The organism is Xanthomonas sp. LMC-A-07 (genome assembly GCF_030208825.1).
In the GTDB taxonomy this organism is placed as follows: Bacteria; Pseudomonadota; Gammaproteobacteria; order Xanthomonadales; family Xanthomonadaceae; genus Xanthomonas; species Xanthomonas campestris.
This window is the reverse complement of the sequence record NZ_JARVTF010000008.1, coordinates 403,701-460,015: the sequence shown is the minus strand read 5'-3', so window position 1 is coordinate 460,015 and position 56,315 is coordinate 403,701. Positions and strand designations below refer to the sequence as shown.

The following is a 56,315-nucleotide window of genomic DNA, read 5'->3' as shown; positions in this document are numbered from 1 at the left end:
AATGACACTGCAGCGAACACCCGCGCGGGCGTGCCATCTGCAGCAACTGCATCGCCCCTGGCCCACCGCCTGGGTCGCCTTGCGGTATGCGCACTGCACGCCGAGCTGGCCTGCGCGCCCAAGCCGGGTCTGGTCACGCCGTTCGATGCAGGCAGTCATACCGATATGGATGCGTCCACCTTCCTGCGCAGCCTGTTTGCGTTGCGCGGCTATTTTGTCGCCATCGCGCAGGCCGGAATTGCGCAGGCGCCATTCGAGCACCTGCGCCAGCTCGGCATCGCTGCCGAGGCCGCGATGGCGCGTGCCACCGGCGGCATCAACACCCACCGTGGCGCCATCTTCAGCCTCGGCCTGCTCACTGCACAGGCAGCGCGCCTGCGTGCGGTGCATGGGCGCCAGCCCAGCGGCGAGCATGTGTGTTGCGCGGTGCAGGCGTGGAGCGCCGCGCTGCAGGCTGCACCGCTGGATTCCCAAAGTCACGGCCAACGCATGCGTGCGCAGTACCGCGTGGCCGGCGTGCGCGAGCAGGCCGCAGCCGGTTACCCGCTGCTACGCAATGTGGCATTGCCGGCGCTGCGCGCTGCGATGGCTAGTGGCGCATCGCGTGAGGCGGCCTTGGCGCAGACGTTGATGCAGCTCATCGCCGAGGCGGACGATCTCAATCTGCTGCATCGTGGCGGCCAGGCCGGCTTGGCACATGCGCAACAGCAGGCGCGCGCGTTCCTGGCGGCCGGCGGCATTGCACAGGCGGGCTGGCGTGCGCAGCTGGCGCACATCGGTGATGGATTCGTCGCGCGCCGGCTGAGCCCAGGCGGCAGCGCCGACCTGCTGGCCTGTGCGTGGTTTCTGCATGCGCAGGAGGCGCTGTAAGCATGCGCACCGCACTGCTGGCAGCACAGCTTTCAAGCGTGCCGGCTGCATGCGCGGCAGGTCTGCAGGGCAAACAGCACCGCCTGCGCGGCAATGGCCAGCGCGTACGCCGCCACGACGGCGCGCGCGGCACCCAACAGCCGCGCGCATCGCGAGTCCGCGCATGAGCCTCGCCATCCTGTGCCCGGGGCAGGGCGGCCAACACGCCGGCATGTTCGCGCGCATCGCGCAGCTGCCTGCGGCGTCCGACGTGATCGCCACCGCTGCCAACGTGCTTGGCGCCAATCCCATCGCACTCGCTGCCGATCCACATCGCTTCGACAACGCCATCGCGCAACCGCTGGTCTGCGCCGGCACGTTGGCGCACTGGCAGGCGTTGCGTACGCAGTTGCCCACGCCAACGCTGGTGCTCGGCTACAGCGTGGGCGAGCTTGCTGCGCACGCTGTAGCCGGCAGCATCGATATCCCCACCTGCCTGCACCTCGCGGCCACCCGCGCACGGGTGATGGATGCCGCCAGCCCGGCAGACGCCGGCCTGATGGCCGTGGTCGGCCTGTCGATCACCGCCTTGGACGCGCTCTGCCAGAGCCATGGCGCGGCCGTGGCAATCATCAACGGCGACGACCATGCCGTACTCGGCGGGCCGCGCAGTGCGCTGGCCGCACTGAGCAACGACGCCGCCGCGCGCGGGGCCCGCGTCTCCCACTTGCCGGTCAGCGTGCCCGCGCATACGCACTGGCTGCAGCCGGCCGCCGATGCCTTCGCCGCGGTGCTGCACGACAGCGCCGTGCGTGCGCCAATGCAACGCGTGCTCGCCGGCATCGATGCGCGTGCCGTCACCACGCCACAGGCGGTGGTGAGCAGCCTGTCTGCGCAGATCGCGCGCACCGTGCGCTGGCATGACGTGCTGGTGCAGGCCGCCGAACGTGGCGCGCGGGTGTTTCTCGAACTTGGCCCGGGCAGCGCGCTGGCACGCATGGCGCGTGAGCTTCTGCCCGCGTGCGAAGCGCGCTCGGTGGAAGATTTCCACAGCCTGGACGGTGCCGCCGAGTGGGTGAGCGCCGCCTGCGAGCGTGTGGCGTGAGGTGCGGTTGACCGTGGTGCACAGGTAGTAACCCTGGGGTGGCGGGCGGCCATCCGTGCTGTACGCGTATCAGGTGTCTGGGAGGGCGCATGACCCCGCAAATTGCAACGATTCTTGGCTTGGTGATCATGTTCATCGTGGCCACCGCATTGCCCATCAACATGGGTGCGGTGGCGTTCGCGCTGGCCTTCATCATCGGTGGCGTGTGGGTGGGGCTGGACGGCAAGGAGGTCCTGGCCGGCTTCCCGGGCGATCTGTTCCTCACCCTGGTCGGCATCACCTATCTGTTCGCCATCGCGCAGAAGAACGGCACCATCGATCTGCTGGTGCACTGGGCAGTCCGCGCAGTGCGGGGGCGCATCGTGGCCATTCCGTGGGTGATGTTCCTCATCACCGGCCTGCTCACCGCGTTTGGTGCGTTGGGGCCGGCGGCGGTGGCCATCATCGGCCCGGTGGCACTGCGCTTTGCCAAGCAGTACCGCATCAATCCCTTGATGATGGGCTTGCTGGTGATCCACGGCGCGCAGGGCGGCGGGTTTTCGCCCATCAGCGTGTATGGCGGCATCACCAACAAGGTGGTGGAAAAGGCCGGGCTCGATGTCACCGAGATGGCCGTATTCCTCACCAGCCTGGGCTTCAACCTGATGATGGCGATCATCTGCTTCTGCGCCTTTGGTGGTCTGCAGTTGATGCGCCGCAACGAGCTGTCGCTGGCCGATGCGCAGTACGTGCCGGTAGCCGACGACCAGGCCTCCAAGCGGCCGTTCGCCATCGAAGGCCACGGTGCGTTGGTGGCGGCCGGCGGCGGCACCTTGTCGACCAACCCGCTTGCGCTGGAAGCGGTGGCCATCACCCGCGACCGCGTGATCACCCTGGTCGGCTTGCTCGGGCTGGGCGTGGCTGCGCTGGTCTACAACCTCAACGTCGGCCTGGTGTCGATCACAGTTGCGGTGGCACTGGCGCTGATTTCGCCCAGCGCGCAGAAAGGCGCGGTAGATGGCATCAGCTGGTCCACGGTGTTGTTGATCAGCGGCGTGGTGACCTATGTGGCAGTGCTGGAAAAGGCCGGCGCGGTGGACTACATCGGCACCGGCGTCTCGCACATCGGCATGCCACTGCTGGGCGCGTTGCTGGTCTGCTACGTGGGCGGCATCGTGTCGGCGTTTGCCTCGTCGGCGGCGGTGCTCGGTGCCACCATTCCGCTGGCGGTACCGTTCCTGATGCAAGGGCATCTGGGCGCGGCCGGGGTGATCTGCGCATTGGCGGTGTCGTCCACCATCGTCGATGTCAGCCCGTTTTCCACCAACGGCGCGCTGGTGGTGGCCTCGGCCGCCAAGGAAGAGCGCGACGCGCTGTTCCGCCGTTTCCTGGTCTATAGCGGCCTGGTGGTGGTGCTCGGCCCGCTGGTGGCGTGGCTGCTGTTCGTGGTGCCGGGTTGGCTGTGAGCCGGCATGCCGCCGGCAGGGCAGGGGGGCGCGCCCGTAGAATGGGCGCCCTCTTCCCTGCCACGACGATGTTCCCGCCATGACCCTCGCCCCCGATTCGCGCACGACCAAGAAGCGCGTACCGCTCTACGAGGAAGTGGCCGAGCGCCTGCGCCAGAAGATCTACGACTACGTGCTGCCACCGGGCGAATGGATCGACGAACCCGCCCTGGCCGAGGAACTGGGCATCAGCCGCACCCCGCTGCGCGAAAGCCTCAAGCTGTTGGCGGCCGAAGGCCTGGTGCAGCTGGACGCCGGCCGTGGCAGCCGGGTCACGCGCTTGTCGCTGGAAGACCTCAATCAGCTATTCCCGGTGATGGCGATGCTGGAGGGCCGCTGCGCCCACGACGCGGTCAAGCGCATCGACGCGGCCGGCGTGCAGCGGCTGGAGGAACTGCATGCGGCGATGGAAGCGGCCTCTGCCGCAGGCGACCTTGCGGAGTATTACCGCAACAATTATCTGATCCACGAAACCGTGCAGCACTACGCGGGCAATCCGTGGTTGATCCGCGTCACCCACGATCTGCACCGCATTCTCAAGATGCACCGCGGCAGGCAATTGCTCACGCCCGGGCGCATGGCGCAGTCGTTGGCCGAGCATCGGGAGTTGATGGAGTGCGTGCGGCGCGGCGATGCGGACGGTGCCGAGCGGACCATGCACACGCATTTGTTGAGTCAGGGACAGGCGTTGGCGGCGTATGTGGCGGCGGGGGGGATGTTGAATGTGCCTGCGCCGTTGCCGCGGTCGGGTGGGGTTTAGGGGGTTTTCGTTCTGCTGTTTTGAGGTGGGGTGAGGGTGCAGCGGCGTGTGCCTGTTTCGCTGTAGCGAATTCTTGGGCGGTATTTCGGGGTGTGCTGAGTGCGGTGCGGTGCAATTGCTAAGTGCGGAGCACGACAACGTGCATAGCACGGCAAAGTGCAGGGCAGGTGCAGGGCAGGGTAGGGCAATTGCAGGGCAGGGCAAGTGCAGGTGCAGGGCAGGGCAAGTGCACGGCACGGCAAGTGCAGAGCTTTCGCGCCTGCGGCGCGAGTTCCTTTTGTCTTGGCAAAAGGAACCAAAACCGCTGTCGCCGACGCAATCCGGTGCGGTGAAGCCGCACCGGTGCCCTGCGCTCCTCGCCACGCGCGGCACGGCGCCCAAACTCGCTACGCTCAGACAAGGGCGCCTCTTCGGCCACGCGTGACTGCGGTGCTCGGCTTGCTTTAAGGCGACTTGGAGGGAGCAGAAGCAAACGGCAGAGCAAGGCCAACGGCAAAGCAAAAGCAGACGGCAGCGCAAAGGCCAACGACAGAGCGAAGGCCAACCGCAGAGCAAAGGCCAACCGCAGAGCAAAGGTCAACGACAGAGCAAAGGTCAACGACAGAGCAAAGGCCAACGCTCAAAATATCTGCAGAGGCAGAGTGGATGTGGGCTAGAGGCGATCCGCACGAACACGGAAACCACTCCCTTCTCCCCTCGGGAGAAGGTGCCCGAAGGGCGGATGAGGGTACGGGCGCTGCACTACGCTTGGCCAACGCTAGCAGCCAGCTCAGTGGCCGTCAGGTGCACGTGGAGAGGTGCGTCGTACGTCTGGCCCCTCTCGGGAAGGTTCCCGAAGTTGATGAGCGCGCCGTGCTGCAATAGGCCCGAGCAATTCGAGTAATCCGCCCAGATGTTCAATCAGTTGCGTATTGGGCGGTTGCGTCAGTACGTTTGGCTCTTCCCCCGAGAAGGCGCCCAAGCAACAGACGAGGCTGCGGCTGCAGTACTAACGCCCAGTCAACGCAAGCGATCCCTCAACCTGTTCAATCAGTGCGTCTTAGGCAGATGCGTCCAGCACGTTTGGCTTTCCCGGAAGAACGTGCCCAAAGGACAGGCCACGCAACAGTTGCCGCGCTAACGCCCAGGCAACGCAAGCAACCCCTCAACCTCTTCAATCAGGTGTGTGTTTGGCAGTTGCATGAAAACGTCCGGGTGGGCGTAACCCCAGGCAACCGCAGCAAATGGCAGGCCGAGGACCTGTGCGGCTTCCCAGTCGGCGACTTGGTCGCCGACGTAGATGGCTTGTGACGCGGTGTGGCCGGTGGCGCGCAGCACGCGGCGCAGGGCGCGGTGTTTGCCGAGTAGGTGGGCGCCGCCTTCAAAGACGGCGAACAGGGCGCTTAGCTCCGCGCCGAGGGCGCGTTGCACGTTTTCCACCGAGTTGGACGACACCAGGGCCAGCCGGGTGCCGCTGGCGTGGAGCGCGCGCAGTGCCGCGTCCACGCCCGGGAACAGTGCGGGCGGTGGTGCGGCGCGCATCAGGCGGATGAAGTCGGCGGCCACCAGCGGCACACGCCAGCTGCGTAGGCCCGAGTGTTTGAGTAATTCGCGGGTGGTCAGCCGGCGTGCGGCATCCACTTCATGCGCTTCGGCGGCGCGGAAGCCGTGACGGGCGGCGAGGGTGCGCTGGGTGCTCAGGAAGAACCCGAACGAATCGGCCAACGTGCCGTCGAAATCGAAAATGATCAGTGCGGGCATTGCGACGCAGGGGTATCGGGCGCCCTAGCGTACGCGCCGGCACACGGTCGCCGCACGCACACACGTCCCCACGTGTGCGCGCAGGCGACGGCGTCAGGCGTTCGCGAAGTGCGACACGATCGGCGCATCGCCGTTAGCGTGTTCTTCGATCACCTTGCGCTGCATGGTGGACAAGTACGCGTCCAGTTCTTCGGTGGAGGCGAACACATCGCTCAACGGCACCGCCTTGACCATGTCGAAGACCTTGCGGATCTGCGGCTGCGGATGCGCCACCAGCACCTTGCCGTGCCGCGTGGCCAGGGCCTTGCGTGCCTTGAAGATGCTGCGGATGCCGGCGCTGGAGATGTACTCCAGGTCGGCCAGGTCCAGCACCAGGGTGGTGATGGGGGTGGCCAGCAGCGGCGACAGCGCTTCGTCCAGGTCGTGGGAGGTGTGGGTGTCCAGGCGCCCGCTGAGGATGACGCGTTGGCGGGTGTCTTGCGGCGGGTCGATCTGAATGGCGAGCGTGGTCATGGCAATGCCTCGGGGACGGGGGCGTACGGCTGTAACAGGGTGATGCGCACCACGTTGTATGCGCCATCGCGGTGGTAGTGGATGTGATCGGCGAACTGATGCACCAGATACAGGCCCAGACCGCCGATGGGGCGGGCCTCCAGGTCGGCCTCCAATTCCGGCGTGCCGGCCTGGCAGGGGTCGAATGCGCTGCCGGGGTCGCGCAATTCCAGCACCAGCGCCTGCGCGTCCAGCTGCAGATACAGCTGCAGCGGCTGCTCGGCGCACTGGCCATGGGTGAGCGCGTTGCAACCGAGCTCCTCCACAATCAGCCGCACCTGGCCGATGCGCTCGGCGTGCAGGCCTTCACGGGCCAGCGAGTCTTCCAGTACGTCGTTGGCGCCGGCCAGCTGCGCCAGCGACGGGGCGATGGCCAGATCGAGCTTCATTTAGGTCCCGGCCTCCCCGGGATCCCCCCGGCCAGCGGTGTCGACCGTGCCAGCATGCTCCTGGCGCAGCCGGATCGCCAGCAGGGTGATGTCATCGTATTGGTCGGCCTGGCCGGTGAAGCGGGCAATGTCCGCGATCAACGCCTTGCATTGCGCCGCCGCGCTGCGCCGCGGGTGCATGGCCGCCAGCAGCCGCGGCAGCCCGTAACTGGCGCCGTGTTCGTCCATCGCCTCGATCACGCCGTCGGTGTAGCCCAGCAAGGTCTGCCCGGCCGTCATACGCCCCTGCAGCACCGGGTAATGGTCCTGCACCTCGATGCCGAGCGGCGCGCCGGTTTCCAATGGCAGCGGCCGCGCCTGGCCGTCCAGGTCGATCAACAGCGGCGGCTCGTGCCCGGCACTGGCCAGCCAATAGTCACCACTCACCACGTTGATCAACCCGCACAGCACGGTGGCGAACATGCAGGTCTCGTTGTTTTCGGCCAGCCGCGTGGAGGCGGCGATCAAGATCCCGTCCGGGCGCGTGTGGCGGCGCGCGGCAATCTCCAGCACGCTCACCGCGCGCGCCATGAACAAGGCCGCCGGCACGCCCTTGTCGGAGACATCGCCCACCACGAACCACAGCAGCCCCGGTTCGGTCTCCACGAAGTGGTAGAAGTCCCCGCCCACCATCTTGGCTGGCTCCAGCCATGCGCAGGTTTCCAGGTGCGAACTGGCACGGTCGAAGGTGCGCCCGGAAGGCAGCATCGCCTGCTGGATTTCGCGCGCAATCTGCAGCTCGCTCTGCATGCGTTCGCGTGCGGCGGTCATCTCGCCAATCTCGGCGATATGGTCGCGGATCGCGCCGCGCGCGCTATCGAACGCACGCGCCATCACGCCCACTTCGTCGTCGCGTTCGATATGCCGCAGCGGGTACTCGAACTCGCCACGACGGAAATGCTCGGCGGTATCGGTCAGTTCCTCGATCGGCCGCGTCAACTTGCGGGTGATGCGCTGCATCAGCCACCACCACACCAACGCACCCACCAAGGCCGCCAGGGCCACCCAGGCCGCCAGCCAGTTCAGGCCGGACAACACATAGCCTTCGGAGGCCGAGAGCACAAACGTCCACCCGCTATGCCCCACCGCTGCGCTATGGGTGAGGAAGCGCTCGCCATCGGGTGCGGTATGCGAAAACGAAATCGGCTGGCCGGCAGCCACCGCCTTGAGCAACGGCGCCAGATCCGGCCGCGAACGGGCTACGTACGAGGCCAGCGTGCGGCGCAGGTTGAGCGCCGGGTCCGGGCTGAACACCAGCATGCCTTCCGGCGACAACAGCATCGGCTGGATGCCGATATCGCGCGGCAACTGGTCGATGATCTCGCGCAGATGCCGCAGCGGCAGATCCACACTCACCATGCCCACTGGCGCGGCATCGGGCGCATCGCCGGGCCGGCGCAACGGCAGGTTGTAGCTGGTGTACAACTCGCCGCCACCGGCGCTGTTGACGGACGGCTCGGACCACCACGCACGCCCCTCACGCTGGGTGCGCAGGTACCACGGCATGCGTCGGTAGTCGTAGCCCAGTTCCTGCGCGGAATGCTCGACCATGCGCGTGCCATCGCGGCGCACGTACCAGACAAATCCGGTGTCGTTGGCCTTCTGCGTGCCGGGCGCAATGATCAGGCGCGCCGCACCGGTATCCGGGTCGCCGCTGAGCGTGGCCAGCAACAACGCCCGCAGATTGAACGGCTGCAGCCCCACCGCACTGCTGCTCGCCGCCAGCGTGCGCCCGCTCACCTGCACCGAATCCAGCATCGCCGCCAGGCTGCGCGCGGTCTGCTCGGTCAGCCCGTCCACCTCGTTGCGTGCGGCATCCACCAGCTCTGCGCGGGCGCCCAGATAAAACAGCGTGCCCAGCACCGCCAGCAACACCACCAGCACGCCGGTGGCCGCCAGCAGCACACGCATGCGCAGGCTGCGCTGCCAGCGCACGCGCGGGGTGATGACCGCAGCCCGCTCAACAAGTGGAATGGGGCCGGTGGTGATGGCATGCGCTCCCTGGCAGATGCCCAGGATCATCGCAGCTTTGCGGCCGCCCACAATGGCCGCACGTCGGGCACATGCTTAGCTGCGGTAAATTGACCTCGCGGGCTCAAGCGGACTAGATTGGCCCCCCTACCGCCATGGAGGCCGGCCTTGCGCCAGATTCTTACCCCGAGCCTGCTGGCCCTTTTGCTTTCGGCCTGTAGCGCCCCGGAGACCAGCATGACCCAGACCCAATCCCCCGCCACCGAGGCCGCCGCAGAAGCTGACGTCGAAGCGGGCGGCCGCGGCCTTGCCAAGTTGAATCCCAACCCGCGCAAGGCCGTCGAAGTCACGCTTACCCTGAAAAATGCCCCAGGCGCCTTTGGCCTTGTCCAGGGTGCGGCGCAGTACGACGTCAGCAACGAAGACGCATGCGGAAAGATCCAGCCGGAAACCGGGACCGCCGGGCGCATCACCAGCCAGGAAGGTTTCGCGCTGAAGAAGGTGTCCGACACCGAATACCGCGGCACGGTGTACCTGGACCTGATGCAGGACGAAGACTATTACGGCCGTGGCGTCTGCCATTGGGAGTTCAGTGGAGCCAGCGTGATGCTCAAGGCGACTGGTGCGGAAGAAGAGACGCGCTTCTTGTCGTTTATCGAAGCCAAGACGGTGACGGCGCAGCAAACGCAAACCAAGTACTACTGGTCCAAGGGGTATCCGCGCTCGGAGTCCAAGGGCTTCCCGGACACCGGCGAACTCAGCCCGGAAAAATTCAAGGCTGATATCCGCAACGAGCTCTTCACCATCACGTTGGCCGCCAAGGAAGTTGCGCCATGAGCATCCCTTCTCCGCAATACGCCGGTCTGTCTGAGGATGTTTACAAGGACCGTGCAGTAGGCCGGCGCGCGCCTGGGCAAGAAGAGATCGTGACGATCGAGGGACAGCGCTACGCCGTGCTCGATCACGTCAACAACAAGTCCAATGGCTATCAGGGCACCATTTATCGCCGCGAGAGCAGCGGTGAGATCGTGGTGGCGCATCGCGGTACCGAAGGCAACGTCAACGACATCCTCACCGACGCAACCATGGTGACGTCGCGGACCAATCCGCAGGCCGCCGATGCGCTGGCACTGACCCAGAATGCGTTGGCCATGGCGAAGGACGTTGGCAATCGAACCGGACACGCACCCGAAGTGACCGTCACCGGCCACTCGCTCGGCGGTGCGCTCGCACAGATCTCCGCGCACCACTACGACCTCAAGGGAGAAACCTTCAATTCGTATGGCGCGGCAAGCCTGAGCTACCGGATTCCGGAAGGCGGCAACAGCGTGGTCAATCACGTCATGGCCTCCGACCCAGTTAGCGCAGCATCGCCACATTTTGGGCAGGTGCGCATTTACGCCAAGCCCGATGAGATCGCTACGTTAGGTGGCGCCGGCTACAGCAACAGCAAAGCCAACTTTCTGGTTCCCGACTATCCACTGGTCGCGGCAGGCGCTTCGCTGGGCGCGCACAAGCTGGGTAACTTCCTTGGCGAGCACTCGGCGCTCACCGATCCCAACGCACGTCCGCTCGCTGAAAAGAACGCGCGGATGATCGACGAATACCGCAATGATGTGGATGGCCTACGCACCGGCACGACCATTCTCACGCGCAGCGCGCGTGGCCTGGGCCAGGACGCCATCGATGCCGTCCGCGGCCCGCTAGCCCCAGGCGAGCCCGCCAAGCGCGATCACAGCAACGACCACACCTCGTTGCGCATCGATCAGCCCGGCCACGCTGGCAACCCGCTGTTTCAGGACGCCCAGCGCGGCGTGCATGCGCAGGACCTGCGTGCCGGCCGTGCGCCCGATCACCAAAGCGCGCAGCTCTCCGGCGTGCTCGCCTCGGAGATGCATGCCGCTGGCGGCCAGCGCATCGATTCGGTGGCGATGAGTCCGGATGCGGCGCGCACGTTCGCGGTGCAGGGCCGTGCCGATGATCCGGCGCAGCTGCGCGTCAGCGTCGACACCATGACCGCGATGAACACCCCGCTGGAGCAGAGCAGCCAGCGTGTGGCAGAGAACTCCGCGCGTCAGGCCGTGGCGCTGGAACAGCAGCAAACGCAGACCCAGCAACAGCAGCAGGGCGCGCGCGCCATGGGCTGAGTGCGCCGCGATTGCATTGGGGTAGCGCGCGCTACCTCGTATCGCGCCACCTCCAGCACTTCGACACAACGCCGGCTTGCCGGCGTTTTCGTTGTCTGTTTGCGTACGGATGCACCGGGTTTGTGCTGCACACGCACAACAGAACCGCCCGCAACCAATGCGCAGGTGCGCCAGTGCGGTGTTTTCTCGCGCTGAGATATTCCGCAATCACAGTTCGCCTATAGCGACCTCGACCGCGCTGGATCGCCATGCTTGAATCGCCAGCGGTTCGTCGTAGCACCTGGCTAGCTGGAATGGCAGCACGTGCGCGCGACGACATGCACATCGGGGGGATCCGGTACAGCGCCACCTGGCGCGTCATCCATCGATCAAGGGAGCGTTTCATGAGGATGTTTTCTACGCGTCACACCCGTCTGCTGCTGATCCTGGTGCTGTGCATCGTCAGCGCCGGTGCGGGCGCGCAAGGGCTGGCCAAGGGCGCCGATGTCAGCTGGATCAATCAGCAGGCCGCCGCCAACCCGCCGCAGGTGTTTCAGGATGCATCGGGCAAGACCACCGACTTCATCAAGCTGTTCAAGGACGTGGGCGGCAACGCCATCCGCCTGCGCGTGTGGGTGAACCCGCAAGGCGGCTGGAACGATGGCCGCGACACCCTCGACAAGGCCAAGCGCGCCGCCGCGCAGGGCATGCGCATCATGATCGACTTCCACTACAGCGACAGTTGGGCCGACCCGGGCAAGCAGACCAAACCGGCCGCCTGGGCTAGTCACTCAGTGGCCCAGCTCAACACCGACGTCTACAACCACACCCAGGGCATCCTCAAATATCTCAAGGACAACGGCATCACCGTCACCTGGGTGCAGGTGGGCAACGAGATCAACAGCGGCATGCTGTGGGACCAGGGCAAGACGCCCAACTTCGCCAACCTCGGGCAGTTCATCAACAGCGGCTACAACGCCACCAAGGCGGTGTATCCCAACGCCAAGGTCATCGTGCATCTGGCCAACGGCTACGACAACGCCAACTTCCGCTGGTTCTTCGACAACCTGCGCTCGGCCGGCGGCAAGTGGGACGTCATCGGCATGTCGCATTACCCGCCGGTCGGCAGCTGGCAGGATTACAACGCCCGCCTGGAGACCAACCTGCGCGACATGATCTCCCGCTACGGCAGCGACGTGATCGTGGCCGAAGTCGGCATGGACTGGCAGCAAGCCGCCACCACCCGCGCCATGCTCGGCAACCTGATCACCCGCAGCAACGCCATCGGCTCACGCATGCTCGGCATCTTCTATTGGGAACCCAACGCCTACCCAGGCTGGCAGGGCTACACGATGGGCGCCGTCGACAACAATGGCCGGCTCACCGAAGCGCTGCAGGCGTTCTGATCGGCCTCGTTTGCTTGCCCATTCGCCGCCCCTCTCCCCTCGGGGCAAGAAGGCACGGCTTGCGCGCCACTGGCGCGCGTGCCTTGGAGCGCCCGCGCCGCAAGCGCGGGCCGGGGCGCGCAGCGGGGGGTTGGGGTGAGGGTACGGGGCGAAGCCCTCGTGTAATTACAACTGCACGAGGCTTCGCCCGTACCCTCATCCGCCCCTGCGGGGCACCTTCTCCCGATGGGAGAAGGGGGGGCATGCGGCGACTCCGCCGCCAGCGGCCCTTATCCTTTGGTCGTACACCAGTAGCGGCCGCATGCGTGGCATCCGCCACCAACGCATTCACCGCACAACACCGTCCCATTCCATACGCACCCGTAGCGAGGAATGGCAACAGGTGCGTGCGGTACACTTGGGGGTTCACGAATTCACGATGTCGACACACCCGCGGGGTGTGTCCCCCCGGGAGCGCTAATGAACTGGTTGAACGAAGTGCTGCACAACGATCCGAACCCGCTCGAGACCCAGGAGTGGCTCGAATCGATCAAGGCCGTCATCGACGTCGAAGGCCCGGAGCGCGCCCATCAGCTGCTGGAAGGCATGGTCGAACAGACCCGCCGCGCCGGCGCTTACCTGCCGTTCTCGCCCACCACCGAGTACGTCAACACCATCTCTCCGGCCAACGAGGCCAAGAACCCCGGCGACTCTGCGCTGGAGTGGAAGATCCGCTCGATCATCCGCTGGAACGCCATGGCCACCGTCGTGCGGGCCAACCGCAAGCCGGGCGACCTGGGCGGCCACATCGCCTCGTTCGCGTCCAGCGCCACGCTCTACGACGTGGGCTTCAACCACTTCTGGCGTGCGCCCAGCGACCAGCACCCGGGCGACCTGCTGTTCATCCAGGGCCACAGCGCCCCGGGCATCTACGCCCGCGCCTTCCTGGAAGGCCGCATCAGCGAAGCCCAGCTGGACAACTTCCGCATGGAAGTGGACGGCCAGGGTATCTCGTCCTACCCGCACCCGTGGCTGATGCCCGAGTTCTGGCAGACCCCCACCGTGTCGATGGGCCTGGGCCCGCTGGCCGCCATCTACCAGGCGCAGTTCATGCGCTACCTGGAAAACCGCGGCCTCATCGAGAAGTCCGACCGCAAGGTGTGGTGCTTCATCGGCGACGGCGAGTCGGATGAGCCCGAAACCCTCGGCGCCATCGCGCTGGCCGGCCGCGAAGGCCTGGACAACCTCATCTTCGTGGTCAACTGCAACCTGCAGCGCCTGGACGGCCCGGTGCGCGGCAACGGCAAGATCATCCAGGAACTGGAAGGCGTGTTCCGTGGCGGCGGCTGGAATGTCATCAAGCTGCTGTGGGGCGGTTACTGGGATGCCCTGCTGGCCAAGGACACCGACGGCGTCCTGCGCAAGCTGATGATGGAAACCGTCGACGGCGAATACCAGAACTGCAAGGCCTTCGGCGGCGCCTACACGCGCGCCAACTTCTTCGGCAAGTACCCGGAGACCGCAGCCATGGTCGCCGGCCTGTCCGACGACGACATCTGGCGCCTCAACCGTGGCGGCCACGACCCGCACAAGGTGTACGCCGCCTACAACCAGGCCGTGAACACCACCGGCATGCCCACCGTGATCCTGGCCAAGACCGTCAAGGGCTACGGCATGGGCTCGGCCGGTGAGGCGCTCAACCCCACCCACCAGACCAAGAAGCTGGACGACGCGGCGGTCAAGCACTTCCGCGACCGCTTCAACATTCCGGTCACCGACGCCCAGCTGGAAGACGGCAAGGTGCCGTTCTACCACCCCGGCGAAGACTCCCCGGAAGTGCAGTACCTCAAGGAACGCCGCAACGTGCTGGGCGGCTTCCTGCCGTCGCGCCGTCCCAAGGCCAGCAAGTCGTTCGTGGCGCCCACGCTCGACAAGTTCGAGCGCCTGCTCAAGGACAGCGGCGAGCGTAGCTATTCCACCACCATGTCGTTTGTGCAGAGCCTCAACATTGCCCTGCGCGACAAGGAACTGGGCCCGCGCATCGTGCCGATCGTGGCCGATGAGGCGCGCACCTTCGGCATGGAAGGCATGTTCCGCCAGATCGGCATCTATGCCCCGTTCGGCCAGAAGTACAAGCCGGTCGATGCCGACCAGCTGATGTACTACCGCGAGGACCAGACCGGCCAGGTGCTGCAGCAGGGCATCAGCGAGCCGGGCGCCATCGCCTCGTGGATGGCCGCCGGCACCAGCTACTCGGTGTCGGATGTGCCGATGCTGCCGTTCTACATCTACTACTCCATGTTCGGCTTCCAGCGCGTGGGCGACATCGCCTGGCAGGCAGCGGACATGCGCACGCGTGGCTTCCTGCTCGGCGGCACCGCCGGCCGCACCACCTTGAACGGTGAAGGCCTGCAGCACGAAGACGGCTTCAGCCAGGTCATCGCCGGCTCCATTCCGAACGTGCGTAGCTATGACCCGACCTTCGGTTTCGAAGTCACCGTCATCATGCAGCACGGCATGAAGGCGATGATGGAAGACCAGATCGACGAGTACTACTACATCACCCTGATGAACGAAAACTACGCACACCCCGGCATGCCGGACGGTGCGCAGGAAGGCATCATCAAGGGCATGTACCTGCTCAAGGACGCCGGCAAGCCCAAGAAGGGCGAGCTGCGCGTGCAGCTGCTGGGCAGCGGCACCATCCTGCGTGAGGCCATTGCCGCAGCCGAGCTGCTGGACAAGGACTTCGGCGTCACCGCCGACATCTGGTCTTGCCCCAGCTTCAACGAACTGCGCCGCGACGGCTTCGACGCCGAACGTTGGAACCGTCTGCACCCGGAAGCCGAACAGCGCAAGCCCTACGTCACCCAGCTGCTGGAAGGCCGCCAGGGCCCGGCCATCGCTGCCACCGACTACGTGCGCCTGTTCGCCGATCAGATCCGCGCCTTCATCCCGATGACCTACAGCGTGCTGGGTACCGATGGCTTCGGCCGTTCGGATACGCGTGCGAACCTGCGGCGGTTCTTCGAGGTGGACCGCTACTACATCGCGCATGCGGCGATTGCCGCGTTGGCGAAGGATGGGAAGATGACGGGCAAGGATGTGGCCCGGGCGATCAAGCAGTACAAGATTGATCCTGAGAAGGCGAATCCGGTTGGGGTTTGAGGCTCTAATCGGATGGCCACAAAGGGCGGCTTATAGCCGCCCTTTTTTTGAAAAAAATTCAGGCATCCTAAGCGCAATAAGCTAGGTAATAGAAATGGCACCTGACGGATCCCAACAAAAAATACGTAATGTAGCCACTTCACTGCAAGATACCTACTTGCCAACTACTCGCTACTACGGGAGCAAGAGGCGGTATGTGGGGTGGTTAAGGGAAAAATTCGATTGTCTGACTTTCTCTTCAGTTCTGGATGCTTTTGGTGGCACCGCAAGTGTGTCGCTTTTGCTTGCTCAGATGGGCAAGAAAGTTACTTACCACGACAGCTTTGCATTCAACTATTTTTCTGCAAACGCCCTCTTAAGCTCGCAAGAATCCAAGCTTTCGCGAAATGATTTTATTTGCATACTAAGCTCTATACGTGAGAAAAGAGGTTTTATTTCGCGAAATTTTTGCGGCCTCTATTATACCGATAAGGAAAATTCTTGGTTGGACGGGGCGCTGAGCGCGATAGCAAAAATTGGGCTGACTGGCATAGAGCTTGACGTTTTTAGATATTGCTTATTTCAGGCGTGCCTGCAGAAGCGTCCTTACAACATGTTCCACCGGGCCAACCTTGCTATGAGGACAAGTACGGATGTGCATCGAAGTTTCGGCAACACGACGACATGGGAGCGCTCCTTTTCAGAGCTGATGATTCGTGCTTACGATGAGCTTTTTCGTGCAAGAGCATGTGCAAAAAGTGCTACTGCCATAATGCCGCCAACGCGAGTTATGGATATAGAGCAGGGCTACGATCTCGTTTATTTAGACCCACCATATCTCAGGAAAAAGTCGCCGGAACGTTATTTAAATAGATATCATTTTCTGGAGGGCTTGGCTAAGTATGATCTTTGGCCGAAGTTAGTTGATAGAAAGAATCCATGCATGTCATTCAAAAAAGGGTATCTTGCTGAAGACTGGGAAGATTCAAAGAAATCCGAGTCCATGATAGAAGATGTTGTGATTAAGCATAGAAGATCCATAGTGGCGCTCTCTTACATGGAGGGGGGGATCCCTTCGATTCGAAATTTAACGCGAATATTCGAGGGCAACTTTAGTAGATTTGAAATTCATAGCACGCCAGCATGCTATGCACTTTCGAAGTCCACCAACACTGAAGTATTAATCGTGGGGAGTCCAGTGTAGTGAATTTATGGAATGGTAAATTTGAAATTAGGGCTCCGGCAATATTTCTTGCAATTTATCTTTTGCTCTCTTTCGGTCTTTTTGCACTTTATTACTTCTCCCTTCTGCCCAGCGACTCTGATCCACTTGTAACAGGCATTATTGCAGGGGCAGGAATCGCAGTATTTCAATTTTTGGCGGACTGGTTGGAGGCAAGTGATACCAGGAAAATAAAGTCTCTTAAAGTAACTAACGTTCTTCTTACGAGGGATGACGAAGCATACTATCGCCATAAAATAGAAAAGTGTGAGACTAATATAGATTTATTGGGTGATACTGCGGAGCGCTTCATGCGTGACTTCGCTGATGCAGCTTCTCCGCGGCCAGAGAAGAAGGTTCTAATTGCTGCACTTCTTCGTGGTGTTAAGGTGCGTTTACTTGTGTCTTCCCCGCGTTTCGACGCTGGAGAGAAACGCAACGTGCTAGATCAAATGAGAAAAATGCAGGCGGATTATCCAGATATATTCCAAGTCAGAAAATATGAAGGTGCCGCCAATCATTCAATTCTACGTATTGATGATTTATGTATCGTAGGGCCTGTCTTTCCAGGTATTCAGAGCAAAAACACGCCAAGTATTGAAATGAAAGTAAGTAGCCGGCTGGTGGCTGTATATCTTTCTTATCTTGAAAGTGAGTGGGCTAAGGCTCTCTCTATATGATTGAGATTAGAGTTCCGAGTCGCATTCATATCTCACTTCTCTCATTGAATGACTCGTTGGCAAGAGTAAATGGTGGTCTTGGTTTTGCTATTTCAGGGTTCGATACAATTGTAAAAGTCATTGAGTCTAAGGGAATGGAACTGCAGGACCTCAGACCTAGCCCTCTGCCCTTGATTGAGATTAAATCAATTGAAGGTGAGTTTAGAGATATAGCTCGGAATCTGGGCCTCAAAGTCAACGCCAAATTAACAATTTGTCAGGAATCACCTCCCGCCCATACCGGATTTGGGTCGGGCACTGCCTTACGCCTCGCTGCTTTAGAAGCGATGCTATTATTAAATAAAATCGAATTTTCTAGTGATGAGCTAGTTGCACTATCCGGGCGCGGAGCTACCTCGGGTGTAGGAGTTACAACATATTTTAAAGGCGGCTACGTCTTCGATTTGGGCAGAAAGTCTGACAATCTAGAATTGTGTTCATCTGATGCTGGCCGATTCATTGGCAAGCCCCCTTTAGTAGCGTGGCAGCAAGATTTTCCAAATTGGCGAATTGGTATATGTCTCCCGTATGCGAAGTCAGTCGCCATCGATGATGAAAAGCTTTTATTCAAGAGAATTTGCCCAATCCCGTTTAACGATTGTGCAGTTGCGTCGTACCATGCATTGTTCGGCGTCCATTCTGCAATTTTAGAAAACGACTTATTGTCGTTCTCTACAGCAATTAATGAGCTGCAAAATACAGTTTGGAAGTCTGCCGAATGGCAGCTTCACGGTGCTCCTATCGCAGAGATAACTGACAAGCTCGTGAGCGCAGGGGCCGAAGCAGTAGGGCTGAGTAGTGTAGGTCCCGGATTGTATTTTCTTTCTAAAGATATGGATTCAACTTTACAGTGCGCTCGAAAAAGTATTGACCCTTCAACGCGACTATTTATCGTCCGTCCGGATAATGTGGGGCGAAGGATTGTACGTGACTGATCTTTGGTTTTTAACAACTAGTGCAATTAAGCTTTCTCACTTTAGGCATCTTGCACGAGAAACTGGTATTTCTATATCCAGTTTTCACGAGCGAACCTTTCTTGCTAGTTATTCTGAGCCGAGGCTATTCGACCGAGATGTGTTATTAAGAAAAAGTTATGAGAGTGCTCTTGCACAATGGAAAAAGGCAGGGCTAGATGAAGACGAGCTCTTCTTTATAGAAGATACTTCGGTAATTATCGGCGCCCTAAGTAAAGACGCGGAGTTCCCTGGGCTTGACGTAAAGTTTTGGATGCGGAAGACGACGTTTTCGGAATTGGATTCATTGTTAAAGAGCGTAGGTAACGATCGTTCCGTCTCCGTCAGATCTGACATCATCCTTCATCTGCCAACAAGCATCCGCATAGCTTACGGCTATAAAAATCCCTATGTGCAATTCACCGGTATATCTCACGGGAGTATAGTAAATGAAGAGCGAGATTTTGATCTAAATCCATTGCGTCCTTGGCAAGATAATAAAACATTTAACAAATGGTTTGTTCCTGAGGGTGAGTTGGAACCGTTAAGTGCCTTATTGCCATTTGTCGCTGACAGAGTGGATTTCAGGAGGCGTGCGTTTGATGAGCTGCTTAAATTTCTAGAAAGATTAGGTTTGCCTGCAAAGAAGAGTTTTCACGAGTTAAGACCCAAACAGCCGGAGATTCCTGGAATACAAAACCGACCTCCATTATTCATAATTGTTGGACTCAGTGGTGCAGGCAAGACAACTTTAGCTGAAGGATTAGTAGCTAGAAGTGGTTATATGCATTTCGAAGCAAGCGATTTTATGAGATGGTCTTATTACGAGAGATTAGGCGGGGCTTCAGGTAAATCTATAGGAGAGTTTGCAAAGCTGGTTATTGAACAGGAGCCTTGGACCGTTCCAGAAAAGGTATTATCATGTTATGAAGCATTTGCAGATATGCCGGCTGTTATAACCGGATTTAGATCGCCCCTTGAGATATCGTATTTCATCGAAAATTATGCAAATAAAGATGCGGTCGAAGTTATATATTTGCACGCATCGCAGCGCGAAAGATATAAAAGGCTCAGGCTTAGGGCGCGTGGAGACTCCCCTTCGTCTTTGAATAAGCTCTCTGAAAAAGATCGGGAGCAGAAGGCTATGGGGTTAGAGGGAATTAAGAAGCTTCCTCATCATTATTTGGTAAATATGGGGGAAAAAGAAAATATGTATGCCAATGTTTTCGACAACTTTAATCTTCGGGGGCTAAGGCGTGTGAGTGCCTCTAGACGGTTTGGCTTTGCGCTACTTCAAGACGCAATTATCATGGCTATGGGAAGGGGGGGCGAACGAGAACGCCTCACTACAACCGAAATTTCTAAGCTTATAAATGCCCATGAGATAAGAGGTCTCGCTACACATAAAGATAACGTAAGTCGATATTTCAATCAAAGGAGAGGGCCTTATTTCGACATGGACGTGAGCGGCGGAAAATACAGGTATTCGTTGTCCCAAACAGGAAGGTCGTATTATGTTGCGCTAATTTCCATGGATGGAAGATTGAATGAGCGATCAGCTCCAAGCAAGAATAACGGGCAGCAACTGGATTTGCCGTTTGATTTATAAAATTGCGGTATTAGATAAAAACGGGGTCAGGTTCACTTATTGAATTACGGGGCTTAAATAACCGGGATAACGGGGTCAGGTTAACTTATCAGTCGATGGCGCTCTGCTTGCGCGGCCGATGAGCGGGCCTGATGCCCGCAAAGCGGCGGGTCTTGGCTTCGACCATTGCGCGGAAGGCGTTGTGGCCCAGGGCTCGCTGCTGCTGTAGATGAAGGCGGATGCTGGCGAGCAGTTCGTCGGAGAGGGCTTCATCGAGCAGATCATGGTAGGCGTTGGATCGCTCGATCGGGTCGCTGCCAAGCGCAAGCCAACAGGGATGTGGTGTCAGTGCGGAGTGCCTGCGCTGGCCTAGGTTGGCTGAGCAACTGGACCAGCGATACGCCGCCGGGTTGTCGGTCAGGCGAGCACGCACCGGATTGAGCTCAATGTAGCGATAGCAGCGAAGGACGTAGTCCGCACTGTCCACAAGGCAGGCTTTGTAGCGCCCTTCCCATAGCGTGCCGGTGCGCCCGTGGCGGCCATTGAATAGCGCGACGTAGTTACGCCCAAACCGTTGCATCAGTTGCCCGATCCGTCCCGCTGCAGGTGGCGCGGCAGTCGGGTGCACATGCAAAAACGGCTTAGGGCGCTTGCTGAAATGATCACGGTGCAGGTGTCGATTTCCCGCTATCAGTTCCCGCGAAGAAGTCGCTCGTAGTCGGCGCGCCTCTTGTATAGGCGCTGGCACTCGTCGCTATCATGGATTTTGTCGCCGACGGCGTCCTTGTATTTATCGCATAGAGCTACAATATGGTTGTTGTCTGGAATGAGTGGGGCGAGAAATATAACTGATGCCCCCAGCGCTATTCCAAGAGCGCCTATCAATAAGCTTGCCCAGACTTTTCTATTTAGTTTTGTGTGCTTTAGCAGTTGATTGACAAAATGATCTGCTGAAAATCCTCCCCACATTGCGGCGACAACTAGACACAAGGTCGCGAGATACTTGTTCCAATCTCCCGTCCGGCCAACCGTTTCAACGTGGTACGCCACTGCTCCGAAGCCAGCAAGGGCTAGTGCGAGTGCAATATTATGGCCGAATTCAAAGGTGTCCTTGATCCAGGCTTTCGTTTCTTCTTTTGAGTTTTCCATGATCATCCTTTTGGGCTGAGCTACTAGGTTCGGCCTAGATGCTGGAAAGTTTAGATACAAATTTAGGCACGTATCACAATTTGGTTGCAGTAACGTGCAGTAACGGCGTCAGGTTCACTTATCAGTCGATGGCGCTCGGCTTGCATGGCCGATGCGCGGACCTGACGCTTGCAAAGCGGCGGGTCTTGGCTTCGACCATCGAACGGAAGGCGTCGTGGCCCAAGCTCGCTGCTACTGCAGATGAAGGCGGAAGCTGGCGTGCAGCTCTTCGGACAGAGTTTCATCGAGCAGAGCGCGATAGGTGTTGGATCGCTCAGTCGCGTCGTTGCCAAGCGCAAGCCAGCAGGGCTGTGGCGTCAGCGCGGAGTGCCCATGCTGACCTAGATTGGACGGGCAGGTGGACCAACAATACGACGCCGGGTGTTCAGGCAGGCTTACTCGTACGCGTTGTTACAAGACCCTCCCTAAGCCATTCTGGGGCCCATGGCCTGATCTTGGGCTTCCACTGGAGACTGCGCAGCAGCTTGCTGGGCCAGGGCTGTACTGGAATGTTCAATCGTGGGAGGTTGCTCGCCTGCAAGTACCGATGCGCGGAATCCAGGAGTCGTTCCTGCGACGAACACGTCGCCGTCGCGTTCAATGACGCGGCTCACTTTTGACATGTCAGTGATCCCAGCTTCGTGTGCACGCTGAGCAGTGAAGGCGACCCGTTCATCGGAGATGTGCTGAGGCAGCTCTTCCCGTAGGCCAGCGAAAAGACGATTTCCAGCATGCCCTGGATCAGTCATTGCCTTGGTCGGAGGGTTCCTATGTTCTTGTGACGAGTCATTCTGCCCAAGTGAGCTACTTGATCGTCCTTCGTGCGCAGGTGCGTTTACCTCAGGCGTGGACGGGGACGTTGGATGTCGAGACTCCAGATCGCGAATGGTGTCGATCAACGCGTTGGGCGTTTCCACAGTGGGTAACCACGTTCCCGCGTCAATATGCTTCCCGGTGACGCGAGAAACCGTTTCGCTAGCCCACGAAGAACAGTTGTTGTTTAATTCCCACGTGACATTCTCTCGAAGCGCCTGGTCGAGGGCTTTGGTTTGAGCCGGTGACAGGTCGTAGTAGCGGTCTGCATCAGAACGCTGTGTTTTTTCCACTCCGGAACGGATATCGGTACCAGCCCCGTCATCCTTCACCATCGGATGATCGTCGGGCCACAATCCATAATACTCTGTGGGCGAATTGCCCCGTTTGACCGTAATCCAGGCATGGCCGTCGGTCAGGCCGCCCTGTCCACCCCTGCTATGTATTCCAAGCACAACGCGCTCACTAGCCGGTTCGGTGCCCATTTGCATCGCTCCTTGACTGAGATTATGGAGTCAACGTTTCTTCAGTGTCTGCGTAGACCAGTACGACCTTTTCGCCCCCGTACGGTACGGTGACCTTCGGTGTCCAGGGCTCAGCGGGTGGCAAGGCAGCCTTCGCCATGGCATCACACTTCTCTTTGATGCCACATCTGCGGATGGCGATACGCAATACGCCGCCCTCATTTACGAAATCAATACCGGGAGAATAAAACAGGCTTTCTGCAGGCATGTGGTACGTGATCTGAAGTGAATCGCCTGATTTTTCGATCTTGACCGGCTGAACATCATTCTTCTTGTAATCAGAGCGCATGTTTCCTCCTGCACAAGCAGCCAAGGTTGAGAGTGCGAGTAGCCCCGTAGCAAACATCAGTCTACTTTTCATATCCACGTTCATGCCCAGCATGGGATCTGACGAGGTACGTTAGCACCTGCTACCTCGGCAAGCTAGAAGTCAGGATATTAAAGCTCGCTCGCAGCCCCGCTTGGGTGTTAACAATAAGCCAGTAGATATGCAATGTCTCCATCGCAGTTTGGGCTCATTACTACGCCACGGCTCGAGCTGCAGCGCTTGACGGTCATCTACTTGTTGGGGGCGCTGTCTTGACGATTAGCCTCAGCCAACAATTGCTCGTAAGACTGCACGCGTATCCGTAGGCGAATGAGGTGCCATGACATCGCAAAGGCAAACAGTAGCGTGAAGGCCAGCACGCCCTGGATTAGGGTGATCTTGCTCAGTACCGTCCAGTCGCCCAAGCGCCAGTCTTTCAGCTGCAAGTAGAGGGCAAGCAGGACAGGCATGAAGCCAAGCTTCTCCATGCCACCGGTGAACAGGCCCAGGCGGTCGTGCATGTTGGTGCGACGATCACGCATGAATGCCTCGCGTCGACGCCGTTGTTCCAGCGGAAACCTGCGAAGCGCCGCGACGATCGATTGATACTGATGGAACTCCCGCTCCATCAGCTCTGCGTGATCCGCATAGGGGCGACGGAACCCCGGCCATTCGCGCTTGACGGTTAGCGCTGCCGAAATCAGGAAGCCTGTCAGCTCAGTCACAAGTCCGAAGACAGCTAAATAGCTGCCAGTTTTGCCGTCCAACAGAGCACCGGACAAGATTCCGACGCCGGCACCGATCAGGCCAATCGTCAAGCTCCAGCGCTCGACTGGGCCGGCGCGGCTCTGCTCGGTCACCTGTGCGTAATGGGCCATTGCTGAAGAGAGCGATGGAAAGCTCGGGTCTGTGAGCTTGATCGCTTCTCCATCGATGTCGGCGCTGTGTTCCGTTGCTACTTCATCCATTGAACTCACCTGGCTTCCCTCGGGGATCGCGCGTCCAACCAACGGCTGTGACCGTCAGTATTCCTCAGCTACCCATGCTGCGCTAGCACGCTACACAAACGCGTCAAACATCCTCCTCAGTTGCTATTGACACGCACACGCCGCACTCGCAATCTAGGCTCAAGGAGCGTCGAAACTCCTCAGAGAGCGGTACCCACCTCCGTCAAACCGGTGGGTTTTTTGTGCCTGCATCCTGCAGGGACGAGCCGACGCAATGCCTGCGTCGGGAGGGCGGCTAATACAACACCCGCAAGGGAAATACGCCCGCCGGCTCTCTGCGGTTTCGAACCTCCCGACATCCCGTCGCCGTTGGCGGCGGTTCTTGGGTTGTTCCAGGAGGGCGTTGCCATGTCTACCGCATCATCCACGCCGGCATCGGTGCCGGGTTATCTGTTGCCGGCCTCCACTCACGGCTTGCTGTGGGATGTGGGCGAGGTGCTGCGCCGGCTGGCTGCACGCGCGGCTGTTGAGCAGGCCAACGACGATCCCGCGCAGCAGTTGCTCAGCCAACCCGGTATGTTGTCGCAGGCCTTGCGCAGCCTGTCCGTACGCATCGACGTGGCGCTGCAGCAGTGCGTTGATGCACCCACCACCAACACTCGCCACCCGGAGGCGCCATGACACGCCGCCGCCGACCCACGGTATCTGCCAGTACACGGCCCACCCGCACGCGTACGCGTCCCACGCCGCCCAAGCGGGTGCAGTGGGTCGTTGTGGAACCCGACCGCACCAAGCTGCCACCGATGCTGCCGCCCGACCCGGAAGCCTCCCCGCAAGGTCCCGGCACGCTACGCGCACCCCGCCGCGCCCGCCGCCCACGCCAATGCACCGTTAGCTACACCCATTACCCCGGCGCCCACGACCATGCCGGCGACCAACACGTGCCCCACGTCCGCCTCAGCGGCCTATGGCTGGAACAACTGGGCTTTGCCATCGGCACCAAGCTACGCATCACCGCCAGCGCGGGGCGGTTGTTGATGGAGGTGTTGCCGCCGGTGGGGGTGCCTGCAAAATGACTTAGGACGCGTCGCTAGCACCGCTGGCCGCATTCAGGTGAATGCCTGTGCGCCGCTGGTCGATCTTGCAACCGCAGACCACGTGAGGCGGATTGCTGCCGCGGCCTGATCCGAGGTTATTGACGTGGTAAATTTCAGCGACACTCTTAGCGCAGGATCAGAGAGATGGCCCTTCACCTTGGGAAATCCCATGGCCGGCAAGTTAACCAAGGACCTAATGCCCTCCCTTGGGCAGCGTTGTTACCAGTTGCGCTGCTGACACTATGCACTTTTCATGCGGGATGTGCCCTCAGCACTCCACGCGATCAGCCAGCCGTAGCGGCTGCAAAGTCCTCCATTGAAACCAGGAGCAAAGACGTGACGGAACGCCTCAAGCAAGATGTGGATCGTTTGATCGCAACTGACTTCCAGGATGTCTCCGCCCTAAGTACTCAGCTTCAAGCTCAATTTGGACCGCGACAATTAGACGGAGAAAGAGAGCTTCGGGTAAGCGCGCAAGGCGTGCTGGCAGGTGAAAAGGTGGAGCGTGTTGAGTTAATTAATGCAACAGATGATCCATCGCGTGGGAAGTTGGTTATCGATTTCTCGCCACCTGGCCCGGATTTTATTGAGTCTCCCTGGGTAGACGCTATTCCTTATCCACCTCGTCCAGATGCGCGAGATTCCAGAGCCTATTGGGAGATGACAGTTAACGGCACCAAGGTCATCTTCGGTCTGACGGAAGACCAGTCGCACCTAAGCTATATCTCCATCAGCAAACTTTGAGATCAAGTTTGATGAATCAAGCAAAGGAAATGCGTGATGGAAAGTAATGAAGAACAAAAATTTCCACAGCCGAAACAGGCAGGTGCGCCATCCAATGGCGCGCTACCGGCTTCTCCGCTGAAGGATCCAGCATTAGCGCCTTTAATTGCCTCTTCGCCTACACTTCAAGCAGGCCTTTCTCAGTTCAAGCGCGATGGCATAGGCGTTGATTGGGGCAGCGCGGGTGGGGGCACTTACCTGGATCCAGGTAAGAAAGTAGTGATTGACCAGAACGCAGCTGGCAAAGGCGAACGGATCGCCAGATCACTATCGCATGAGATTGGACACCATGGGTTCGCTGAGCCTAAAGATTATTCTTACAAGCAAGCTTATGTGAACAACATGCTGCGTGGCGAAGCAGCTGCAACGCTCAGTAACGCACTAGTCCGACGTGAGATTCTGAATCATCAGGGGCCGGATATCGGTATTTCTGGAAGCGGCACGAGGCCACAGCAGTACGAGGCAATTGCAGATCAACAAATGGCAGGTCGCATCACGCGCGATGCTGCATTGAACCAGATTGCCCAGGTCTTCAAGACGGAACAACCTTCGGTTGCTCCAAGTAAGACGTACGAGCAATATTATGGCGATTACTACGACAAACACATCGTCCCCTGGAAGCTCAAACAGGGGCGGCCGGAACCCGGAGCCGTTGGCGACATCACTACTTCTGATGTGAAGCAGGGTGGACTTGGACCTGAATCACATCCGGCATCACCGAAGACCGCGTTGTTGCCGTCACAGCCAGGCCATGCGGACCACGCGCTGTACCAGCAGATCAAAAGCGGCGTGATGCAGCTCGACGCCCAACACGGCAAAGAGTGGGATGGGGCCAGCCAGCGCATGACCTCAAGCTTGCTCGCGTTGGCAAAAGAGGAAGGGCTGTCGCGGGTGGACCATGTTGCACTCAACAACCCCACGCTTCAGCTCTCCGGCGGCGATAAGGTCTTCGTTGTACAAGGCGCGCTCAATGACCCGGCACACCAGCGGGCACATATGCCAACGATAGAAGCCGTGCAGACACCTGAGACCCAGTCGCTCGATCGCCTGCAGGCACTCAACCAGACTCAGGCCCAGGCGCGCGAGCAGCAGCAGGCATTGGAACAGTCGCAGCAAGCCGTCTCACAGGCCGGTCCGTCGATGACGCGCTGATATTTTTCAAAAGAAATAGGCAGAGCCAGTCACCGTACCAAGCCTGGCGTGCTGAACACACCGACGGGGTAGGAAGTGTATGCGGATGATGACCGGGTTTCTTTTAGCCCTACCGTTGCTGCTTGGCACCAGCGCCGCGTCGGCTACTAAGGTGCGCCAGTCTGTTGCGTATCCACAAGCGCTTCAGGGCATATGGGACCTAGGCCCTCACGCTTGCAAGCTGCCCATGAATCCTGACTCCGATACGCCGATACATATCGAGAAGACCTGGTTGCGTGGCCACGAGCACCAGCAGACGCCCATATCGATCAGGCGTATTTCTTCTGATCCACATGCTTGGCTGGTTTCCGCTAAGTCGGATATCGCGCCAGATATCACAACTGATGACCTTTACATTCTGAAAGGCGACTATCTGGTGATCTCTGATGGAAAATCGGTTAGCCAGTATCGTCGCTGTCAGTGAGTTGAATGACAGCACACTCAAGATGACAGACATGAACACGGGTGACGCGATCGCCAACCGATCGCGCAATCTTTGGCCAACTGCAGTAACTAAATGGGATGCAGTGAAGGAACAAACCCAGCAGTAGTGACCAGATGCTTGTGCTTGAAATTCATCCGTCTTGCTCGCCAGTCAGTGCACTCACGCACCTCAGAACCATAGATCACGCACGCAACGCCCATCGGGCGACAGGTCGTCAAAGCTGTCCAGACCATCGAAGTGGTCGATGGCCAAGTGCGCGACGGCGTCTGGATCGGCGAGCCTGATGTTGACTGCCATGCGCCGGCTTCCGTCGGCTTCGAGGCGCAGCCCACGCCAGCAGATCACGCAGGCGCAGGCAGGGCAGAAGTGAATCTCTAGCGTGGGGTCTTGTTTCTCGGCACGGACATAGGTTTGCGTTGGCCCGTGTAGCGTTATGCGCCCGTGTTCAACGTCGTACGCCCAGAGTGCGCCGTAGCGCCGGCACAGCGTGCAGTTGCAAGCCGTGACCGCGCCCGGGTCACCGGAGAGGTGCCAGCCCGCGCTGCCGCAATGGCAGCTACCGCTGAGTGTGTCTGGTGCCACCTCGAATCCCTGTGTCCGTGCGCAATCGCCGCAATCTAGCAGGTTGGAATCCAGACGCGCGGGCCCGTCACATCGCACTTCGTCCGGGTGAATACAGTGGTTTGCGCCGTGAGACCGCTGGGCTATGTCGCCAATACGAGCTCATCCGGCAGGCGCGCCGGCCCGCACCCACTGAATCATCAAGGAGCAGCCATGTCTATTGAAGCGGATCAGACCCATGCAAGTCGTGCGCGTCGCACGCTACTACGCAATGCCCTGCTGACGGGCGCGGCGATGATGGCGCCGGGCACGGCTGCGATCGCGAAAGACGAGCGCCCGGCCAGCGGGGTGCGCGGTGATGTATCCAAAGGCACCGCCCAGTTGACGTTGGGAATGGTGGTGTTCGACGGCTTCCAGCTACTGGATGTCTTCGGTCCGCTGGATATGTTCGGCAATCTTGAGGGCAAGGTCAGGATCGTCATCCTGGGCGAGCGCGCTGGCATGGTCGCCAGCAGCGCCGGTCCTGCGGTTGCCGTTGACCATGCGTTGGACGCGGCGCCGCACATCGACATCCTGATGGTTCCGGGCGGCATGGGCACACGGCGCGAGGTGGGCAACACCGCATTCATCGCCAGCATCACGCGCCTGGCGCGTTCGGCGCCACACGTCGCCAGCATCTGCACCGGGGCGGCGCTTCTGGCGCGCACCGGTCTGCTGGATGGGCGGCGTGCCACGACCAACAAGCGCGCCTTCAACTGGGTAACGACGCAGGGGCCAAAAGTAGAGTGGGTGAAGCAAGCGCGCTGGGTGGAGGACGGTCATGTGTTCACCTCCTCCGGCGTCTCCGCGGGTACGGACATGGCACTCGCCCTGATCGCAAAACTGTTCGGCCCCGATGCCGCCAAGCAGGCCGCCGATATCGCCGAGTACAGCTGGAATGCGGATTCCACCAATGATCCGTTTACTGCCGCGATCGACACTGGGTGAGCAAAGCAGTGTTGCTGGTTCGGTGCCCATCACGCGCCGGCTAGCGTTACCGCGTGCAGCTGCGAGACATCTGTGTCTGCAAGCACTGCAGTTAGGTACCGTCTGGGCGCCTATGGCCGGCGATAGAAGCGCTGCGGTTCTTTGCGCATAGATTTTCGTCCGGCCCTACGCAATGCACAGGCAGTCGTCCGTAAATGAAAGGCGCCATTGACCAACGTCTTTGGCGCAGTTAGCGTCTCACTCAGCCTGGTACAAACGAGTAATCCATCCTTGCGCGCCATCTATGCATCTTTCGCTCCCTTTGCGAGCCACGCCAATAATCCTTAAGAAAAAAAGAGCAAGGAGTCTCCGTGCAAGTAACTAAACTTGGTTGCCTGACACTCGTGTCCCTCGCAGCAACAGCATGTTTCTCAGCTTCCGCTGGCAGTGAAACGAGTGCCATGTCCGGTGGCTCGCTCTGTGACGAGTCTCGTCGCTGGGGACGCATCGGCGCAACGCACGCGCTGCAAGTGGTTCCACAGATCTTCGAAGACGAGAATGGGCGTTTTTATCATTTTGACCTCAAAGGGCGAGGTGGCTTGGACCACCTGGATGCTCGCTGTGGCGTTGGGACCTATGCTGAGTGCGCTTTCACTGCAACGCGTTCAACAGGGGAGCGTTTCCAGTTTTCGGATATTTCGACATTTGGTCTTTGGGAAACCCAGCATGCGTATTACCTGCTCTACCGCGTCGTGACACCGAAGAGCGCGTCTGAAAGACGACAGCGAAGAGTCGTCCAGCTGGGCGATCCGCCGGTGGAAATATGCAATCAAATCGGCGACTATTCGAATCTCACGTAATGGTTTGAGCAGATCTCAATGACTTCTTGCGCATACTGATTTCATAGGTCTATAGGAGGGGCATGCGTCTTTCTTCAGCGAAGACGGAGGGTCTTCAAGGGGGAGGCAAGCGCTGCTTACTTCTGGTAAAAACGCCGATTGCCGCAGCAAGGAGCCGCGCCGGATGCCATTCGTTATTTTCCGTTCCCACGTTTCGATAGCGGCCGCAGTGGTGTTTGCTACCTTTGCAGGATGCGCCGTGACGGTGGCGCCGATCTCGCAGAAGCAGTTCTCCGATCATGTCGCGATGCTGCTGGCAGGCAGGGATTCGGCGGTGGTTGAAGCAGGCAAACTCACCGACTTCCAATGGACGACCCTGTGCTTCGAGCGCGATGACAGTCTGCTGCTGAAGTTCGATCAGGGTGGGAAGAAATCAGTTCTGCAGTTGCCGTACGAAGCGTTCTTCGTGGACGAGGGGCATGTGGAGCATTCTCTTGAGGGCGGCTGTGTCACGCCCTCCGATCACATCTTGATCAAGAAGAAATATCCAGGTGATCACGGGCCGATCGAGTTTCAGAAGGCAGCGCACGGCGCCTGAGTCTGGCTGTATCGACTCACCTAATGCACTATTCCGGCGTTCCAGCGCGGCGAACACGTAGTTCGCCTGCTGCATGATTCAACAGCGTCCGTTCTGCACCGCTGGCAGCGCCGGCCGATGCACTTCGCCACCGACCCGCCTCACCAATCCGTCGGCGCATAGTCCTTCAGGAACTGCCCCCAGACGTGCTCGCCGGTGTTGAAGCCGTGGATGATCGGGTCGACGATGCGGGCGGCGCCGTCCACGATGTCCAGCGGCGGGTGGAAGCGTTCTTGCTGCACCTTAAGCGCGGCGATGTCGGCCGGATCTTCGTCGGTGACCCAGCCGGTGTCGACGCTGTTCATGTGGATGCCTTCGTTTTGATAATCGGCCGCCGAGGTGCGCGTCATCATGTTCAACGCGGCCTTGGCCATGTTGGTATGCGGGTGACGGGTGGTCTTGAAGTTGCGGTAGAACTGGCCTTCCATCGCCGAGACGTTGACGATGTGTTTGTCGCGCTCGGGCGTGCGCAGCATCAGCGGCTTGAGGCGCGCATTGATGATGAAGGGCGCGATGGCGTTGACCAGTTGCGTCTCCAGCAATTCCACCGACGGCACCTCGGCCAGCAGCAGGCGCCAGGAATTGCGGCCGCGCAAGTCGACCTGCTGCAGATCCTGATCGAGACGGCCTTCGGGGAACAGGTGCTTCTGGCCGACCAGCTCGTCGTCCAGCAGCGCGACCTGCGACAGCTCGGCGGCGCGGGTGAGGCCGTCGGCGCCGTCCAGGCCGCGTCCGTGTACGGCCGGCAGCGCGGTGGCCGAGGCGTCGCGCAGCAGTTCGGGCGTGCGCAGGCCTTCGTAATGGCCCACCAGCTTGCGTACCGTCTCGGGCAGGTCATGCAGCGCGGCGGTCTCGCCGGCCATCATGTGCGCGTAGAACTGCGGCGGGCGGCGCACGGTCTGGCAGGCATTGTTGATGATGAAGTCCAACCGCGTGCGCGTGGCCAGCAACTGGCTGCAGAACGCTTCCACGCTGGGCGTGTGGCGCAGATCCAGGCCGAACACCTGCAGGCGGTGGCCCCATTCGGCAAAGTCGGGTTCTTCCGCATAACGCGCGGCCGAGTCGCGCGGGAAGCGCGTGGTGACGATGAGTTCGGCGCCGGCACGCAGCAGCTTCAATCCGGCCTGATACCCGATCTTGACCCGGCCGCCGGTGAGCAGCGCCACGCGCCCGCGCAGGTCGGCGGTTTCGGTGCGCTTGAAGAAGTTCAGCTCCGCACAGGCCGGGCACATCTGGTCGTAGAAGTGATGCAGCTGGGTGAACTTCTGCTTGCACACATAGCAGTGCCGCAGTTCCGGCGATTGCTGTGGCGCCTCGGCAGCGGCAGCACCTTCGCCATTGTGTGCATCGTGCAGGCCGGCGGCGTGCGGCGGGAAATAGTTCGGCGTGCTGAACACCGGTTTGCGTCGCAACGCGCGGATGCCGGTCTGCTCGAGCAAGGCCTCGGCCTTGCGGACCTTTTCCTGATGGCGTTCGCGCTCGCGCTGCTTGAGCAGTTGGCGGCGCGCCTTGGGCTCGGGGTGATAGACCTTGGCCACCACCTGATGCAGCCGCACGCGGTCGGCCTCGGAGAGCGTATCGAGCACGCTGCGGTCCGCGTCGATGGCCTCCAGCACATCCAGCGCGGCGCGCAGGCGGTCGGTGAGCGGCAGGTCGTCGGCGGGCAGGGGTGAGGCGGTGGTATTCAAGGCAGATCCGGGCAGAAGCGGCTGAAAGCCGTGGGTGTGGCGGCAGGCGGCCGGTGGGCAAGACGGTGCTGAGCCCTTAGAAAACGCGGGCGTTGCCAGTGAGTTTCCAGGCTGGGCGCCATTTTCGCCGATTGGCGGCGGCAGCGCCAATCCGGGGCCCGGGGTGGTGTCCGAGCGCCCCGAGGCGGCCGGCGTGTTGTGGCGTTGGCGGTCCGCTTCGGAGCAACACACGGGCGGGCATTTGCACCTGCTGCCGTGCAGCTGCAACAGCACTGAAAGGTCGATGCGCTTCGCGTGGATCCTGTGCGAGTCAAGACTAACAACGGGGCCAGTCAGAGGTGGGTTACCCTCATAGTCAGTTTTGCTACCGGAAATGCTGCTCATGCAGTCCGCAGTCGACAAGGATCAGTCATTCGCAGGTGCATTAGGGCGCCTGCTGCTTGATGCGGTTCTGGTGTTGGCGCCATTGGCTCTACCGCTTTTGCTGTCGCCACCGCTGGCATGGCTGTACCTCGGAGGGACGCTGCTGTTTGAGTGGGCCGAAGAGCGCGTCTTTGGTCGTGTCGAGTGGATGCCGCTCTACAGATTGGGGGCCTGCATTGGCGTCAGTTATGCCGTCGCTCAGGCTGCTCCATCGCGCACCGTCGCGCTGCTGGCGGGAGTGGCCGTCTTCGCGGTTCTTGTGGTGCTGGGAAAGGCATGGGAGAAGCTTGCGGGGCTTTCAATCGAACGCCCAAGCAAGGGCCCAACGTTTACGCGCATCGCAGGGCCCGGGCGGCCATCCGGATGCCCCGTTGACGAGTCAGCACCGCTGACGCCGGAGGGTGGAAAAATACGCATGATCGGTTGCCACGAAGTGCGCAATAGTGCTCCGCTGCAATACGATTATCTGTTTCCCGATGGCAGCGTGCTGTTTGGAGCGGGCGCGGTGCTGATGTTTTCTCCAGATGGCCGCTACTGCGTTTCACCGATGCCAACCACCGGTCTTTGGGGGCTGCTGATCTATGACCGGCGCGCACGCATCCTGTACCGTTTCACGCAGCGCGAAAGTTTTGTCGCGCTTCATGCCGTCACCGCGACCGAGATCCACGGCTGGGGTAGTCGCGTGCATAAGGACGGAACCATGCTGTGCGTGTTGATCGACGACGTGATCGCACATGCCTGTGCAGTTCCGATGGTGAACACCGGTGATCTCCTGGTGCCGGCCTACTATTTGGAACAGGTGCGCCAATTAGAAACGGGCGAATTCCCTCCTGCGCCGGCCGGCGGACCGGTACTGACCGTGGCGCCCTACCTACCGCAGCGTTTGATGGCGTTGGCCGATCCAGTGGCGCCGCTTGCAGACCCGTGGGTGGAGTTGATCGTCAATGGCGCAGCAAGTGGCTTGATTGTTTCGCGCCGTTATCCCCGCTTGCTCTGGAGCAGCGATGCACGCGGGCTGGTGTGCGTTGCCAAGCGCAAGCACTGCGACGAAGCGGCCAGCTTCTGGTACTGGAACGAGGCGGCGGGCTGGAGCTCGGTGGGCGGAGGCGACCGCGTCATGCCGATGCAGTAGCAATGTCATGCAGCGGATCGCAAGGCGCGGTTGGAACAATGCGACCGCTCCGTGTGCTGCGGTGTTCAGTTGCGCCGCCGTTGTGTTCGCCGATCACATGTCTTTGGAATGGCGTGCGCTACGGTAAGTGCGGACCTATTTCCGGGAGACACCATGGGCCTGCTGGTCGAGGGCAAGTGGCAAGACCGTTGGTATGACACCGACAAGAGCGATGGGCGATTCGAGCGTTCGCAGTCGCAGTTTCGGCATTGGGTGACAGCCGATGGGCGTGCTGGGCCGCATGGCGAAGGTGGCTTTCAGGCTGCGCCTGGGCGGTACCACCTGTATGTGTCGCTGGCCTGCCCGTGGGCGCATCGCACGTTGATCTTCCGGCAGCTGAAGGGCCTGGCATCGCTGATCGATGTGTCGGTGGTGCATTGGCTGATGGGCACGCATGGCTGGACCTTCGAACATGGCCCCGGCGTGGTGGGCGATCCCATCCACCATTCCAAATATCTGTATGAGGTCTATCTCAAGGCCGATCCGCAGTACTCCGGGCGTGTAACGGTGCCTGTGTTGTGGGATCGCGAGCGCAATACGGTGGTGAGCAACGAATCCGCCGACATCATCCGTATGTTCAACAGTGCGTTCGATGCGGTGGGCGCGGCAGAGGGCGACTACTATCCGGAAGCGCTGCGTGCGCAGATCGACACCATCAACGAACGCATCTACGACACCGTTAACAACGGGGTGTACAAGGCGGGCTTTGCGACCACGCAGGCTGCGTACGAAGAAGCCGTGGTGCCGTTGTTCGACACACTGGATTGGCTGGACACGCGCCTGAGCACGCAGCGCTATCTGTGCGGTGATCACCTCACCGAAGCAGACTGGCGCCTGTTTACCACGCTGATCCGCTTCGACGCAGTGTACGTCGGGCATTTCAAATGCAATCTGCGGCGCATCGCCGACTACCGGCACTTGTCGGGATTCCTGCGCGAGCTCTATCAGATGCCGGGCATCGCAGAGACGGTGAATTTCCAACACATCAAGGGCCATTACCACCAGAGCCACGCCATGATCAATCCCACCGGGATCGTGCCGATGGGGCCGGTGCTGGACCTGGATGCGCCGCACGGCCGGGGATGATGGCGGCCATGGTCGCTCGCAGTGGGTGGGCGGTTTACCGTTGCGCGCGGGTTGCCCTATGCTGCGCGCCCTGCGAATACACCGGAGTGTTGCATGCTGAGTCACGTCATGGTCGGGTCCAACGATATCGCCCGCTCGAAGACTTTTTACGACACGCTGCTGGGAAGCGTGTTCGGTGCGCCGGCCGCGTTCGTCAACCAGGCCAACTCCGGGCATACGCGGCTGTTCTATCGGCACGCGGGCAGCAGCTTCTGCGTCAGCGAGCCCATCGACGACGCGCCGGCCAGCCCGGGCAACGGCACCACGGTTGGGTTCGTCTGCGACTCGCCCGAGCAGGTACGGGCATTTCATGATGCGGCGGTTGCCGCAGGTGCCACCAGTATCGAAGAGCCGCCTGGCCTGCGTGACAGCACCATGGGGCCGACCTGGCTGGCATATGTGCGCGACCCGGATGGCAACAAACTCTGCGCCATCCATCGGCCGTAAGCCTTCATGTACTGCGGGCCGCGCAACGCGCTGAGGCGGCGCGGCCCTCAAGACAGGCGTTTACGCAGGCAGGGCGGGGAAACGCATTCGGATCGACCGCGCGCTCGGCACCGGCCCCGCGCAGTCCCTCGCTAAATGCTGCCTGCCGACGTGGCCTATCGGTCGCTCACTCTTCAGCAGCGCTACGCACGATCAACGTGGCCGCACCCACGGAGATAGCATCCTCAACCGCACCGGTGCTGGTCTGCCCGTAGCGTTCGATCGCGCGCATCCGCGCATTGAAGGTGAGGTAGGCCGCCGCGACCGCGGTGCCGGCACCCAGCAGGGCCGCAATGCCGCGCTGATGGCGCGGTGCCAAGGCGGCGCCGGCAATGGCACCGGTGGCGACGCGGGCCATCATGCCGGCCAGCACGATGCGGTCTGGCGCGGTCTTCATCTTGTCGCCCGCCAGCTCGCCACCTGCCAGCGCCAGCATGCCGGCAGACGCCAGTGGGTTGGCGAGCAGCCGCGGAGCGCCATTGTCGCGCGGCAGGGTGCCGGTGCGTGCCGCATTGGCGACCGCGGCAAGCGGGGTCATCGAGCGCATGCCAGCGACGGCGCCCATCAAAATCGAATGAATCAGAGCCATGTGCACCTCTGCAGGTACGCATCGACGTGCTCCGCCATGGAGCCCGCAGGCGCGCATCAGGTTATTGGTGCTCAGAGCCTAGGAGGTCAGATGTGTGCGAGATGGCAAGGCAGTGCCAGGGCGATGCGACACAGGTGGTGCAGGACAACGTTGTGTCCGTCTGGCGGCTGATATCTGCCGCACCATGGTGATGGTATGCAGGCACCGCGCCGCTGTGGTGCGTGGCAGGCGCCACCACGCTGCATCACCTTGTGGGCGCTGCAGCGTGGCGGATGCGCATCAGGGCTGCTTCGCAAACCGGCCTGCGCGCCACGCCATTGCCAGCACGGCAAGGCCGACCGCCAGGCAGATCAGTACGCCAGGCAACGACGCTTCCGGGCCAAACGCACCGCCGGTGAGCCATTCGGGAAATCCCGGGCGGGCCGTGCTACGCGCGATGGCCGGGCCCATGTCGGTGCCGGAGACGGCTGCGCCAAACAGATAGCCCTGGGTGAAGTTCCAGGCGATATGTACGCCGATCGACATCCACACGCGGCCGGTCAGGGCATAGAACGCGCCCAGCAAAATGCCGGCTTCCAGCGCGATGCAGATCGCTGCGAATGCCGTGGCGTGCGGATTGGCGATATGGCCGAAACCGAACAGCGCGGCGGACGCGGCGAAGGCGATCCACGGCCCAAACGCGCGCCAGACCAGGCGCAGGAAAATCGCGCGGAACATCAGCTCTTCGATCACACCCGCCTGCAATGCCTTGCGCATCGCAGTCCATGCCGGCGCCATGCCCAGGGACTGGATGTCGTACAGCCCGAACACCGCCATGATGCCCATGACCGAGGCGAACATCGCCGCGCCGATCAGCAGGCCGAGAAGCACGTGCGGCACCATCGGCCGCACCGCGAGCTCGCTGGCGCGTCGCCCTTCGGCCAGGCGCACCGCAAGCACGTACACGCCCAGGCCCACCGCGATACCCACCAGGCTGGCCAGCAGCTGCAGCGGGCCGGACTCCTTGGGCAGCAGGCCGCTGACGAACCGGCCGCTCATGGGCGCCAGCGTGGCAACCACCACCAGCAACACCACCGCCCAGGCGATGGCGCGAAGCCAGCGCAGGCGCCCGGGATGCAGGAACTTGCGCTCACCCAGTTCGATCGGGCGGCTCATCTGTCTGGTCGTGGCCAAGGACTGTCCGGCAACCGATTGCGTTGATGCGTGCATGTACGACTCCATGTGGTGTGGTTGCTAGCGGGTGGTGGAGCGGGATGACGCGTTGGATGCGTCTGCAATCCGGGTGGAAAACGCACGCTGGTTCAGCGCGTCGATGGCCTCACTGAGAATGCGGGACAGCGGGACGGACAACTCTGCATCGAGCTGCGCGGCGGCGGCATTGGTCGCGGCCCATTGCCGCTCCAGCGCGGGAATCATCTTTTTCGCCTTGGGCGTCAGCACGACGATGCGTTCGCGCGCATCCGTGCCTGGTTTCAAGGCAACGAGACGGTGCGTGGTCATCTGCGCCACCGTCTGGCTGGCGGCCGAATGGCTGATGCCGATCTCCTGCGCGAGCACCTTGATGGGAACCGGGCCCACACGCAGCAGGGCGCGTAACACGGGGGTATAGCGTGGCCGCCAGGTTAGCCCCGCAGCCGCGTAGACACCTTCCAGATCACCATCGAGCCGCTCGATGAGTTGCCGGACCAGGGTGCCAAGGGTAGGTGCAGGTGGGGTCATGGCCGAAATGTATAAGCGCTGTTGTAATTGCGCCTGTGCCAGAAGTATTGGCATCTGCCAGCGCTAGCGGCGGGTCGGGTAAGGCTTCGGCGCTGCCGCTGCATGACATTGCGGGATCGCGCGAACCAATGTGGGGCGTGTCGATGGATGCGCTGATCGGTTTTGGACTGCCGGCTGCGGAGAGGGTTGGCGCGCGCATCATACGCTGGCGCCGCCGCACCAAGTGGGTCAGCAGCGATGCAACGATCAAGACGCACTCTTACGCAGCAGCGCTACGCTGTTCCGCGCATGGCCATGCTGCGGAGCATGTGGTCTTGATGGTTTTGGCTTGCCGGGGTCAGTTAGTCACTTCGTCGCCATACACCCACTGCGCGAACAGTGCTGAAAGATCGCGCCCGCTGGCGTGCTCCATTGCTCCCTGAAGATCGTGGCTGACGACGGTTCTGCCCACGTTCTTGCGGGTGTAACGGCGCATACCCGCCCAAAACCCCTGCTCACCCAGCGTCTGCCGCAAGTGCGCCATGAACAGCGCGCCTTTGCTGTACTGCACGGCGCGGCGGACACGTAACGAGGGGTACTCACCTGACCAGGCCAGCGGTTTGTCGAAGCCGGCGTCACGGGCGATGGCAAGCCGGCGGCGTGCTTCATCCAGCTCCTGCTGGTAGGCCGCTTCGCCAAAGGCATGTTGCTTCCAGGCGGCGACCATGAACGTGGTGATGCCCTCGTTCAACCAGAAGTCTTGCCACGATGCGCAGGTGACAAGGTTTCCCCACCACTGATGCGCCATCTCATGCGCGATGATCCATGACGAAGCGGGATCTTGCTGCTCGTCCTGCAGGGCTTGCACGCCAATGAGCGAGAAGGTGGCCGCCTCCTGCGCCTCCTGTCCGGGCACAAGCAGCTGGGTGTAACGACCATCCGGGAGCGATACGCCTGCCGCCTGCGCAAAAAATGCCGCAATGGAGGGTGTCTGTTGGAATGCGGCTGCCAGGTTCGCACCTTGACCTGCGCCATCGAGATAGACGAACGTCCCGGCCGTGGTTTTGGATGACTGCTGCGAGAAGGTGCCAACCGCAAAGCCGAACAGATAGGCCGAATACGGCCTGGTAGCGCGCCAGCGGTGCAGCACCAGGCCGTTCGGAAGCACCTTCTGGGGCAAGCCTGCGCCGATGCTCAACGTATCGATGCCGGCAGGCACGAACAGATCCAAAGCGAAAGACGCTTTCTGCCCGGGGCTGTCCTGCAGGCAGACCATCCAGTCGCACGCGAAATAACTGGTGTAGAAGCCACTGGCCGCGCGAACAACACCCTGCGCCGGCACGCCGACGATCTTGAAGGTGAGCGACGCGCGGGCGCCTTTGGCAAGCGCGGTGGGCAACGCAAACGTGATGCCATCGGTGGTGCTGGTCACTGCGATCGGCTGACCATTCAGTTCGGCCGAGAGGATCTGCAGTGCATTAGGCGAAAACGTCAGCTGGGTGAGGTGGTCGGAGGTGCTGCGTAGACGAATGCGCTGCACGCCGGAAAGCGCGGTGGTGGTGAGATCCGGGCGCAGTTGCAGCTGATAGCCCTCGACCTCGAACCCTGCGCCTGGCAGTGTCGGCGCTGCCGCCATCAGCGAAGACGGTGCAAGGACCAGCAGTGCCAGCAGTGCAAGCAGGACCTTGTATCCAGTGAGTCCCCGATGTGTCACCGCTCGCTCCGGTCAGCCGTCTTGATCCCGAGCAAGACCTTCAAGCCGTGGGTGGTGCCGCGTGGCCCGATGGTCAGGTGGTCCTCGTCATTGAGAACGTCCAGCGTGAGATGCAACGACGGATAGTGCCGCGCGCGTAGTGCCTGCGCCATGTTCTGTGTGTCGACGACCATGTCGTGATTCTGGTGATAGCGCACTTGCTCGTACTCGCCAACGTATAGATAGACGAGCGCCGGCAGGTCTGTATGCGAGGCGGCAAAGGTTTTTTCCTGCGCCACCATCGCGTGCTCGCCATACCAATACGATGGGCTACCCAGGATGTAGCCGGCAAACATGTCCGGTGTGCTCAACAGGATCTGCGTGCCGAGCAGGCCACCGTACGAATGCCCGAGATACAGACGCCGCTGCTCGTCGGTTCGGTAGCGGTTGGCAACGAACGGCAGCACGCGATCGCGCAGGTAGCGGATGTAGTCGGCGCTCTTGCCATGGGTCGCAACCGGCGCCGCGGCCGGGCCATCTTCCGGTGTGGGCGTGTAATCGCGCCGCCGGCTGGGCATGGGCTCGTCGCCGACGGCGTAGGACAGGCCGACCAGGATGAAGTCCTCGATCGCCGGGCCTTCGCCATTCAAGCGCCGCGCGATCTGCTTGACCAAGGGAAACGCATAGTCGCCATCGGTGGCGTACAACACCGGGTAACGGCGTTGCGGATTGTCTGCATAGCCACGTGGCAGGGCGACGAAGACCTGATACGTGCGACCCGTTGCCGGGTCGGGCACGTCCCAGACCTCGCTGTCGACCATTTCATAGGGCTTGCCGCCGCCACGTTGCCCGCCCAACGGCGTGGCCTGTGCCGGCGTTGCAAGAGCCTGATTGGTGACTGCAGGTGCTGCTGCGGCGGGTGGCGCCTTGGCGGTGTTGTCGCACGCACTCAGCAACAGCACGACCAACCCGATCAATCCGATTCGATTCAAAGACATTCCCAGCCTAAAGTTGCGTGTGGTCCGTCGTGCGGACAGGGGGTGATGATTGCATGCGTTCAGATCATGAGCGGATCGCCAGCGCATGGCGTTGAGGAGGCTGCAGCGTCAACGCTGATCGTCATCAGGCGCGCCCCGGCTCACGTCCCTGAGTACGGCGCCGTAGCCATGGTAGAGATTCGCGGTGGGCAGCTGGTCTTGCGCGTGCATCCAGCGATGCAAGGCCGGCAGTTGGTAGAACGGCACGCGCACATGCTGGTGGTGTTCGATGTGGTAGTGGATGCCATGCGGGCCGCAGAAAAAGGTTTGCCAGCTGCGTGCGACGATGGTGCGCGCGCTGTGCCGCTGGTCCTCGCAGGCGACATAACCGGCATGCTCGGTGATGGCACGGATGCGGGCGAACAGCTGCAGCAGCGTCAGCGCCGGCAGCAGCCATAGGCCGAGGTACAGCAGCGGGTGGCCAAGCGCGGCGAGAACCCCGAACAGCAGCCCGTTGCTGAGCAGGATCGTGCCGGCAACCAACCCCAGGTGCTGCGGCACGGTAGGGGTGCGCGTACTGGCTGGTTGTGTGCTGCGCCTGCGCAGTGCATCGCGGATGGTGAGTACGTAGCCGATGCCGGTCACATCGCGGAGCAATCGCAGCGCCAGCTCGCGGCGCGAGACAGGGTAGTCGGCAATACCGAACATGATGGCCACCGGATCATCGGGCGACATCGGTGCGCGGTGATGCTGCAAATGCCCTTGCCGGTAGGCGAACAGCGACAGGAACAGCGGGCCGGCGGCCAGCGCCTGCGCCACTAGGTCATTACGTGACTGGCGATGCGCCAGCAGCCGGTGGGCGCCCTCGTGCATCATCACCGCGAGCGCAAGCTGGGTGCGGGCAATCACCACGATCGCCAACGCATACACTGCCGGATGTGGATACAGCATGGCGGCGCCAAAGCACAGCGCGATCACGGCCCAGTCGGCGGCCAGTGCCATGCCGCTGCGCCAGGGCTGCAGGCGGGCAAGCGCGATCGGCACCGTGGCGCTCATGCGTGCTGCCCGGTGGCTGTGAGTGCCACCCACGCGTGTGCAGGTGCGCCGCGTGCCAAGGCCAGGATCAGGCTGACCCATAGCTGCAGCCGCTGTGGCGCATCCAGCGTGGGTGCGTCGTGCCCGGCGACGGGCGGGGTTGTGCGCAACGCGTCGCAGGCGCGGTGGATGGCGTGCGCGAAGGCGTCTGCATCGCCCGTCCACGCAACGATTTGATGCGCCAGGCCGCAGGTTGCGGCATGCGCGGCATTGCGTTGTTGCTCCGGCTGCCCGGTGACGATCAGCAGGATGGGCCGCCGGTACACCAGCGCAATCGATAGCGCGGCCATGCCGGGCGCCGAGATCAGCAGCGTGCTGGTTGCGGCGTGGTCGATCCACTGTGGGTGGTCGGCCTGCCAGCCGGGGCGCTGCGCATAGCCCTCGCCGACACACAGGCTGCCCAATCCCGCGCGTCTCAGTCCTAGCTCCAGTGCCTGCGCGAGCGCGGGGTCGCGGAAGTGCGGGTTGAGATAGACCGCAGCCGTTGGCGCCGTGGGGGTGGCAGATGGGGATGCAATCGCTACCGGCGTTGGCAGCCGCACGCGTCGTCCGCTGGCCTGCGGTTGGCTTTGCGCGAAGTCGTGTTCCAGTTGCGCGGCGGCGCGGTCGATCTGCCAGCCGATGGCGCGTGAGAACAGCGCGGCCAGCACGCGCGGCAGCCGGCCTTCGAAATTGCCCTGCAGGGCGGCGCGCAAGCTGCCGCCATAGATGTGCACGATCTTGTGCCGCCAGACCGGCAGCATGCCCATCACCAGCAGCGCCGGATGGAAGGAATCGTTGAGGACCAGGTCGACCTCACGCAGGCGCCGCTGCAGTTGCAGGACATCGCGCAGCAGCCGCGCCGGATGCAGCAAATAGGCGCCGACGTTGGCATCGGTGGCGGCCGCGCGCATGTTCTGGCGCGCATCGAACTGCACGGCGTAATGCGGCGACAACACGCTCGCCTGGATGCCAAACGTATGGAGGAACTGTGCACCGGCAGCCGAGGTGGTGATGACCTCGACCGCCGCGCCCTGCGCCTGCAACGCATGCGTCAGCAGCTGTGCGCGCATCAGGTGGCCGCGTGCGTCGGCGGTGGCCAGGTACAGCAGGCGCGGGCGCTTCACCGCCACAGGTAAGCCCGTAAACGCAGCACCACACCGGCGGCATACATGCCGAGCGCACCACTGATGCCGAATGCACGGTCGATCCGCCGCACCTGCGCCAGCAGTGCCTGCAGCGCTGCCTGCTCATCTGCAGGCACCAGCCGCTGCAGGATCATCTGGCACTGTTGCACGTGGCGTTGCTCATCGCCGAGCACGCGCGTGAGCAGCGGCTGCAGCGTATGGCCGGCAGGCAACACGCCGCAGTGCCGCTGCAAGACGCGCGAGGCCATCTGTTCGGCACACAGCCCGATTGCAAACGCAGGCACCAGCAGGCCCTGCCGGAATTCACCCGCATGATGTGTTGCCAGCCGATGCCACTGCGCAATCTTGCGCCGGCTCAGGGCATCGGGCTGCGCGGAGGGACGTGCGGCACCGCGTGCGGCCAGTGCGGCGGCGAACGCCTGTGCATGCCATTGCTCTTCCTGCAGATGCTGGTCCATCAGCGGCACCAGCCACGCAGGCCGCTGCACCGGCACCTCGCGCTGCAAGGCCAGCTCGGTGGCCTCTTCGCCAACCAGATACATCCGCAGCAGCAGGCACTCGCCGGCGACGCTGGCATGCAGCTGACGTAATGCGGCCGCCTTGACTCGATCGACCAGCCACGCCTGGGTGCGCGCCCAGCCACGCAGAGGCGGTGGCTGCAGCGCCAGGAGCGGCACGCCGCCAGCGGTGCCGGGGTCAGCTGGCAGCGTGCTGCTCACCGCTAGGAGTGGTGGTAAGACAGCGCCTGCGCATCGGCGCGGCGGCGGCGCCAGCCCAGGCCGGCGGCCAGGCTGCCGAGCATGTCCACCGCGGAGAACGCGGCGATCAGTGCCAGCGCGGCGCCCCGGCGCAGCCCGCGGACGGGCGGCAGGTCCTGCGTGTTCAAGGCGTGCGCGCTGAACCACAGGCGCGATGCCAGCACGCACAGCGGCCCGACCGGCCCGCTGCGCGCCAGCCAGTGCAGCGATGCCGGCAGATACGCCTTGACCAGGTGCGGGGTCAGGCCCAGCGTGTCCTGGCCGCGCCACCAGCGCAGCTGCAATGCTTCGCCACGGGTGTCGGGCAGCTTGTGCACCGTGTGCGCACGGGGTGCGTAGTGCACCGCGATGCCGCAGGCCTGCAGATGCAGCCCCAGCACCTGGCAGTGCGCGCGGTAGACGCCATCCAATGGCTGGTAGGCATGCGCGGCGAAGATCTCGCGCCGGAACACCACGTTGTTCGCATAGAAATTGCGCGTGGCCTGCGGCTGCAAGGGGCTGGGGAAATACATGAAATCCAGCGTGGTCAGTGCGGTGCCAAGCAGCGTGGCGGCGTAGCTGGTACGCCCGGCAACCGCTGCCAGCTGCGGCTGTGTCCTGAAGGGCCGCAACAGTTCGGCCAACCAGTCCGCCGCCGGCAGGCAGTCGGCATCGGCAAAGATCACGTAGTCGCACAGCGCCGGATCGGTGGCGGCAAAGCCGCTGTTCTTCGCATCGTAATAGCCGGTGGTGGGCGCAATGCGGACAAAGGTCATCGGCCGCCCGGCGATGCCGCTGAGCGCGGCGCAGGCGGTCTCGCTCAGGCCGTCGTGGGTCACGATCAACTGCGCCAGCGCGGTAAGCGGAACCGTTTGCGCGGCCAGTGCGGCCACTGCACGCTGCAGGCTCTCCAGCACAGCGTTGTCTGCTGCGTCGCCTCCGCGCAGGTTGTTGGTCTCCAGGACCAGGGCGCAGCGCAGTGCAATCGGCGTGGACATCGTACGGATCCCTGTGACGTCGTGATCTCCCGGCAGCTGCGCCGTTGGACTGATCGCAGATGCCATCAAGTGCCGAGAGTTGCGCGACTATACCGGGAAAGCACGGGTTGGGACGGCTGGCGGGTCCTGGTGCCCGATGACACGGCGTTCGACGTGCAGCCTAGTGTGCAAGTGGCGGCGATGCCGAGCGTGCCGCGTCAGTGCGACCGCAACGGTTGCGCTGCGGTCAGCTCAATCCAGTGGCCCAAGCGCCTGCAACGCTGATGCGCGCGCCATATCGTTGGGGTTGGTACCGGGCAGGCCTTGTGGCACCTCCATGCCCTTGCTGCGGTAAAACTCTGTCCAATACGCGGACATCTGCCCGCTCTGCGGATTCTTGAAGTTCATCGGCTGCAGCGCGAAGACCTGATGCGCGCGGAAGGCGCGCTCGATGAAGTCCGAGCAGTAGTAGCTGTTGTCGTCCTGCACGTAGGTCAGGTTGTAGGGCTTGCCGAGCATGCGCCGCGCCTGTGCGATGGCATCGGGAATCGCCGCACGCTGCGCGGCGTTGAGCCGGTACACGAAGATCTGCCGCTGTTTGGCACGCGCCTGCTGGATGAAGTCGGCAAGCGGTTGCTGGCGCGAGCCTTCCTCGTCGGCATGCAGCACCACGCGCGCGCGGCCGTCATGGGCCACCAGGCCCACATGATCGAAGCTCGGTGCGCCCTGGGTGGCGGTGGCATCGTCGATGGCGCCGCTCAGGCCGGTGCGCGCGGCGGTGACGCACAGCAGATCACCATCGTGCAGCCGCACGGCCAGCGCCGAGGTCGGCAGCAAGGCCAGCAGGAGCAGGGACAACAACAGCCGGAACGTGTGCATGTGTGGATGCTTGGCGGTGGCAGGACGTGCCGATTATGAACAACAACGCCTGTCTCGGCGCGTATGCCGATGAAGGCGCAGCCCGGGGCGAGGGCAGCGGCTGTTGGCCGCGTGGTGCACGCAGCGATGCGTCTGCTCCGCTGACGATCGGGAGTTCCAGCCGCAGCGGCTTGCAAGAAGCGGTGGCTTGCCCGGGATCGCAACAACGGAAGCCCAAGCCTGGCCCGTGTTTTGTAGACTACGCAGGCCAGCGGGCGTCGCCGTCGCCATCGTGTCGCGGCATTACCTTGGTCGCCTGGAGTGTTGCATGCGTTCGTCTGCTGCGTTGTCGCCAATCGGCCGGCTGTTTGCCGTGGCCGCCCTGATCGAAGGAATCACCTGGGCCGGTCTGCTGATCGGCATGTGGCTCAAATATGGCCTGCAGACCACCGAGACGGTGGTCTGGCTGTTTGGCCGCCTGCACGGCGGTGCCTTTCTGTTCTATGTGGTGGTGAGCGTGCTGGCCGCGCTGCGGCTGCGTTGGCCGTGGTGGGCCTGGGCGCTGAGCCTGCTGGCCGCACTGCCGCCACTGGTGACGGTGCCGTTGGAACTTTGGTTCCGGCGTATTGGTTTGTTGGGTGTGCGGACGCGTTGATGCGGTTCGTCAGCGAGAGAGTGCGTTTCCCCAACGAAGGCCACGGTTTCTACACCGAAGCGCATCGGCGTGAGTACTACACGCGCTTGCTGGCGTTCTTGAGTAAGCAGCTGGGTGGCAGCACTGCGGACCAGTAGCTGCGCTGGTCATAGGTGGCGCGGCGCCGACGTGAGTGCAGTACGAGCACCGGCGCCATCGCGCAACACATGAACCATCTGCGTCGCGCGATGACACCAGCTGCGACTGGTGTGCTCAGTGCTTCGGCATCGGCTGCATCTGGTACTGCGCTGGCGGCGTAGCACCGAGCAGATACTGCACGAAGTAGTCCCAACGGCGGCGGGTGACGTACGGGGTCAGGTCGCCATAGCCATGCTTGGCATTGGGCAGCATCAGCATGTCGAAGTTCTTGTTGGCCTTGATCAGCGCATCGGCCACCAACAGGGTGAGATACGGCGGCACGTTGTCGTCGAGTGTGCCGTGCACCAGCATCAGCCGGCCTTGCAGCTTGCTTGCATGCGTCGCGTTGGCCTGGTCGTCGTAATTGGAGGTGCCGTCCTTGTTGACGATGTGCTCGCCGTGGTACTTCTCGGCCCAGTCGTCTTCGTAGCCGCGGTTGTCGTGGTTGCCGCTTTCCGACCAGGCCACCTTGAACAGTTCGGGGTAGCGCAGCATCGCGCCGGTGGACGCATTGCCGCCACCGGAGTGGCCCCAGATGCCGACGCGGGTGGTGTCGAACCACGGGTAGCGCTGGCCGAGTTCCTTCACCGCAGCCACCTGGTCGGGCAGGGTGTTGTCGCCCATGTTGGCGTACCAAGTGTCATGGAAGCTCTTGGAGCGCAAGGGCGTGCCCATGCCGTCGATGGCGATGACGATGAAGCCCAGTTCCGCCAGCGATTGATTGTCGCCATGGCCGGCGTAGAAGCCGCGCCCGCGCACCGAGCCGGTCTGCGGGCCGGGGTAGATGTAATCGATCACCGGATATTTGCGTGCCGGATCGAAGTGGGTGGGCTTGAACAGTAAGCCGTACAAGGTGGTCTTGCCGTCGCGCGCTTTCACCGTGATCGGTTCCGGCGGGACCCAGCCGGCGGCCTTCAGGCGGGTGATGTCGGCGGTGGCGACGGTGCTGAGCGTGCGCCCATCGGCTGCGTCGCGCAGCACGCTGACCGGTGGGGTGAGCGTGGTGGAATAGGTGTCGACGAAGCTCGCGCCATCGGGTGAGAGTGCAATGCTGTGATCGGCCACTTCCGGCGTCAGCAGCACCGGTGCGCCGCCGTCCAGGCTCACCTTCCACAGTTGCTGGTAGTACGGGTCCACGCCCGGCACCTTGCCCACGCCGACAAACCACGCGGTGCGGCTCACCGGGTCCACGCGCAGCAACTCGGTGACATTGCCTTCGCCGCTGGTGATCGCGCGTTTGGGCTTGCCGGTCTGCAGGTCGTACAGATACAGCTGGCCCCAGTCGCTGCGCTCGGAGAACCACACCGCTTCGTTGCTGCCGGGCAGATAGGCCCAGTTCGCCGCGACCTGGCCGCTTTCGTAATAGGTCTTGGCGGTTTCGTCGAAGGCGGTACGCACCGCGCCGGTGCTGGCGTCGGCAATGCGCAGCCACACCTGCTTGTGGAAGCGCGAGGTTGAGGCGAACGCCAGGGTCTTGCTGTCCGGCGCCCATTTCACGTCGTCCCACAGGCCCGGCGAGCAGCTCACGTCATCGCACAGGGTGGAGCGGTGCTGGTCCGGCGGCAGCTTCAGGCGCACCACGCTGGCGGTGGGCACGTCGATGATGACGCGCTCGATCATGGTCACGTCCTTGTCGCCGGCCAGCGGGTATTTCCACGACTGCAGTTCCGGATGCCCGAGCTTGGTGCTGACCAGATACATATCGCCGGTCTTGCGCTGGTCCTGCTGGAAGGTGACGATCTTGCGCGAGTCTGGCGACCACGCAACGATGGCGTTATCGCTGTGCTGCCAGCCGGCGTTGTCGGTGGCGTAGCCGAAGTTTTCCACGCCATCGCGGGTCAGCTGGGTCTCCTTGCCGGTGGCCAGCTCACGCACCCACAGGTTCCAGTTGCGGATGAAGGCCTCGCGGGTCTTGTCCGGCGACAGCACGCCCGGTTCGGCCTTGTCGCTGGCGTAGACCTTGCTGCAGGCGGCGCGTGCATCGCAGATCACGTCGGTGTCGCGGATCTTGAAACGGTAGCGGCCATCGGCGGTGAGGCTGACCTTGGGCGCCAGCGTGGCGGCCTTGAGCGGTTTGTCGCCGGTCTTGAGCAAGCTGTTGAGCGCGGTGGCCAGCCGGGCAGGCTTGAACAGTGGTGCGGTCTTGCCGGTGGCGGTGTCCAGCTGCAGCAGGCGGTCGCCTTTGGCGTCATGGTCCACATACACCACATGCGTGGGGTCAAGCCAGGTCACCTGCGTGGCGGCGTGGTCCACCAGCGGCTGCGCCAGATAGCTGACCAGGCGTTCGGCGCGCGCGTAATCGGCATCGGTCACGCTGGGTGCCTGCGCGCTGGCCAGTGCGGGCAGCAGGGCAACGGCCAGGGCGGTGAGCAGGTGGCGCATCGGCAACGGTGTGGGCATGTGGACCTCATCAAAAGAACGCGCGCCGAGCAGAGTGGCGCAACCCGGCAATGCTACGTGCGCGGGCGGGGCCTGCGACCCTGCCATACGTCGTGCTTTGCCACGGCGCGCAGCTGCGGGCGTGGTGCCAGGCGCGGCGCGTGCCGCGCAGCGGGTGCTGCTACTTGGTCATGCAGCGCTTCCAACGGTCGTTGACGCGTTGGGCGAACCAGGCGGTGGTGAGGGTGCGGGTGATCTTGGGGCTCTCCAGGGTGATGCCCGGCAGCACCGCGCGTGGCAGCGCCGCGCGGCCGTCGCGCTCGGCCAGCGCGAAGACCTGGCGATACAGCGGGCTGTCGTCGAAATCGGCGCGGTTGCCGTCTTCGAGCGCGGCGCGGATCTGGCGGTCAGTCATGCCCAGCTGGCTGGCCAGCGCCCGTGCGGCGCGTTCGGTGCCGCCGGGTGCGTCCAGGCTGGCGCCCGGGGTGAGCAGGTCGCCATCCAGCGCCAGCGCGATGCCGCTGGCCTTGCTCAGCGCGGCCTGGAACGCGGCATTGCGGCTGGCGTACCAGCCGGCATTGAAATCGGCAAAGCGGTACAGCAGCGCGTCGTAGCGGGCGGGGTAGCCCAGCAAATGCCGGGTGCCGAACCATAGCCCGCCGCGGCGGCTGAATACCTCATGCCGGATGGAGTCGTCAGGCGGGTAGGGGTAGCGGTCGGCATGCTGCTCGGCGAAAGCGATGCTCACCTGCATCGGTCCGCCGGTGCGCACCGGATTGAGCCCGCCAAACAAGCGCCCACCCAGCGGCACGCTGCCGGCGAAGTCTTCGAAGATGCCGCTCAGCTCCTGCTCGGTGCGCACAGCGGCAATGCGGGTGGCATAGCTGCGGCCATCGGGCGAGGTGATGCGCAGCGCGGCATCGACCATGAAGCCGGGCAGGTGGTGGGCGCTGGCGCGGCGGTCGATCTCCGCGCGCGAAATCTTGCCCAGGTTCGGCACCGGCGGATTGGCCTGATAGGTGGACTCCTGCTCGGTGACCGCCAGCACCGCGCAGATGTGTTCGGGCGTGGTGGCGATGTCCTGCGAGGCAAGCGCCACGTAGACGTCGGCGGCCCAGCCGGCGCGGTCGCTGAGCGATGCCGGCAGGCGGCGCGCGATATCGGCCTGCACGGCCTGTGGCGAACGTTGCGGCACGCGGGGCGCCTGCGTCGCACAGGCCGACAACAGGGCGAGCACGCCAAGCGCCAACAGGCGCGGAATCGAACGGGTCACGGCGTCTCCGGGAAAGGCGGGTGGTACTGCCGGTTGGCAGTTTACGTGGCGCGGTGTTGGCGGATGGCAGATGGCGGCGGCAGGCGCATGCACGGCTTGCCGGTGGCATGGCGTGGTTCACCGGGACAGCGCGTTGCTACTGGCCATACGGCCTGTCACCCGGGCGCCAATGGCCGCGGCGATGCGCTGCGTGCGGGACAGGTGCAGGACCGGCGAGCGCCACAGCTGGAGCGGCGCTTCGTAGAACACGCATCGTAGAACACGCATCGTAGAACACGCAGCGCTGCCACGTTCAGCGGGCGCCATTCAAGACCCTGGCCATACGGCCGATAACGAGCTCGACCATCTGCGCGATCGCCTGGTCGGGCACGTCGCGCGACCACCATCGTGCTCAGTGTCGCTATCGCGCGCGACTGCAGCATTGGTTCCATCACCTGCGACGGAGGACTGCGCCATGCCACAGCAATCAGTACCTCCTCACCAGTGCCACCTGCGTGCCACGGCCGCGATGCCATGGTGATCGCGATGCGTGTGCGATGAAGCGTCAGCGCACGGCGTGGTGGCTCCCGCATCTGTGCACTGCACTGCTGTGGGTCAGTGGCGCTGCCTGGAGCCAGCCGCAACCCTGGGCCACGACCGAAGCCATGCTGCTCGACGACCCCACCGCCGCCCTGCAGGCCACCGAACGGCAGCTGCGCCAGGCGCGCGCAAGCGGGCAGGCCGATGCCACGTTCTGGGCGGCCTTGGCACAGGCGCGGGTGCTGATTTCGCTGGAAGACAGTGCGCGCCGCAAACAGGCGCTGACGCAGGCACGCGACGTGCTGGGCCAGCTGCATGGCAGCGGCGCACAGGCGCGGCTGTGGCTGGACACGGTGCAGGCGCTGAGCGATGTGCGCGAAAACCCCAATCGCTCCATGGTGGCGCGCCTGGAAGAATTGCGCCGGCAGGCGCGCGCGCTGGGCCGCCGTGACCTGCTGTGCGAAATCGACGCGGTGGACATGTGGAGCATGCTGGCATCGGGCAGCAGCGATGAGGCCTGGAATGCCGCGCAGGCCAGCTACCAATGTGCGGTGCGCGAAGGATCGCTGTCGCTGGAGCTGGATGCGTTGACACAGCTCGGCTCACTGGCCAGCCGCGTGGGCGGGCGCACCGCCAAGGAAAACGAAGCCGAAGCGTATCTGCTGCGTGCATTGGCGCGCCTGGGTAACCTGCCGGCACGCTTCCAGCGCAGCCTGATCGAATACGAATACGGTGCCTCGTTGGCGCTGCAACAGCCGGACGCGGCGTTGGTGCATTTCCGCCGCGCACTGGCCTTGAGTCGCGCGCTGGGCGATCAGGCCGGCGTGGCAGCGGCACTGACCAGTGCCAGCGAAGCCTTGATCGAGACCGGTGATGCCGCCGCGGCGCTGGTTACCGCCAACGAGGCGCTGCCGCTGATGCAGGCGCAGGGCAACATCGGCCGCGTCGCGGCCTGCCACGCGGTGTTGTTGAAGGCGATGACCGCGCTGAAGAATGCGCGCCTGGGCGAGGAGATCGCCGCGGCCAGGCGCGCCGATGGGCCGCGGCTGGCATCGAGCCGCCGTGTGGACCTGGCCGATGCCATTGCCGCGGCGCTGGCCTCGATGGGCCAACACGCGCAGGCCTACGCCGAACTGCAACGCGCCAACGCCTTGCGTGAGCGCAGCCAGGAAGGCCAGCGCGACACCGTGATGCTGCGGCTGCAGGCGCGCTACGAAGACGCACGGCGCAGTGCGGAAACCGCGGAATTGCGCCGCCGCAGCGAAACCGCGCAGTTGGCGCTGCAGGCGCGCGAAGCTGGCCAGCGCACCTTGTGGATCGCGCTGTGTGCGGCCTGCCTGTTGCTGATCGCCGCGCTGGTGGTGGTGGCGGTGGGCTGGCGCCATCGCCGCCAGCTTTCCACCCTGGCCATGCGCGACGAACTGACCGGCCTGCCCAACCGTCGCGCGATCCGCACCGAGGCGCAGCAGCAGATCGAGCATGCGCTGCGTACGCGCACCTCTTGCATGCTGGCCTTGATCGACCTGGACCACTTCAAGCAGATCAACGACGTGCACGGCCATGCCACCGGCGACGCGGTGCTCAAGGCACTGGCTGCCGCGTCCCGGCGCGCCCTGCGCGAGCGCGACCAGCTCGGCCGGTTGGGCGGCGAGGAATTTCTGCTGGTGTTGCCCGGCTGCACCGCTGACGAAATCGGCAACGTGTTCGCGCGTCTGCGCAGTGCGGTCGCGGCGATTGCCATCGCGGGCCTGCCGGCAGATGCGCCGGTGCGCTTCTGCCTGGGCGCGGTGCGCGTCACCCCGGCGACCGGGCTGGACGTGCTGCTGAGTCAGGCCGACCTGGCGCTGTACGCCGCCAAAACCGCCGGCCGCGACCAATGGGCCGTGTACGGCGCGTAGTGCAAGTGCGCGCGCTGGTGGAGTGCGACAATGGCGCCGCACTGCGGCACACTTTGCGCGCGGCGCTGCCGCACCTCCTGCCTGCTCAGCGATGCCATTCCTTGCGAACCGATAGCCGCCTTTCCCGCATGCTGCATGTGCTGTTGCACATGGCCAGGAGTGCGCAGCCGATGACCTCCGAACAGATCGCCAGCATGCTGTCGACCAATGCGGTGGTGGTGCGGCGGACCATGGCCGGCCTGCGCGAGGCCGGCTACGTGCAATCGTCCAAGGGCCACCACGGTGGCTGGCAGTTGGCGCGCGATCTTGCCCAGGTCACATTGCTGGATGTGCACCGCGCTGTCGGTGGCCCGCATCTGTTCGCGATCGGCACCGACCAGGACCACCCGCAATGCGGTGTGGAGCGTGTGGTCAATGCCGCCATCGCCGACGTGCTTACCGCCGCCGAAACCTTGCTGTTGGAGCGCCTGGGAACGGTGACCCTGGCGGACTTGGCCAGTGACTTCGATGCTTTGTGCAAGACCGCCACACCCGTGCAAGCCGCGGGAAAAGCCAAGCGCGTACGGCGCGATTGAGCGGTTCGGCAGCGCCGGTGGCCTTGTGGTGGGTGCGCTCGGTTGCCGGTGTCCTTGCTTGCCAGCGATGGTTATGTGATCTGTCTGCTTGCGTGCAGCCTGATGCTGCTTCAACGAAATGAGTAGTTCATCGCTGCGCTTCGAATGAGGTGACGGGCGACGCATGCACTTGTGGTCTCTGTAGGCCTTGCTCGTCGCAGTGCAGGCAATCACGCGGCAGGCTGCACGCTGTACGTGGCGCGGCGTTGGCCATGTGATCAGCGCGGTGCGCGTAATCGCCTCGCAACCTCCGCAATCTCGCAGTGCTTAGCGTTGCAGGGCATGACAGATCGACGCCGTGGATCACCAGCTCGCCGGCACGCGCGTTGAGGTTGGCCACGTGCTGCACCGCCTTGATCATCCACGAATAGCGCCCATCGCCGGCGTCGTCCAGCACCTTGAAGCCATAGAGCTGCGTCCCCGGCTGGCTGCACTCCAGGCTGTCGCCCTGCAGTGGCCATACGATCAACACGGCACGCACAGTCGCTTCAAGTGCTGACTCCAGTCTCGACAACAGCGCAGCCGCTGAGCTCGCTGATGAGCGCATGCACAACCACATAGCCCTCCGGTGACCGCTTGAACCGCCGGCCCAATCATGTAACATCGAAAAGTACATAAAGAAGCAAAAGGCAAGGCAGCGCAATGCACTACGACGTGATCATCATCGGTGGCAGCTACGCGGGACTCTCGGCCGGCTTGCAGCTCGCGCGTGCACGCCGCCGCGTTCTGGTGGTGGACAGTGGTCTGCGCCGCAATCGCTTTGCCGCAACCTCGCATGGTTTTTTGAGCCGCGACGGCGAGTCGCCCGCGCAAATTGCCGCGCACGGACGCACGCAGTTGCGCGCGTATCCCGATGTGCACTGGGCCGATGCCGAGGTGACGCAGGTGGACGGCACCGCAGAGGCATTCCGCGTGACGCTTGGCAATGGTGGGGCCCACATGGCGCGCCGTCTCATCATTGCCACGGGTGTGGTGGACCGCCTGCCGGATATCCCGGGCCTGGCCGAGCGCTGGGGCAAGCATATCTTCGTGTGTCCGTATTGCCATGGCTACGAACTGGAGCAGGGACAAATTGGCGTGCTGGCCACGTCTGCGTTTGCGGTGCATCAGGCCGCGATGCTGCCGGATTGGGGCGTCACCCGTCTGTTCTTGAACGATGCGCTGGTCTTGGACGCCGCGCAGAACGCCCAGCTACAGGCACGCGGCGTGACCCTGGTGCCAGGCGCGGTGGCCCGCATCCAGGGCGACGACGCGCATGTGGAGGTGGTGCTGCGCGATGGGCAAACCACACAACTAGACGGCCTGTTCATCACCACGCAACCCCACATCAGCCCTGTGGTGACGGCAATGGGGTGCGCCCTGGCGGACGGGCCACTGGGCAGCCATGTAGCGGTGGATGCAATGCAGGCCACCTCGGTTCCCGGGGTCTTTGCATGCGGCGACATTGCCAGCCCCGCAGCCTCGGTGACCTTCGCGGTGGCCAGCGGTGCCATGGCCGGCGTGGCTGCGCATCGCTCGCTGATCTTTGGCTTGCCGGCGTGAACTGAGCTGGCGCGGTGACCGCGAAGCGGCGAAGAGAGAACTCGCGCGCGTGATCGGTGTTATCGCCGCCATTTTGCACCGGTTCCAGCTAATGAATGTTGGTCGGCGGTAACAGCCATGTACCGCGATCTATGCCGAATCGTGCGCTCGCCCTCTGCATTTACTGACGAGTGCGCGCTGCGCTCGTCAGCCGCTGCAGTGGTTTGCGAATCGCCCGCAGCAGCACCATTGCGTCTGCGCATCGGCCGCATACAAATACGCCCGGTGCAGGGAGATCGGCAGCAAACCGTAGTGTCTGCCGATCTCCCTGCACCAGGCGCGTGGAGACGACTGCAGTGCGCAGTCGTCTCTGCTGTTACTGCTGCACTTCCTGGAACGGCACGTTATGTTCCTTGGAATACGCGCGCTGCGCCGTGTTCAGGGCCTGAATGTCGGCCACCAGGCCGTTGGCGGTGGTCTGCAGCTGCTTGCCCAGCGGTGCCAGGGTCTCGTTGGTGTAGCCATCCGGCAACGCGGCAATCTGCTCCATCGCGGCCATGGTGGCGTCGGCGCTCTTGAGGGTGGCAACCAGCTTGGCATCCAGCTCCTTGGCGTTATCGGGCACGCCCGAGGCCATCATCGTGTTGGCCTGTGTATTGGCGGCCAGAGCCTTGCGCTGGCCGGCCAGTGCAATCTTGTACTGCTCCAGCGGCTTGTGCGCGATGGCATCGGCCATCAGCGACTGCCCGCGCTCGCCCGACACCCATGGGTCGACGATTTGGACCACGCCGTTCCACACCGAGATGTTATGCAGGAGATAGTCGCTGGAGGACATCTTGGCGGCGCCGCTGGCGATATCGCTTCCGCCACAGGCAGACAGCAGCAGGCTGAAAGAAAGCACGACAAACGCGGTGAAAGTCTTCAAAGCAGAGTCCTTGGTACGGATTTTCCGCGGCAGGGCCGCAGCGAACAGGAGAACACCAAGGAAGCGCCAACGGGCTGCAGCATCGCGACCGATGCGGACGATCTTCCTTGATACGAAGCAGCGCTTGGGTCCATCCCGCGATGCGGGTGCGCTACGGCATGGAGTATAGCGGCCGTCGTCAGATGCATGCGGCATTGCCCGCTCAAGCGCGATCTGCACGCGCTCAATCCTCATCGTGTGCTGTGCGGCAGGCGCCGGTATTGGCAGCGTGGATCTGTGCGTAGCGGTGCGTGCATGCGACATCGGTAAACTGGCGAACGATTCGTTGCAGTGGCACTACGTTGAAACCACCCCGTCGCCGTGCAGTTGTACCAGCACCCAACTCACGCAAGGAGCGCATCGCGGCGGTGCTGCAAGGTGCGGGCATGCTACTGGTGGCGGCAGCCTGCTGCATGCGGCTGGCGCTGCTGGTCGAGGCCGTGGTGAAGGGGCGTTATGTCAGCGTTATCCGTGGGCGGCCGACACGCATCTTCCTGCTGGAGGCGGATGCGCAGCGTTACTGGATCGCTATTGGCTGGGATGCGGCGGTGACAGGTGGCTTGTTGGTGCTGCTGCTGGTGATCGCCCGCATGTGGTGGCTGCAGCGGCGCTGATGCCGCGTGTAGCCCACTGTTGTGCAGCGATGCGTTTCTCGTATCGCAGCGCTCTACCAGCACCGCGCATTAACGCAGCGCTGTTCTGAGACGTGACGTGCATTGCGCATTCCGGCGCGGCATGGCGCTGCATCGAGCGTATTGCTTGATGATCAAGCGCCATCACGGCCGCAGTTCGGCCGTCTCCGCTCAGCGTGTGGGCTGCCCTGCCGCTGGCTTCTTCCGCTTGAGATTCGGCCAGGTGTCGTAGCCGTAGACGAAGTTCTTCTGGTCGGTGCCCTCGGTGGGGTCGCAGCGTGGCGAACTTCCGCTGCTGGCGATGCCGGGTTCCAGCTTCCCGCCCACATCGCGCACGGCCTGCGCGGCGTAGTCGCAGATCGGCCCGTCGGTTGCCACGTTCCAATCGGTGCGCGTACTGGGCTTGGCATGCTGGATCAACACGATTGGCGTGCCGTTGAACACATGCACTTGTGCAGCGTGATCGCGCCCGGTGCTGAAATAGCAGGGTGCCGGAATGCCCAGCGGCAGGGTTTCGGCATCGCGCTGGACCACGCACTGGCCGTCGCGTTCGCCCAACTGCAGCACCCGGCCCGCCAGGGTGGCGGTGGTCACCGGATGGCGCGTGGTCACCGGTGACGATGCGGCGGCGGGAGTCTGTGCGTCTGCCGGCAGGCAGGCGAGCATCAAACCGAGTGCGAGGGTGCTGGCGGCAACTGGCAGGTGCATGCAA

General features: G+C 62.6%; 55 protein-coding genes. 29 read left to right on the top strand and 26 right to left on the bottom strand.

Going from position 1 to position 56,315, the window contains the following annotated elements:
• Nucleotides 1-30 precede the first annotated feature (30 nt).
• The 4 genes from mdcB to QRM89_RS09380 all read left to right on the top strand — a co-directional run bounded on the left by mdcB (nt 31) and on the right by QRM89_RS09380 (nt 4,198).
• A complete protein-coding gene (gene mdcB / locus QRM89_RS09395; protein WP_285447871.1) occupies nt 31-870 on the top strand; it encodes a triphosphoribosyl-dephospho-CoA synthase MdcB in 840 nt (279 codons plus the stop codon).
• 163 nt (nt 871-1,033) lie between these two features.
• Nucleotides 1,034-1,954, top strand: a complete 921-nt coding sequence (gene mdcH / locus QRM89_RS09390; RefSeq protein ID WP_285447870.1) for a malonate decarboxylase subunit epsilon — start codon at nt 1,034-1,036, stop codon at nt 1,952-1,954.
• 89 nt (nt 1,955-2,043) lie between these two features.
• A complete protein-coding gene (locus tag QRM89_RS09385; RefSeq protein ID WP_014509127.1) occupies nt 2,044-3,399 on the top strand; it encodes an SLC13 family permease in 1,356 nt (451 codons plus the stop codon).
• 79 nt (nt 3,400-3,478) lie between these two features.
• Nucleotides 3,479-4,198 (top strand): GntR family transcriptional regulator, encoded by a 720-nt coding sequence (locus QRM89_RS09380; RefSeq protein ID WP_050911236.1) that lies wholly within the window; start codon nt 3,479-3,481, stop codon nt 4,196-4,198.
• A gap of 1,116 nt (nt 4,199-5,314) precedes the next feature.
• Here the strand turns inward: QRM89_RS09380 and QRM89_RS09375 are convergent.
• The 4 genes from QRM89_RS09375 to QRM89_RS09360 all read right to left on the bottom strand — a co-directional run bounded on the left by QRM89_RS09375 (nt 5,315) and on the right by QRM89_RS09360 (nt 8,829).
• The gene (locus QRM89_RS09375; RefSeq protein ID WP_285447869.1) at nt 5,315-5,938 is read right to left on the bottom strand and encodes an HAD family hydrolase; all 624 of its coding nucleotides are present in this window, start codon (nt 5,936-5,938) and stop codon (nt 5,315-5,317) included.
• Between the two features lie 93 nt (nt 5,939-6,031).
• The gene (locus QRM89_RS09370) at nt 6,032-6,451 is read right to left on the bottom strand and encodes an STAS domain-containing protein (protein WP_285447868.1); all 420 of its coding nucleotides are present in this window, start codon (nt 6,449-6,451) and stop codon (nt 6,032-6,034) included.
• Nucleotides 6,448-6,879, bottom strand: coding sequence for an ATP-binding protein (locus QRM89_RS09365; RefSeq protein ID WP_011038704.1), 432 nt, complete (start codon nt 6,877-6,879; stop codon nt 6,448-6,450). Before QRM89_RS09365 ends, QRM89_RS09370 begins: the two co-directional genes overlap by 4 nt.
• Nucleotides 6,880-8,829 (bottom strand): SpoIIE family protein phosphatase, encoded by a 1,950-nt coding sequence (locus QRM89_RS09360; protein ID WP_238152920.1) that lies wholly within the window; start codon nt 8,827-8,829, stop codon nt 6,880-6,882. It abuts the gene before it with no gap.
• A gap of 297 nt (nt 8,830-9,126) precedes the next feature.
• Between QRM89_RS09360 and QRM89_RS09355 the strand changes: the two genes are divergently transcribed.
• The 8 genes from QRM89_RS09355 (at nt 9,127) to QRM89_RS09320 (ending at nt 20,050) form a co-directional block, all read left to right on the top strand.
• Nucleotides 9,127-9,726, top strand: coding sequence for a hypothetical protein (locus QRM89_RS09355; protein ID WP_285447968.1), 600 nt, complete (start codon nt 9,127-9,129; stop codon nt 9,724-9,726).
• A complete protein-coding gene (locus QRM89_RS09350; RefSeq protein WP_285447867.1) occupies nt 9,723-11,036 on the top strand; it encodes an XVIPCD domain-containing protein in 1,314 nt (437 codons plus the stop codon). Before QRM89_RS09355 ends, QRM89_RS09350 begins: the two co-directional genes overlap by 4 nt.
• Nucleotides 11,037-11,419: 383 nt before the next feature.
• A complete protein-coding gene (locus QRM89_RS09345) occupies nt 11,420-12,421 on the top strand; it encodes an arabinogalactan endo-1,4-beta-galactosidase (protein WP_042597207.1) in 1,002 nt (333 codons plus the stop codon).
• A gap of 459 nt (nt 12,422-12,880) precedes the next feature.
• Nucleotides 12,881-15,568, top strand: a complete 2,688-nt coding sequence (gene aceE, locus QRM89_RS09340) for a pyruvate dehydrogenase (acetyl-transferring), homodimeric type (RefSeq protein WP_285447866.1) — start codon at nt 12,881-12,883, stop codon at nt 15,566-15,568.
• A gap of 94 nt (nt 15,569-15,662) precedes the next feature.
• A complete protein-coding gene (locus QRM89_RS09335; protein WP_285447865.1) occupies nt 15,663-16,751 on the top strand; it encodes a DNA adenine methylase in 1,089 nt (362 codons plus the stop codon).
• Nucleotides 16,751-17,449, top strand: coding sequence for a hypothetical protein (locus QRM89_RS09330; RefSeq protein ID WP_285447864.1), 699 nt, complete (start codon nt 16,751-16,753; stop codon nt 17,447-17,449). Before QRM89_RS09335 ends, QRM89_RS09330 begins: the two co-directional genes overlap by 1 nt.
• Entirely contained in the window at nt 17,446-18,423 is a 978-nt protein-coding gene (locus tag QRM89_RS09325) for a beta-ribofuranosylaminobenzene 5'-phosphate synthase family protein (protein ID WP_285447863.1), read from the top strand. The genes QRM89_RS09330 and QRM89_RS09325 overlap by 4 nt, the downstream gene beginning before the upstream one ends.
• Complete coding sequence (locus tag QRM89_RS09320; protein ID WP_285447862.1) at nt 18,416-20,050, top strand: non-canonical purine NTP pyrophosphatase; 1,635 nt, start codon at nt 18,416-18,418, stop codon at nt 20,048-20,050. Before QRM89_RS09325 ends, QRM89_RS09320 begins: the two co-directional genes overlap by 8 nt.
• 88 nt (nt 20,051-20,138) lie before the next feature.
• Here QRM89_RS09320 and QRM89_RS09315 read toward each other — a convergent pair whose 3' ends face one another.
• From QRM89_RS09315 to QRM89_RS09295, 5 genes are all read right to left on the bottom strand, one after another.
• Nucleotides 20,139-20,609, bottom strand: a complete 471-nt coding sequence (locus QRM89_RS09315) for a transposase (RefSeq protein WP_285447861.1) — start codon at nt 20,607-20,609, stop codon at nt 20,139-20,141.
• 110 nt (nt 20,610-20,719) lie between these two features.
• The gene (locus tag QRM89_RS09310; protein WP_153065290.1) at nt 20,720-21,178 is read right to left on the bottom strand and encodes a hypothetical protein; all 459 of its coding nucleotides are present in this window, start codon (nt 21,176-21,178) and stop codon (nt 20,720-20,722) included.
• A 464-nt stretch (nt 21,179-21,642) separates the two neighbouring features.
• Entirely contained in the window at nt 21,643-22,515 is an 873-nt protein-coding gene (locus tag QRM89_RS09305) for a hypothetical protein (protein ID WP_285447860.1), read from the bottom strand.
• 22 nt (nt 22,516-22,537) lie between these two features.
• Nucleotides 22,538-22,843, bottom strand: a complete 306-nt coding sequence (locus tag QRM89_RS09300; protein ID WP_029218856.1) for a hypothetical protein — start codon at nt 22,841-22,843, stop codon at nt 22,538-22,540.
• Nucleotides 22,844-23,112: 269 nt separating this feature from the next.
• Entirely contained in the window at nt 23,113-23,829 is a 717-nt protein-coding gene (locus tag QRM89_RS09295) for a hypothetical protein (RefSeq protein WP_237384880.1), read from the bottom strand.
• 387 nt (nt 23,830-24,216) lie between these two features.
• Between QRM89_RS09295 and QRM89_RS09290 the strand changes: the two genes are divergently transcribed.
• The 5 genes from QRM89_RS09290 (at nt 24,217) to QRM89_RS09270 (ending at nt 27,303) form a co-directional block, all read left to right on the top strand.
• Nucleotides 24,217-24,489 (top strand): hypothetical protein, encoded by a 273-nt coding sequence (locus tag QRM89_RS09290; RefSeq protein ID WP_285447859.1) that lies wholly within the window; start codon nt 24,217-24,219, stop codon nt 24,487-24,489.
• Nucleotides 24,486-24,884, top strand: coding sequence for a SymE family type I addiction module toxin (locus QRM89_RS09285; RefSeq protein ID WP_285447858.1), 399 nt, complete (start codon nt 24,486-24,488; stop codon nt 24,882-24,884). The genes QRM89_RS09290 and QRM89_RS09285 overlap by 4 nt, the downstream gene beginning before the upstream one ends.
• A 357-nt stretch (nt 24,885-25,241) precedes the next feature.
• Nucleotides 25,242-25,649, top strand: coding sequence for a hypothetical protein (locus QRM89_RS09280; protein ID WP_285447857.1), 408 nt, complete (start codon nt 25,242-25,244; stop codon nt 25,647-25,649).
• 36 nt (nt 25,650-25,685) lie between these two features.
• Nucleotides 25,686-26,840: an XVIPCD domain-containing protein gene (locus QRM89_RS09275; protein WP_285447856.1), complete on the top strand. Its 1,155-nt coding sequence runs from the start codon at nt 25,686-25,688 to the stop codon at nt 26,838-26,840.
• A gap of 226 nt (nt 26,841-27,066) precedes the next feature.
• Nucleotides 27,067-27,303, top strand: coding sequence for a hypothetical protein (locus QRM89_RS09270; RefSeq protein ID WP_285447855.1), 237 nt, complete (start codon nt 27,067-27,069; stop codon nt 27,301-27,303).
• A gap of 189 nt (nt 27,304-27,492) precedes the next feature.
• On the opposite strand, the gene QRM89_RS09265 is transcribed toward QRM89_RS09270, so the two are convergent.
• Entirely contained in the window at nt 27,493-27,621 is a 129-nt protein-coding gene (locus tag QRM89_RS09265; RefSeq protein ID WP_275128711.1) for a hypothetical protein, read from the bottom strand.
• A 477-nt stretch (nt 27,622-28,098) separates the two neighbouring features.
• On the opposite strand from QRM89_RS09265, the gene QRM89_RS09260 reads away from it, so the two are divergent.
• From QRM89_RS09260 to QRM89_RS09250, 3 genes are all read left to right on the top strand, one after another.
• Nucleotides 28,099-28,872: a DJ-1/PfpI family protein gene (locus QRM89_RS09260; RefSeq protein WP_285447854.1), complete on the top strand. Its 774-nt coding sequence runs from the start codon at nt 28,099-28,101 to the stop codon at nt 28,870-28,872.
• Nucleotides 28,873-29,312: 440 nt separating this feature from the next.
• Entirely contained in the window at nt 29,313-29,711 is a 399-nt protein-coding gene (locus tag QRM89_RS09255; protein WP_285447853.1) for a hypothetical protein, read from the top strand.
• A gap of 238 nt (nt 29,712-29,949) precedes the next feature.
• Nucleotides 29,950-30,288, top strand: a complete 339-nt coding sequence (locus QRM89_RS09250; RefSeq protein ID WP_343237678.1) for a hypothetical protein — start codon at nt 29,950-29,952, stop codon at nt 30,286-30,288.
• Nucleotides 30,289-30,428: 140 nt separating this feature from the next.
• Here QRM89_RS09250 and QRM89_RS09245 read toward each other — a convergent pair whose 3' ends face one another.
• The gene (locus QRM89_RS09245; RefSeq protein ID WP_285447851.1) at nt 30,429-32,015 is read right to left on the bottom strand and encodes an SDR family oxidoreductase; all 1,587 of its coding nucleotides are present in this window, start codon (nt 32,013-32,015) and stop codon (nt 30,429-30,431) included.
• A 382-nt stretch (nt 32,016-32,397) separates the two neighbouring features.
• Between QRM89_RS09245 and QRM89_RS09240 the strand changes: the two genes are divergently transcribed.
• The 3 genes from QRM89_RS09240 (at nt 32,398) to QRM89_RS09230 (ending at nt 35,181) form a co-directional block, all read left to right on the top strand.
• A complete protein-coding gene (locus QRM89_RS09240; protein ID WP_285447850.1) occupies nt 32,398-33,570 on the top strand; it encodes a hypothetical protein in 1,173 nt (390 codons plus the stop codon).
• A 153-nt stretch (nt 33,571-33,723) separates the two neighbouring features.
• Nucleotides 33,724-34,695 (top strand): glutathione S-transferase family protein, encoded by a 972-nt coding sequence (locus QRM89_RS09235; protein ID WP_285447849.1) that lies wholly within the window; start codon nt 33,724-33,726, stop codon nt 34,693-34,695.
• A 93-nt stretch (nt 34,696-34,788) separates the two neighbouring features.
• Nucleotides 34,789-35,181 carry a VOC family protein gene (locus tag QRM89_RS09230; RefSeq protein WP_012437278.1) on the top strand — a complete coding sequence of 131 codons (393 nt, stop codon included), beginning with the start codon at nt 34,789-34,791 and terminating at the stop codon, nt 35,179-35,181.
• A gap of 166 nt (nt 35,182-35,347) precedes the next feature.
• Here the strand turns inward: QRM89_RS09230 and QRM89_RS09225 are convergent, their stop codons facing one another.
• From QRM89_RS09225 to QRM89_RS09180, 10 genes are all read right to left on the bottom strand, one after another.
• Nucleotides 35,348-35,809: a DUF4126 family protein gene (locus QRM89_RS09225; RefSeq protein WP_019237241.1), complete on the bottom strand. Its 462-nt coding sequence runs from the start codon at nt 35,807-35,809 to the stop codon at nt 35,348-35,350.
• A 279-nt stretch (nt 35,810-36,088) separates the two neighbouring features.
• Nucleotides 36,089-36,964 (bottom strand): CPBP family intramembrane glutamic endopeptidase, encoded by an 876-nt coding sequence (locus QRM89_RS09220; protein WP_285447848.1) that lies wholly within the window; start codon nt 36,962-36,964, stop codon nt 36,089-36,091.
• A gap of 78 nt (nt 36,965-37,042) precedes the next feature.
• Nucleotides 37,043-37,528: a helix-turn-helix domain-containing protein gene (locus QRM89_RS09215; RefSeq protein WP_043921970.1), complete on the bottom strand. Its 486-nt coding sequence runs from the start codon at nt 37,526-37,528 to the stop codon at nt 37,043-37,045.
• 337 nt (nt 37,529-37,865) lie between these two features.
• Complete coding sequence (locus tag QRM89_RS09210; RefSeq protein WP_285447847.1) at nt 37,866-39,143, bottom strand: M1 family aminopeptidase; 1,278 nt, start codon at nt 39,141-39,143, stop codon at nt 37,866-37,868.
• Nucleotides 39,144-39,217: 74 nt separating this feature from the next.
• Nucleotides 39,218-40,198 (bottom strand): alpha/beta hydrolase-fold protein, encoded by a 981-nt coding sequence (locus QRM89_RS09205; RefSeq protein ID WP_285447846.1) that lies wholly within the window; start codon nt 40,196-40,198, stop codon nt 39,218-39,220.
• A 108-nt stretch (nt 40,199-40,306) separates the two neighbouring features.
• Complete coding sequence (locus QRM89_RS09200; protein WP_285447845.1) at nt 40,307-41,233, bottom strand: fatty acid desaturase family protein; 927 nt, start codon at nt 41,231-41,233, stop codon at nt 40,307-40,309.
• Nucleotides 41,230-42,378, bottom strand: a complete 1,149-nt coding sequence (locus tag QRM89_RS09195; protein ID WP_285447844.1) for a hypothetical protein — start codon at nt 42,376-42,378, stop codon at nt 41,230-41,232. Before QRM89_RS09195 ends, QRM89_RS09200 begins: the two co-directional genes overlap by 4 nt.
• The gene (locus QRM89_RS09190) at nt 42,375-43,118 is read right to left on the bottom strand and encodes a hypothetical protein (protein ID WP_285447843.1); all 744 of its coding nucleotides are present in this window, start codon (nt 43,116-43,118) and stop codon (nt 42,375-42,377) included. Before QRM89_RS09190 ends, QRM89_RS09195 begins: the two co-directional genes overlap by 4 nt.
• Nucleotides 43,119-43,120: 2 nt before the next feature.
• A complete protein-coding gene (locus QRM89_RS09185) occupies nt 43,121-44,134 on the bottom strand; it encodes a glycosyltransferase family 2 protein (RefSeq protein ID WP_285447842.1) in 1,014 nt (337 codons plus the stop codon).
• 231 nt (nt 44,135-44,365) lie between these two features.
• Complete coding sequence (locus QRM89_RS09180) at nt 44,366-44,992, bottom strand: YiiX/YebB-like N1pC/P60 family cysteine hydrolase (protein ID WP_285447841.1); 627 nt, start codon at nt 44,990-44,992, stop codon at nt 44,366-44,368.
• 307 nt (nt 44,993-45,299) lie between these two features.
• Here QRM89_RS09180 and QRM89_RS09175 point away from each other — a divergent pair, with 307 nt between their 5' ends.
• Together QRM89_RS09175 and QRM89_RS09170 are read left to right on the top strand one after the other, a co-directional pair.
• Nucleotides 45,300-45,626, top strand: coding sequence for a DUF3817 domain-containing protein (locus QRM89_RS09175; RefSeq protein WP_040940558.1), 327 nt, complete (start codon nt 45,300-45,302; stop codon nt 45,624-45,626).
• On the top strand, nt 45,626-45,763 hold the full coding sequence (locus QRM89_RS09170; RefSeq protein ID WP_186829840.1) for a hypothetical protein: 138 nt from the start codon (nt 45,626-45,628) through the stop codon (nt 45,761-45,763). The genes QRM89_RS09175 and QRM89_RS09170 overlap by 1 nt, the downstream gene beginning before the upstream one ends.
• A 115-nt stretch (nt 45,764-45,878) precedes the next feature.
• Here QRM89_RS09170 and QRM89_RS09165 read toward each other — a convergent pair whose 3' ends face one another.
• The gene (locus QRM89_RS09165) at nt 45,879-48,203 is read right to left on the bottom strand and encodes a S9 family peptidase (RefSeq protein WP_285447840.1); all 2,325 of its coding nucleotides are present in this window, start codon (nt 48,201-48,203) and stop codon (nt 45,879-45,881) included.
• A gap of 160 nt (nt 48,204-48,363) precedes the next feature.
• Nucleotides 48,364-49,455 carry a DUF1615 domain-containing protein gene (locus tag QRM89_RS09160; protein WP_285447839.1) on the bottom strand — a complete coding sequence of 364 codons (1,092 nt, stop codon included), beginning with the start codon at nt 49,453-49,455 and terminating at the stop codon, nt 48,364-48,366.
• A 536-nt stretch (nt 49,456-49,991) separates the two neighbouring features.
• Between QRM89_RS09160 and QRM89_RS09155 the strand changes: the two genes are divergently transcribed.
• Entirely contained in the window at nt 49,992-51,872 is a 1,881-nt protein-coding gene (locus tag QRM89_RS09155) for a GGDEF domain-containing protein (RefSeq protein ID WP_285447838.1), read from the top strand.
• A 128-nt stretch (nt 51,873-52,000) separates the two neighbouring features.
• Nucleotides 52,001-52,447 (top strand): Rrf2 family transcriptional regulator, encoded by a 447-nt coding sequence (locus QRM89_RS09150; RefSeq protein WP_238595513.1) that lies wholly within the window; start codon nt 52,001-52,003, stop codon nt 52,445-52,447.
• 127 nt (nt 52,448-52,574) lie between these two features.
• On the opposite strand, the gene QRM89_RS09145 is transcribed toward QRM89_RS09150, so the two are convergent.
• Nucleotides 52,575-52,958: a hypothetical protein gene (locus QRM89_RS09145; RefSeq protein ID WP_285447975.1), complete on the bottom strand. Its 384-nt coding sequence runs from the start codon at nt 52,956-52,958 to the stop codon at nt 52,575-52,577.
• A 170-nt stretch (nt 52,959-53,128) separates the two neighbouring features.
• Between QRM89_RS09145 and QRM89_RS09140 the strand changes: the two genes are divergently transcribed.
• Entirely contained in the window at nt 53,129-54,028 is a 900-nt protein-coding gene (locus QRM89_RS09140) for an NAD(P)/FAD-dependent oxidoreductase (protein WP_285447837.1), read from the top strand.
• A gap of 355 nt (nt 54,029-54,383) precedes the next feature.
• Here QRM89_RS09140 and QRM89_RS09135 read toward each other — a convergent pair whose 3' ends face one another.
• Nucleotides 54,384-54,932: a hypothetical protein gene (locus QRM89_RS09135; RefSeq protein ID WP_042597172.1), complete on the bottom strand. Its 549-nt coding sequence runs from the start codon at nt 54,930-54,932 to the stop codon at nt 54,384-54,386.
• Between the two features lie 452 nt (nt 54,933-55,384).
• Between QRM89_RS09135 and QRM89_RS09130 the strand changes: the two genes are divergently transcribed.
• Nucleotides 55,385-55,585, top strand: coding sequence for a hypothetical protein (locus tag QRM89_RS09130; RefSeq protein WP_285447836.1), 201 nt, complete (start codon nt 55,385-55,387; stop codon nt 55,583-55,585).
• Nucleotides 55,586-55,774: 189 nt separating this feature from the next.
• On the opposite strand, the gene QRM89_RS09125 is transcribed toward QRM89_RS09130, so the two are convergent.
• Complete coding sequence (locus QRM89_RS09125; RefSeq protein ID WP_285447967.1) at nt 55,775-56,269, bottom strand: hypothetical protein; 495 nt, start codon at nt 56,267-56,269, stop codon at nt 55,775-55,777.
• Nucleotides 56,270-56,315 lie beyond the last annotated feature (46 nt).

Bases quoted from the DNA above. Each gene is read 5' to 3' on its own strand.
- QRM89_RS09300 (WP_029218856.1), bottom strand. From the start codon at position 22,843: ATGCGCTCTGATTACAAGAAGAATGATGTTCAGCCGGTCAAGATCGAA.
- QRM89_RS09165 (WP_285447840.1), bottom strand. From the start codon at position 48,203: ATGCCCACACCGTTGCCGATGCGCCACCTGCTCACCGCCCTGGCCGTT.
- QRM89_RS09125 (WP_285447967.1), bottom strand. From the start codon at position 56,269: ATGCTCGCCTGCCTGCCGGCAGACGCACAGACTCCCGCCGCCGCATCG.
- QRM89_RS09260 (WP_285447854.1), top strand. From the start codon at position 28,099: ATGTCTATTGAAGCGGATCAGACCCATGCAAGTCGTGCGCGTCGCACG.
- QRM89_RS09215 (WP_043921970.1), bottom strand. From the start codon at position 37,528: ATGACCCCACCTGCACCTACCCTTGGCACCCTGGTCCGGCAACTCATC.
- QRM89_RS09360 (WP_238152920.1), bottom strand. From the start codon at position 8,829: ATGCGTGTGCTGCTGGCGGCCACCGGCGTGCTGGTGGTGTTGCTGGCG.
- QRM89_RS09295 (WP_237384880.1), bottom strand. From the start codon at position 23,829: ATGGATGAAGTAGCAACGGAACACAGCGCCGACATCGATGGAGAAGCG.
- QRM89_RS09230 (WP_012437278.1), top strand. From the start codon at position 34,789: ATGCTGAGTCACGTCATGGTCGGGTCCAACGATATCGCCCGCTCGAAG.
- QRM89_RS09345 (WP_042597207.1), top strand. From the start codon at position 11,420: ATGAGGATGTTTTCTACGCGTCACACCCGTCTGCTGCTGATCCTGGTG.
- QRM89_RS09130 (WP_285447836.1), top strand. From the start codon at position 55,385: ATGCGGCTGGCGCTGCTGGTCGAGGCCGTGGTGAAGGGGCGTTATGTC.
- QRM89_RS09380 (WP_050911236.1), top strand. From the start codon at position 3,479: ATGACCCTCGCCCCCGATTCGCGCACGACCAAGAAGCGCGTACCGCTC.
- QRM89_RS09305 (WP_285447860.1), bottom strand. From the start codon at position 22,515: ATGGGCACCGAACCGGCTAGTGAGCGCGTTGTGCTTGGAATACATAGC.
- QRM89_RS09200 (WP_285447845.1), bottom strand. From the start codon at position 41,233: ATGAGCGCCACGGTGCCGATCGCGCTTGCCCGCCTGCAGCCCTGGCGC.
- QRM89_RS09265 (WP_275128711.1), bottom strand. From the start codon at position 27,621: ATGGCAGTCAACATCAGGCTCGCCGATCCAGACGCCGTCGCGCACTTG.
- QRM89_RS09325 (WP_285447863.1), top strand. From the start codon at position 17,446: ATGATTGAGATTAGAGTTCCGAGTCGCATTCATATCTCACTTCTCTCA.
- QRM89_RS09365 (WP_011038704.1), bottom strand. From the start codon at position 6,879: ATGAAGCTCGATCTGGCCATCGCCCCGTCGCTGGCGCAGCTGGCCGGC.
- QRM89_RS09310 (WP_153065290.1), bottom strand. From the start codon at position 21,178: ATGGAAAACTCAAAAGAAGAAACGAAAGCCTGGATCAAGGACACCTTT.
- QRM89_RS09225 (WP_019237241.1), bottom strand. From the start codon at position 35,809: ATGGCTCTGATTCATTCGATTTTGATGGGCGCCGTCGCTGGCATGCGC.
- QRM89_RS09270 (WP_285447855.1), top strand. From the start codon at position 27,067: ATGAATCCTGACTCCGATACGCCGATACATATCGAGAAGACCTGGTTG.
- QRM89_RS09170 (WP_186829840.1), top strand. From the start codon at position 45,626: ATGCGGTTCGTCAGCGAGAGAGTGCGTTTCCCCAACGAAGGCCACGGT.
- QRM89_RS09335 (WP_285447865.1), top strand. From the start codon at position 15,663: ATGGCACCTGACGGATCCCAACAAAAAATACGTAATGTAGCCACTTCA.
- QRM89_RS09240 (WP_285447850.1), top strand. From the start codon at position 32,398: ATGCAGTCCGCAGTCGACAAGGATCAGTCATTCGCAGGTGCATTAGGG.
- QRM89_RS09385 (WP_014509127.1), top strand. From the start codon at position 2,044: ATGACCCCGCAAATTGCAACGATTCTTGGCTTGGTGATCATGTTCATC.
- QRM89_RS09315 (WP_285447861.1), bottom strand. From the start codon at position 20,609: ATGCAACGGTTTGGGCGTAACTACGTCGCGCTATTCAATGGCCGCCAC.
- QRM89_RS09140 (WP_285447837.1), top strand. From the start codon at position 53,129: ATGCACTACGACGTGATCATCATCGGTGGCAGCTACGCGGGACTCTCG.
- QRM89_RS09285 (WP_285447858.1), top strand. From the start codon at position 24,486: ATGACACGCCGCCGCCGACCCACGGTATCTGCCAGTACACGGCCCACC.
- QRM89_RS09350 (WP_285447867.1), top strand. From the start codon at position 9,723: ATGAGCATCCCTTCTCCGCAATACGCCGGTCTGTCTGAGGATGTTTAC.
- QRM89_RS09220 (WP_285447848.1), bottom strand. From the start codon at position 36,964: ATGAGCCGCCCGATCGAACTGGGTGAGCGCAAGTTCCTGCATCCCGGG.
- QRM89_RS09155 (WP_285447838.1), top strand. From the start codon at position 49,992: ATGAAGCGTCAGCGCACGGCGTGGTGGCTCCCGCATCTGTGCACTGCA.
- QRM89_RS09290 (WP_285447859.1), top strand. From the start codon at position 24,217: ATGTCTACCGCATCATCCACGCCGGCATCGGTGCCGGGTTATCTGTTG.
- QRM89_RS09255 (WP_285447853.1), top strand. From the start codon at position 29,313: ATGTCCGGTGGCTCGCTCTGTGACGAGTCTCGTCGCTGGGGACGCATC.
- aceE (WP_285447866.1), top strand. From the start codon at position 12,881: ATGAACTGGTTGAACGAAGTGCTGCACAACGATCCGAACCCGCTCGAG.
- QRM89_RS09205 (WP_285447846.1), bottom strand. From the start codon at position 40,198: ATGTCTTTGAATCGAATCGGATTGATCGGGTTGGTCGTGCTGTTGCTG.
- QRM89_RS09175 (WP_040940558.1), top strand. From the start codon at position 45,300: ATGCGTTCGTCTGCTGCGTTGTCGCCAATCGGCCGGCTGTTTGCCGTG.
- QRM89_RS09210 (WP_285447847.1), bottom strand. From the start codon at position 39,143: ATGGCGGCAGCGCCGACACTGCCAGGCGCAGGGTTCGAGGTCGAGGGC.
- mdcH (WP_285447870.1), top strand. From the start codon at position 1,034: ATGAGCCTCGCCATCCTGTGCCCGGGGCAGGGCGGCCAACACGCCGGC.
- QRM89_RS09370 (WP_285447868.1), bottom strand. From the start codon at position 6,451: ATGACCACGCTCGCCATTCAGATCGACCCGCCGCAAGACACCCGCCAA.
- QRM89_RS09180 (WP_285447841.1), bottom strand. From the start codon at position 44,992: ATGCACACGTTCCGGCTGTTGTTGTCCCTGCTCCTGCTGGCCTTGCTG.
- QRM89_RS09185 (WP_285447842.1), bottom strand. From the start codon at position 44,134: ATGTCCACGCCGATTGCACTGCGCTGCGCCCTGGTCCTGGAGACCAAC.
- QRM89_RS09235 (WP_285447849.1), top strand. From the start codon at position 33,724: ATGGGCCTGCTGGTCGAGGGCAAGTGGCAAGACCGTTGGTATGACACC.
- QRM89_RS09275 (WP_285447856.1), top strand. From the start codon at position 25,686: ATGGAAAGTAATGAAGAACAAAAATTTCCACAGCCGAAACAGGCAGGT.
- QRM89_RS09355 (WP_285447968.1), top strand. From the start codon at position 9,127: ATGACCCAGACCCAATCCCCCGCCACCGAGGCCGCCGCAGAAGCTGAC.
- QRM89_RS09375 (WP_285447869.1), bottom strand. From the start codon at position 5,938: ATGCCCGCACTGATCATTTTCGATTTCGACGGCACGTTGGCCGATTCG.
- QRM89_RS09150 (WP_238595513.1), top strand. From the start codon at position 52,001: ATGCTGCATGTGCTGTTGCACATGGCCAGGAGTGCGCAGCCGATGACC.